The following is a 55,964-nucleotide window of genomic DNA, read 5'->3' on the forward strand; positions in this document are numbered from 1 at the left end:
GACTTCTACCGCACCATGGCGTTCGTGAACGCCGTCGCGTGGATCGCCAACGGCGAGGATCATCATCCGGACCTGGAGGTGAGCTACGCGAAGTGCGTGGTGCGCTTTTCGACGCACTCCGTGAAGGGACTGTCGAACAACGATTTCATCTGCGCCGCGAAGGTCGACGCGCTGCTGAAATGATTGACCGCGTTGGTCCCACGCGGATGCCGAGAACGCCGATTCGCGGCTACCAGCGCTGGCGCACCCTGTGCTTCATGCACTGGGAGGTGCCCGAGACGGAGCTCGCGAAGGTCGTGCCGCGCGGGCTCACCGTCGACACCTTCGACGGCAGTGCGTACGTGGGGCTCGTCACCTTCGGGATGGAGGGCGTCCGTCCGCGTTGGTCCCCCGACGCACTGGCGTTCGATTTCTTGGAGACGAACGTGCGCACCTACGTGCACGTGGACGGCGAAGATCCGGGTGTCTACTTCTTGTCCCTCGACGCAGCGTCGCGCATTGCCGTGGCCGTGGCCCGCTCCGTGTGGGGCCTGCCCTATTACTTCGCGCGCATGACCCAGCAGCGCGACGCAAAGCGGGTCCGTTACGGAGTCCAGCGCGCCGGACCGACAAAACCAAAGCTGGAACTGAGCTATGAAGTCGGCGAGGCGCTGGGAGATTCCAAGCCGGGCAGCTTCGAGCACTTCTTGGTGGAGCGCTACTTGCTGCACCTGGAGAAGGGCGGGCGCATCTGGACGGGACAGGTGCACCACACGCCGTACCCGGTGCAGCGCGCCGAGGTGATCGAGATCGAAGACGAGATCGTGCCTGCCTCGGGGTTGCCGGTTTCAGGAGCGCCGCCCATCGTCCACTACGCCGAGGGCGTGGACGTGAACATCTACGACCTGGGACCGCGCGCTCAGGGCTCGCGATAGAAACGCGGCACGCGGCGGGACACGCTGGTGAGCACCTCCCAAGGGATGGTGCCCAGATCCGCGGCGACCTCTTCGGCGCTGATGGTGTCGTCGCCCAAGGGACCCTTCTGCGGACCGATGACGACGACCTCGTCGCCCATCTTGATGCCGTCGATGTCCGTCACGTCCACCATCGTCATGTCCATGCTGACGACGCCGGCGATGGGGGCGCGACGGCCGCGAACGAGGACGCTGCCGCGGTTCGAGAGCGCGCGATTGAGGCCGTCCGCGTAGCCCATGGGCAGCGTGGCGATGATGCTCGGGCGCTCCGCGCGCCAGGTGGCGCCGTAGCCTACGGTGGCGCCCACGGGGATGTTGCGCAGGGCGACGACCTCGCTGCGAATGCGCATCACGGGGCGAAGCTCCGGAACCATTCCGGGCTGCGGGGCCACGCCGAAGATGGCGATGCCGGGGCGCACGGCGTTCAAGCGAGCCCGCGGGCTCTTGATGAGAGCGGCGCTGTTGGCGGCGTGACGCAGCGGAATGTGGACGCCCCGGGCCTGGAGGATGCCGCAAGCGCCTTCGAACACGTCGAGCTGCTCGTCGATGCTGCTGGTGTCGCCCGAGTCGGCACAGGCGAAGTGGGTCATCACGCCGTCGAGTCGCACCTCGCGGTGGCGGGCAAAGGCTTCCGCCATGGCCGGCATCTCGCTGGGCATTGCCCCCAGACGGGACATGCCGGTGTCGATCTTGAGGTGCACGCCGATGGGACCGGAAGAGGCGTAACGCACCTCTTCTGCGAGGTCCTGGATCTGCCCGACGTCGTGCACCACGGGGGTGAGGTCGTGGCGCAGGAGCTCGCCCCAGGCGCGGCCGTAGTGGCCGCCCATCACGATGATGGGTGCGCGGATCCCGGCTTGCCGCAGCTCGATGCCCTCTTCCAAGAGCGCCACACACATGCGGTTCGCGCCGGCGCGCTCCAGGGTGCGAGCGACGGCCTTGGCGCCGTGGCCGTAGCCATCCGCCTTGAGCACGCTGAACACCTCGGCGCCGCCCGCCATGCGCTGGAGGACGCGCAGGTTGTGGCGCAGATTCGCGAGATTGATCTCCGCGCGGGTGGGCCGAACCGTGTCCGACGGGACCGCCCGTTGGGGGCGGAGCACCCGGGGCAGCGGAGTGGCCAAAGCGCTCGAAGAGGCGTCCAACAGGGCCGGGTGCGAAAATGTCATCGGTGCGTCATCGTGGTTAGCGCTGGTCCCGAGCGGGCGTCAACTTATGCGCTCACTTGAAGCAACGCTGCATACACGACTGGTAGTCCCGCTTACAGTGTGCGCACTTGGCGTCGGGCTTCCCCGCATCTTGCGGGCACGTGCTCTCGCAACTGTCCCATTTCGTTCGGCAATCAGTGCTGCACTCGGCCTTTGGAGGTGGCGGTCCGGCCTCGGGTTCGGGCTCGGGAGTGGCGCTCACGGCCGGCTTCGACGTGGGCGGTGGAGGCTTGTGGACGCTGGTCGGGACCGGAGCTTCGTCAGGTGCGGGCGGCTCCGGCGGGGCCGAGGCGTCGGGCTCGGTGTGGAGCAGTGGACGCGAGGTGTCCCCAGACTCGAGCTTGCGGATGCGCCGCCGCGCGTACTCCAGCCGGTCCCGCGTCTGCCCGTAGGTGTAGCGCTCCGTCCATTCCCGCCAGCACGCCAGGCGGTGGGTGGGTGCGATTTCCGGATCCAGATCGAGCCGATAGCAATGCTCGAAACGGATGTTCCCCTCGTAGATCGTCGACACGCTCGGGCCGCAGGCGTGGACCGCCACGACGGCGAGCGGCGCCAGGAACAGAAGCGTATGCGGGAGACGAAGCACGGGCTGCCGCCCAAAGGTGCCGGGTTTACCCAACCGTAGCAAGCTCATGTTGGTCCGCCGCGGAACCACCCGGAAAACCGTCCAGGCTCGGAGGGGTGGCACCATGTCCGAATGGCGGACATCCGAGGCCGTTCACTCGCCAAACCCGCCCCCGATGTCCGCTTTTCGGACGTGCGTCAGATTGTGTCGCAGTATCCCGAGCATTAGCGGTACGGGCTCGAGTCGGGGACTTCGAGGACGCGGACGACGTCGCCATCTACGGTGATGTCGTCGGGGTCCTTCGTGTACCACTCGGTGTAGCCGCAGTTGGCGCAGATGTAACACTCGAAGACGCCTTCGTTGGTCCAGCGCCCCAGCGTGGTGAGCGGCGCTTTGGCGCTGACCGAGAGGACGGCGTCGCGCTTGATGCTGGGCGACTTGTCCTGAATGGACGAGACATGGAGGATTCGCCGGTTGTTGCACTTGGGACAGGTGACGGTCGTCTTCATCGTCGTGTGAGCTCCGGGGGGCGTTACGGATTCGGGACCGGGCGGCGTCCAGATCCGATTCCGCGGCGAGCCAACACCCCTGGGATCCGGGGGGGTGAGGTGCGTGGAAAATAGGACGTGTACATCCTATCTCCGTTCGCTCACGGCAGAGAAAGCTCGAGCAGCAACCTGCGCCAGTCGCGCGGCGCGCTCCAAGTGTCGAGGTAGCAGAGCTTCTGCGCGCTACCGAGACGCCGCCACCACGGGAAGAACGTGAAGCGAAGGTAGGCTTCGCCGTAGCCCATGCGCCACGCCAGAGAGGTCGAGCTTGGAACGTCAGGGAACTTCACCCAAGGGGGAACCGGTGGCCCGCACGATGCGATTTCTTCCTGCGCCTGTCTCTCCAGGCGTGAATGCACCAGCCGCGTGAGCCGCGCCCCGGTCTTTCGTCGGCGTCCCTCGTCTTGTCGAGCGCGCCGTTGTGCTCGGCGATAGCGACGTAGTGCCCTTGTGAGCCACGACACGTGCGGCAAGATGGGCCCTGGGCATGGCCTGGTCAACACCGACACCCTCGGGGTCCCCCGCGTTCCAGGCGCTCCCGGATGCGCACTCGGACTTCGTATTCAGCGTCAGTGGCAGTCCGTGGCTCGCGGTGCTCCTCGTCGTCGTGGTGGCGGGCATCGTGGTTGTCGTGGTGCTCGTCCGCGGGCGTCGCGCTCGGTAGAACGGGTGGTTCCGCGGCGGACCAACAAACGATCGGGCGGAGGGTAACCATGGATTGGCAACGGTTCGAAGCTGCGTGGTTCGATGCTGTCATCGATGCGATATCTGCAACCGCGAACGCAAATACGAGAGAGCGCTTCTACGCGGGGGCGTTCTGGCTACTGTACGGCGACGGGTCCAAGATTGCCGCGCCTGCGTTCGGCATGAGCTCGGAAGCCGTCGATCCGGGCGTTCGTTGGCACCCGCCCGACTGGCGTTGGGACATCATCCACACCGCTCACGAGCGCGTCGCGCTGCTCTACGAGCCGTTGCTTTCCCTCACAGTCAGTGATGAGCGGTTCGAGCAACTCTGGGAACAACACATCGACATGCTGGCTCGAGTTTGCCGGCGAGCCACGGCGGCGGTTCGTACGACGGCAGTGGGCGCACCTGCGTCCGCGTTCACGCCAGGGTTCTTCGTTGGGATCATCGACTTCGCCCAGGGGGACGCCGCGTTGGACTACCTGCGCCGCAGCGTGGACTCGGATACGCTGGCTGTATGCGGAGTCCTCACGTTCGATCAGGATTCGTGAGCAAAGCGCGGCGAAATGTCCGTCGAGATCACGGTCGATAGTCGTCGCGAGACGAACGCGGACGTGGACGATCTCTCGCGGCCGCTGTCCCACGCGGCGTTGGTCGCGAGCTACGTGATGGGACGCTGGCCGGTCAGCGCATGAGTGTCCGCGCCACCTGAAACAGGGCGAAGAAGATCAACGCAGGCAGGACCAGCATCAGGAGCGCCATGGCCTCGTTCACCTGGTACAGCGGGAACAACTTCCAAACCGCGGAGAACGCCTTGGGCGTGGTGCGATACAGCGGCCGACTGCCGGAGCGGCGAACGCGCTCCGCCACGGCACGAAGGTGCGCCAGGTAGTCCGCTCGCAGGTCGCCGGTCGCGTCCAGGTACTCGGTTCTGCGGTTCGCCTTGCCCAGCGGCGAAGTGGAAACGGCGTGGCCGTCGTCGAACATCGTCATCAGATACACGCGCCGGCCGGAGTACACCTCGAGCTTCACGAAGCCTTCCGGACCGATGAAATTCGGCGTGGGCATCGGTGGCGTGGGGCCGTGCACCACCCACGGCGCGGGGTTGAAGCCGAGCGCTTGGGCCTGCTGGCGGATCGGTTCCGGAATGGCCTCGAAGCGGGGCGGCTTGAGCGGCCAGCGCCAGTAGGTACCTTGAGGGACATCGATGGGATATCGCGATCCGAGCCCGCCAAAGTGGCAGCTGCCCGACGCGAGCAATCTCTACGGCAGTATCGAGACCAGCGCATCGCGCGAGGCGATTGCCCAAGCGTTTGCGAACGCCGGCTGGGAAGTGCACAAATGTGGCTTCGAGGAGCACAGGCTCGAAGCACCGTTCGCCGAGCTCGTTCTGGACTCGGAGCGGCCCTTCTTGATCCATGGCTTGGTGGCGGAGGTGACCATCAACGTGCGACTCGTCGCCGACGTCTTGCGAGGGACGGGCGCGCACTTCTCCCTCGAGTGCTACTCCGAGTCCGGCGAGCTGCTCGCGACCGTCACGTCGTGAGCTTCGCTCAAATCCGCATCGACGGGATCACGCGGGCGACGTCCGTGCGGCGCGTGGCCGTGCGATAGGCGGCGCCGGTGGCGGGGAGCACGCGCACCAGGGTGCGCTCGTCGCTCCACCACGGGAGCAGCTCCAGGGCGGGCAGCGCGCTGGCGATGGTGCTCGTGGCGTCCGTTTCCCACTGCGCGTCCGCGCCCGCGAAGACACGCCGCAGCCAGCGCCGGCGGAGCACGTAACGCGTCGTCGCCAACAGCATCGCGCCGAGCGCGCATGTCGCGATGCCGGCGGCCAGATACAGCCACTCCACGCTCTCCGCAAAGTGCGCTGACACACCCACCACGCCGCACAGCCACGCGCAGGTGTTCACGATCTGCACGTCTTGTGCGGAATGCGTCTGGTCGCTCCGCGCGGCGCGCAGCTCCCGCGCCGGCAACGAGCACAGCATGCCGAACAGCACTCCCCCTGCCGCTCCCAGCAGCAAGTCCAAGAGCGAGCCCCGGAGGTGCTGCAATCGACAGCTCACCAAGGCACACACGCCCAGCGCCGCAGCGATCCCCGACGCGCCGCCGCCGACGATCCACACCGTGGATCCTTCTTTGACGCTTCGGGGCTCACGGGTGGCGAAGAAGCCGAGCGTGAGCATGGCGAGCGTCGCCGAAATCGCGACGTCCGTCGTCTCCACGTAGCGATATTGAAAGCTGATTCCGTGCAGTGCCCGCTCGATGGGAATGGCCAAGACCAACGCCGCCGCGCCCACCGCAAGGCGACACACGCTGGCGGCCGCTAGCCGGGGAGCAAACGGAACCCGAGACATGTACAGCTTCGACTCCCCTCGAGTCGTTGCCTTTGTTGGTCCGGCGCGATTCCCGTCGCGTTTCACTCTTCCGCGAACTACTGAAGCGTCAGCCGGCACGTGCGCCATCGGAAATAGAGGCACGACGCTTGCTTGGTCGAGCGGAGATGTTTCGGCTGCGTGATTGTCCCTGCCAAGCCGATGCCGGTGTGCACACGCCTTCGGCGAGCGTCAGTCGCAGTTCGTCTTGCTCAGCTGTACCCGCACCTCTTTGAGCTGCTTGGCGAGCTGGGCGTAGGTCTTTGCGTGCTGCGTGTTGAGCTTGGCGAGCTCGTTCAGCCGCGCCTGTGCGCTCTTGTCCTTCGTCTTCTTGATCAGGCTGCGCTGCTTCTTGGCGGCCTCCAAGGCGTCCGAGTTGGCTTGGTCAGCTTTCTGCTGGGCGACGGCGATCAGCGCGTTGATGCCGTTGGACGCCGACTCGGCGTCATCCGCGCTTCCGAGACAAAAAAGAAACGCGGCGGCGGACACTACAAGGACGTTACGAGCTCGCTTCATGCTTCCCTCCGGATTCTCCAGAGTGCCTCAGCTCCCGCCCGCTGACAACCGCTATGGACACGAGCTCTTCTTCGCACCGTTGTAGCTCGAGATGTACGCGTTGCAGGTCTGAGTGTCGTAGTTGCCGCAGAAGCATGTGCTCCCGGAAGTGGACGTGTACGTGAAACAACAGGGCGAGCTCGGGCAGGAAGCGTCCGGGTAGCTCAGCGCGTTGTCCGTGATGATACAGGTGCACGCGGGAGCCACCGTCGTGACGCAGCGCCAGGTCTTGGCATCGCATTGGCCGTTGGTGCAGGTGCCGCTGCAGCTCTGGAACAGCTCTTCCTTCTTGCCGCAGCTGTCGTACCAATACGAAGCGCCGGCGGAGCACTTCTTCGAAGCGTGGGAGGTGCACTGGACACAGGCGTTACCGCTGCAGCCGTTGGGACAGGTCTCCTTCAGTGACCCGACCTTGTTGCAGCTGTCGACCCAGTACAGGTTTCCGCCCTGACACGTAGTGCTCGTGTTCGCGGTGCACTGGACGCAGGCGTTGCCGCTGCAGCCGCTCGGGCAAGTCTCCTTGAGAGGACCGATGTTGTTGCAGCTATCGACCCAGTACAGGCCATTGCCCTGACAGGTGGTGCCCGTGTTCGGTGTGCAGCCCCCCGCTCCCGCCGCGCCGCCAGCGCCGCCCGAGGAACCCGCCGCACCGCCCGAGCCGCCCGAGGAACCCGCCGCGCCGCCCGAGCCAGATGCGCCGCCAAGACCCCCCGACGATCCTGAGGCACCCGCCGCGCCCGCCGCGCCGGCGCTACCGCCCGATCCCGCGAGCCCCACGCCACCGGATCCCGCGGCGCCCACGCCGCCGGTGCCCGCGCCGGCGTCCGTCGCGCCGCCGCCACCACCACCGCCACTGCTGCACGCGATCAGAGCCGTGGCTCCCAAGCCCAACAAGAAAGCTGCCCTCATGGCGCCGAGCTTAGCCGCTTCGCTTCGGCGCGCCAGCTGAGCGCGTTCGTGTCAGGATAGCCGCGCTTCGGACATGATCGCCGCCCTCGACGTCCAGTACGCGAGTGACCGCGCCTTCGTCGCGTGCATCACCTTCGAGCACTGGACTGACGCCGATCCCAACAGCGAGCACACCACCGCCGTGCACGGCATTGGCGACTACCAGCCCGGCGAATTCTACCGCCGGGAGCTGCCGCCGCTCTTGGCCGGCCTCGAGCTGCTACCCGCCCTGCCGAGCATCGTCGTGATCGACGCTTACGTGTGGCTCGACGAAAATGGGCGCAAGGGCCTCGGCGCTCACCTGTACGAGGCCCTGGAAGGAAAAGCCGCCGTCGTCGGCGTCGCCAAGAACTTCTTCCAGGGCGCGACCGGCGCCGCGCGCGTGCTCCGAGCCGACAGCAAACGGCCGCTGTTCGTCACCGCCGAGGGCATGCCCCTCGCCGAAGCCAGCGCCGCCGTGCGTTCGATGCACGGCGAGTTTCGCGTGCCGACCCTGCTCCGGCGGGTCGATCAGCTGTGTCGCCAAACGTAGCTACTGGGGCAGGACCGACGGCTTCACGTGCTCCCGCAGATAGGCGTCGAGCTTCTCCCGGCGCCGCTTGCCGTAGTCGATCCAGCGTACGTCCAGGTGTCGGAGCCCCTTCAGGTGCGCGAGAAAGAAGAACCGTTCTGCATCGAGCTTCGGATTGATCTCGCGCAGCACGATCGAGCGAACGCGCGGCAAGCTCTCCAGGGCTTCGGGATTGCTCCACGCCTTCATGCCTTGAAAGTGTACGTCCCTGAGCTGGGTCAGGCGCGCCAAGCTCGGGAGCTCTTTGACGAGTGGCTGGTCGAAGCGCAAGGACTGGAGCCGCGTCATGCGCTCGAGGAAGGCAGCGTCCCGCAGGTTGCGGTTCGAGCTCACGCTCAGCTCCGTGAGCTTGGGGACATTGCACAGGGGCGCGAGATCGCACTCCACGGTGGCGCCCGTGATCACGAGCTTCTGCAGCCGGGGCAGGTGCTCGACGAAACCCAGGGAGCGGAGGGTCGCCGACTGCAGCAGTAACGTGCGGAGGCGACCACACGCCCCAATCGGTGAAAGATCGGGCACCGCTCCGACCACGGAGAGCCGTTGCAGCTTGGAGAGGGACTCGAGGAACGCGAGGCTCTTCAGGCTTCCGCGGATCGTGAGCCAGGTGAGCGCTTTCAGCTGGGCGAGCTCGCTCAGCGTCTTGTTCGAAAAGCCGCTCAGCTCCAACCTGCGAAGCTGTCGCAGCCCCGTCAGTGCCGCCAGGTCCTCACTGGAAAGACGCTTCCCGCTCCGTGTGCTCCACACGTGAAGCACGAGATCCGGACGCTGGCTGAGAACCTTGTCCCACAGCTCCGTGAGCTTCTTGTGGGGATCCGCGCCAAAGGCGAAACCCAGCGATGCTCCTTCTCGCAGCTCCGTTCGCGCGCGCCGCATCTTGGACGCGGTCCATGGCACGCCATGTTGCGAGTGCACCCACACCATGACCGACTCGTATGCCAGCACCGGAGACGCTTCTACGGAATTCACCCGACTGGGCGGTCACTTTGCGAGTCGCGCTTCGAGCTCCGCCACGCGCGCCAACGCCCGCTCCTTGTCCGTACGCTCGCGTTCCTTTTCGGCGCGCTGCTCCTCGGCTTCGCTGAGCCAGCGCCGGGCGCCTTCGCGGTCGTCGCTGAGGACGAGCTTTCCGTCCTCCGCACGGAGCCAGCAGGCCAGCGCTTCGGAGTACACGGGGCCATCGCCCGCTGCCACCCGCTCGAAAGCGCCTGTCACGTCCGGCCGCCATAGCTGGATCGCGAGGGGGCCACCCATGGAGGCAGGGCCGGCCATCAGCGGATCGAAAATCACCAGCTCTCGAGCTCCAATGGCGGCGTAGCGTTCGTGCACGTCCCGGTAGTCCTTGTGCGGATGCTTCGGGCTCACGATCTCGAAGCAAACCCGAGGGGGAACATGGCCCGGCTTCCACAAGCACAAGCTGTTCAGCCGGTCGCCCTCCGGTGCCGCGGGATCGAGCACGCACACGTCGGGATCGATGCCCACGCTGGGCGCTTGCTCCAGAAAGCGGATCGCCAAATTGCGTGCGACCTGCATCGCATGGTCTTGCCGCGCCGCCCACGCGCTCAGCACGGCATGGATGTGATTCGCGGTTTGGTCGTGAAAGACGGACTCTGGCACGGTGCCCTCAGGGAGCACCCATTGCGACAGGTCCGGGCGGACTCGGTATCGCAGTATGACGAAGCTCGGAGCGTCACTCACGACCTCCAGCCTACTGCTTCTTGCTGATTCGTGACACGAGACCGCATTGCGACTCAGTTGAAACGGTAGCCGGTCTGCGCCGGCCTCGCCGGTTTTCCCGGTGGGGCTGCGCCCCACACCCCGCGCGGGGAACCCCAACCCCGCGCGGCCACTGCTCCATGCTCTTGAGAAGTTCCGTACTCGCGTCGGGTGCATGCGTCAGGCCACAGCACGCCGCGTGCCACGCAGAAACACCTTCAAACCCTGGTTTGCACCCTGGCGAAACCGCGCTTCGCCGGCGGCGGTCGCCGGTTTTCGTTTTCATGTCGGTCCGCCGCGGCACCTCGCGAAGCGGCGTTTCCGCGGCGGACCGACAAAAGAAAACCGGGGGCCGGCGGGTCCATGCCGACTCGCTCTGGTGGTATGGAGCGGCATGTTCACCGGCTTGGTGGAGACGACGGGCAAGCTTCGAGGGCGCGATCGCCGCGGGCCGGGCTATCGCCTCACGATCGAAACGGACCTCGCGCCGCTCGAGATGGGTGAGTCCATCGCGGTGAACGGCGCGTGCCTCACCGTCGTGGACATCCGGGACGGCGCCTTCGGCGCGGACGTCTCGGAAGAGACGGTGGAAAAGACGACGCTGGGCCGCGTGGGCGTCGGCGGCGCGTTGAACCTGGAGCGCTCGCTGCGGCTCGGGGATCGCCTGGGCGGACATCTCGTCAGTGGTCACGTGGACGGCGTGGCGCGCGTGACGGAGGTCACGCCGGTGGGCGAAGCGTGGCGCGTCGCGATTGCGCCACCGGCGGAGCTGATGCGCTATCTGGCGCCCAAAGGCTCGGTCACGCTGGACGGCGTGTCGCTCACCATCAACGCCACCGGCGCGAGCGACATCGAGCTGATGCTCATCCCGCACACGCGGGAAGTGACGAATTTCTCGGCGCTTCGCCCAGGGAGCGAGCTGAATCTCGAGGTGGATCTGTTGGCGCGCTACGTCGTGCACTATCTAGAGCGGGGCGGCTCCGCCGCTGGCGGAGAAGACTCCCTGGTCGATGCGCTGTCACGCGCCGGCTTCCTCTCCAAAGACTGAACCCATGCCCCAATCCATTCCCCCGCGCCCGCTGGACATCGATCCCGAGCCGCTGGCGCGCGTGCAGCAAGCCATCGACGACATTCGCGCCGGCAAGATGGTCATCTTGGTGGACGACGAAGATCGCGAGAACGAAGGCGATCTGACCATGGCTGCGGAGATGGTCACGCCGGAGGCCATCAACTTCATGGCCAAGTTTGGTCGCGGCCTGATCTGCCTCACCCTCACGGAGGGACAGGTGGAGCGGCTGGAGCTGCCGATGATGCAGCCTCCCGGCAAGAACGGACCGCCGCTGGGCACGGCGTTCACGGTGAGCGTGGAAGCGGCGGAGGGCGTGACCACCGGCATCAGCGCGGCGGATCGCGCGCACACCGTGAAGGTCGCCATCTCACCAGAGGCGAAGCCGTCGGATCTGGTGACGCCAGGGCACGTGTTCCCGCTGCGGGCGCGCCGCGGGGGCGTCTTGGTGCGCGCGGGGCAAACGGAAGGCTCGCTGGATCTCGCGCGCCTCGCGGGGCTCACGCCGGCCGGCGTGATCTGCGAGATCATGAACGACGACGGCAGCATGGCGCGCATGCCGGATCTCGAAGCCTTTGCCCGGGAGCATGGCCTTCGCATTTTGACGATCGCGGATCTGATCCGCTACCGGCTGCAGAAGGAGCAGCTCGTGGAAAAGCTCCACGAGGCGGACATCGTGATGGACCGCACGGGCACCACCTGGCGCGCGATGGTGTACGGCGCCACGGTGGAAGATCGTCAGCTGCTCGTGCTGGTGCGCGGCAAGATCGACGCTGCCAAGCCGGTGCTGTGTCGCATGCACAGCGGCTCCACGCTGGCGGACACCTTCAGCTCCACCGTGAGCGAGGGCGGGCGGCACCTGGCGGAGGCCATCGACGCCATCGAGGCGGAGGGCTCCGGCGTGGTGGTGTACCTGCCGCCGCGGTGTGATCTCCGTCACGAGCTCATGGCCCTCACGGAGCGGCTGAAGAGCTCGCCCGTCGCTGCGCCCAAGCCGGATTCCCGCGCCCATGGCGGCACCCTTCGGGAGTACGGCCTCGGCGCCCAGGTGTTGCGGGAGCTCGGCTTGCACCGCATCCGCCTGCTCACCAACAACCCCCGGAAGATCGCCGGCATCCACGGCTACGGCCTGGAAGTGGTGGAGAGCGTCCCACTCGTCTCGATGAAGAAGGTTTAGTGGTTTCAGGTATTTGGCTTGTTTGACATTATGACATCACGATCGTAGATTCGTGATGTCATGGCGAAACAAATCACAGTTCGGGGTGTCTCCCCACAGCTTTCGTCGAAGCTCGAGGAGTTGAGTCGAGCTCGGGGCGAGAGCGTCAACGCTACCGTTCTCTTCTTGTTGGAACAGGCGACGGGGGTCGATGCGCGACGGCGCCGTCTCGAGCGTTACGCCACTTGGACAGAAGCCGATGCAGAGGAGTTCTCGCTCGGCTTGAAAGCGCAGCGGCAGGTCGACGAGGACCTCTGGGGTTGAAATGGATGTGGTGCTGGACACGTCCGCCTACTCGCACCTTCGACGTGGACACCCCAAAGTGCAGGACATCGTGGCCAAGGCGGCTACCGTGCTCCTGCCGACGATCGTATTGGGAGAGCTTGAGGCTGCGTTCCAGTTGGGAAGTCGGACGAAGGAGAACGTCGCCACGCTGGAGGAGTTCCTCGAGGAACCCTTCGTGTCGACGCTGCCGGTGAGCGAAAGAGTCGCACGGCAATACGGTGCGCTGTTCTCGGAGCTGCGCCGCGCCGGGACGCCGATCCCGGTGAACGACGTCTGGATTGCTGCGACCACCATCGAGGCAGGTGCACGTCTGCTCACCTTCGACTCGGATTTCGAGCGCGTGAAGCGTCTCGATCGCACGATTCTCTTGGCGTAGGCCGTGCTAACGTCGGTGCCCCCCATGGCAGAGCCCAAGAGTCTCGAAGGTCAGCTCGTCGCGCCGCCCAAGGCCCGCTTCGGGTTGGTGGCGTCGCGCTTCAACTCCTTCATCGTGGAGCAGCTGGTTTCCGGCTGCGTGGATGGCCTCACCCGACACGGGGTGAGCGCGGATCGCATCACGCTGGTGCACGTGCCGGGCTCTTGGGAAATCCCGCTCATGTGCTCGCGCCTCGCGAAGAGCGGCAAGCTGGACGCGGTCATCGCGCTGGGCGCCGTCATTCGCGGCGGTACGCCGCACTTCGACTACGTCGCTTCCGAGGCCGCCAAGGGCGTGGCCATGGCGTCCGCTCAGTCCGGCGTGCCGGTCATCTTCGGCGTGCTCACCACGGACACCATCGAGCAAGCCATCGAGCGCGCGGGCACCAAGGCCGGCAACAAGGGTTTCGACGCGGCCATGGCCGCCATCGAGATGGTGAGCCTGGGCAAGGCTCTCTCCGACGCGGGGCTGTGAGCCATGGGTGCTCGGTCCACCGCGCGTGAGGCCGCGCTGCAGATGCTGTTCTCGATCGAGATCAGCGGAGCCGATGCCGCGCAGGTGATCCACGACTACTGGCGCGAGATGCCGGGAGACGCCGAAGGTCGCCCCTACGCCGACGGCCTGGTGAAGGGCGTGGCCGCCGCGCTGGAAGAGATCGACGGGCGTATTCGCACGGCGAGCACCAACTGGCGGCTGGAGCGCATGACGCGCGTGGATCGCAATCTGCTGCGGCTCTCCACCTACGAGCTGCTCAGGGAGAAAGACGTACCCCGCGCGGTGATCATCGACGAGGCCGTGGAGCTCGCCAAACGCTTCGGAACCGAGGAATCCGGATCTTTCGTGAACGGCGTGCTCGATCGCATCGCCAACGACTGCGGCCGCACGGACGAAGCCTGATGGACCTTCGGTTCATCGCTCCGCACCTGCGCAAGCTCGATCTAGCCGGAACCGAGGTGCTCGTGGCCTGCACTGCGGAGCAGGAGCGACCACCCCATGGCGTGGCGGGCTTGGTCGACTGGCGCTTGGCCGGCCGCATCTCGCGCTTGATGGAGGAGGGCATCGTCACCGGCGAGCTGGGCGAAGTGGTGCTGGTGCCCGGCAAGCCCAAGCTGCCCTTCGACAAGGTGCTGCTCTTTGGTGTGGGGCCCGAGCGCGAGCTGGACGAGCGCGTGTTTCGTCACGTGGTGGAGAAGATGCTCGCCACGTTGGAGGGCCTCTGCGCGCGCTCCGCCGTGGTGCAGCTCCCCGGGCGCGCCGCAGATCTTATCGAGCCGGAGCGCGCCGCGGACGTGCTCTTGGAATGCGCCGGAGGTCGTCCGGAGCACGACGTCTGGACGCTGGTGGAACCGCCGGAAGCGCAGCGCAGCGTCACCCAGCACATGGTGCAAGAGCGCCGACGCGTCCGCGAGCTCTAGCTCGATCCTTTTGTTGGTGCGGCGCGATACCCGTCGCGCCCCGACACCGCCGTCGATCCCAGCCCGTCGCTCGGTGGTACCATCGCAGCGTGGACGACACTGACGCAGCCGCCGAAGAGGTCATGATCGCGCACTTGCGACGCATGACCCCGGCCGAGCGCCTGCATCGCGCATCAGAGCTGCGCAGCGCGGCTCTGACGCTCGCGCGTAGCCGGATCCGCCGCTGGTACGGTGACATCGACGAGCGCGAAATGCAGCTCCGTCTCGCCGCGCTGTGGCTCGACGCGGACACGATGCGCCGTGTCTATGGGTGGGATCCCGACGTGAAGGGCCGTTGAATGGATCTGGAGCTGTCCGTCGCGCTTCGCGTTGCGCACGCGTTCGAGGCGCTGGGACTGCGCTATCTGATTGGCGGATCTCTGGCGAGCTCGCTTCACGGGATACCTCGGTCCTCCCACGATGCCGACCTCCTGGCCGAGATGCCGGGCCGTCTCGCCGACCAGCTCGCTGAGCAGCTATCGTCCGAATTCTACGTCGACGCGGACATGATTCGCGACGCGGTGGCGCGGGGAGGTTCCTTCAACGTGATTCACGACGAATCCGGCTTCAAGGTCGACGTCTTCGTCTTGACCCGCGATCGGTTGGCGCAAACGGAAATGGACCGCCGCGAGCTCCATGTGATCGCCGAAGGAACCACCGCGTACTTTGCCACCCCCGAAGACACAGTGCTGCAGAAGCTGGATTGGTATCGCAAGGGCAACGAGATCTCCGAGCGTCAGTGGAACGACGTGCTCGGTGTCTTGAAGGTACAGCGGGGCAGACTGGACGACGCCTATCTGGATCGTTGGGCACCCGTGTTGGGCGTCGCAGACTTGCTCGTCCGCGCACGCATGCAGTCGAAGTAGTAGCGCGGCCTTCATGCCCTCCTCCGCCGACACGCCGCGCATCGCGGATCTGACGCCCGGTCCGGTGCGCGTTCGCGGCCGCGCGAAGAGCACCGGCGTCGCGCCTCTCAGTGCGCCGCGGAGCGGTCTCGCGTGCCTGTGCTATTCGCTGGCGGACAACGCGGGGGGCGAGCACGATGCGCAGGACTTCTGGGTCGAGGACGACTCCGGCCGCGTGCTGGTCGTGATGCAGGACTTCACGTTGGATCTCGGTCGCTCCGCCACGGCAGCGGCGGAGGTGGTGGACGCCGACATCCACGCCGTGCAAGAGCGCCTGGCAAAGCTCGCGGAACGTGCCCGCAAGAAGGGCAACGAGATGGCGGACGCCCTCCGCTCCGAGCGCAAGACGCTGCGCAAGCTGTACACCCTGCTCTGCGCCATTCGCGCGCACCGTTCGGGGCGCTGTCACGTGAGCAAGACCCTCGACGGACAGCAGCGCTACATCCTGGAGCAGAGCCGCTACTTCATGAGCACCGGCGCCGCGGACGGCATCGCGACGCTCAAGTTGGTCGGCGCGGAGTCGCTGCTCTTGGACGGCCAGGAAGTCCAAGTCGAGGCGGAGGCGTGCCTGGAGCAGGATCCCGACGCGCGGGACGGCGGCTACCGCGTGCGCCCCACGCGCACCGTGCTGCGCGCGCCCATGGACGGCCGCGTGGTCGTGCGCACCGAGACGGAGCCGGCCCCGGCGAAGAAGAGTGACAAGCCGAGGGCGAGGGCGCGGAAAGGCGCGCGGACGGAGAGCTGGAACAGTGCCTGGCTGGTGCTGCTCCTGGTCGCCGCCGTCTTTGCCGTCGTGGTGCTGGCGAAGGCGTGTGCCGGGGCGTGACGCGCGCGCCGCGAGGTTCCGCGGCGGACCGACAATCTGAAGATCCGTCAGTCGGGGATGCGCACGCCACCCATGACGAGCTGGCCGTTGGGCATGCGGTCGTACTCGATGACCATGCCGTCGTAGACGTGCTGCTCGACGGTGCCCGGCGTTGCGCCCGCGTCGCCGGGGATCACCTTCTTGGGCGGACCCAGCTGCTGCTGGATGGCCGTGGGCAGCATGCCGAAGGCGAGATCCGGTGGGATGGCGCCGTTGAACACGCCGTAGATCAGCGTGCCGCCATCCGGCGCGGTGCCCGCGGAGCGACCCACGCGGTGCACGTGGATGGCACGCACGCGGCCCTCGTCGTCGAGCAAGAACTCTGCGGCGCGGTGGATGTAACGGCAGAGCTTGGGAGTGCGGACCTCGCAGGGCGCCTGCATGTGACGTTCGACGGTTTCCACCTTGGCATGCAGGCGGATGGGACCGAGCCCCTGACCCGCGAGGATCGCGAGACGCGGTCCGGATGGGGGCGGCAGCTTCATGGGCGGGGGCAGCGCGGCGGCGGGGGGACCAGAGGCGCTGGGGACGGCGCTGGGCGCGGCGTCCGTGGACTTCTTGTCACAGCCCGAGACCGCCACGAGGGTTGCGATGGCGGCGAGGCAATACCAGGGATTTCGCATCGTATCGGTCACTCGCAAGACCGTGGTAGTAAGGCCAACCTGAGCCTTCTTGGCAAGGCCAGAACCCCATGACGCCCATCGACCAACGCAGATTCTTGTTCGTCACCGGCAAGGGTGGCGTGGGCAAGACCACGGTGACGGCAGCTCTGGCGCGGACCTTCGCCAGCCAGGGTCGGCGGGTGTTGGTTACCGTATGCGACGCGAAAGAGCGCATTTCCGGCCTGTTCGACGTGGAGCCGCTGACGCCGGAGGTGTGCAAGGTTGCCGACAACGTATGGGCCGTGAAGCTGACGCCGGAGGTCGCGCTCCGGGAGTACGGCGGCATGATCCTGCGGAGTGAAACGTTCTACACCGCGGTGTTCGACAACAAGTACGTGCGCAGCTTCTTTGCCGGTGTGCCCGGCCTGTTCGAGTGGGCGATGCTGGGCAAGGCCTGGTACCACAGCACCGAGAAGCAAGAAGACGGCAGCGAGCGCTTCGACGTGGTGCTGTTCGACGCGCCCGCCACCGGTCACGGCTTGGACATGTTGCGCGTGCCCAAGGTGATCGTGGACGTGGTGCCGCCTGGGGTGCTGCGGCGGGACGCCGAGCTGGCCTGGAAGATGTTTCAGGATCCGAAGCAGAGCGGTGTGGTGGTGGTGACGATTCCCGAAGACATGCCCACCAACGAGACCATCGAGCTGATCGACGCCGTGCAGGGGGAGCTGGGGCTCCCGGTGGCGCGACTGGTGGTGAACGGGGTGCTCGAGCCGCTGTTCTCCGACGCGGAGCACAAGCAGCTCTTGGCCGAGCGCGACCTGAACCGTTCCGACCCGGGGGACGAAGCCATTGCCAGCGGGATCCGCCGCTCCATCCGCGAGCGGGTACAGGAACAGAGCTTGGAGCGGCTTCGGGCCCTGAACCTTCCCCGGGTGGAGCTACCGCTCTTGGCCGAGGACGCTGGGCGTCCAGAAGCCATTGCCCAGCTCGCGGAGCTGCTCTAACCGGTGGTATTCTCTGGGTGAATCATTACGGCGTCGACCCTTCCCCGGGCCTAGGCGCTATGGTGACTCCAAAGGGTCATGGCAAAAGCGGCACCCAAGGCCGGGCGGGTTCTCTCCGGTCGATACCGACTCGAGGAGCGTCTCGGGGAAGGTGGCATGGGCAGCATCTGGCGGGCGGAGCATTTGGTGCTCGGCGCGCCGGTGGCCGTGAAGCTCATCGACCGTGACGTGACCCGGGACGAAGAGGCGCTGGCGCGCTTCAATCGCGAGGCCCAGTCCGCGGCGACGCTGCGCAGTCCTCACGTCGTCCAGATCATCGACTACGGCATCGACGACGACACGCCGTTCATGGTGATGGAGCTGCTCGAGGGCGAGACCCTCGCGGAGCGGCTCCGGCGCATCAAACGCCTGAGCCCGGCGGAGACGTCGCGCATCATCACCCACGTGGCCCGCGCCATCTCTCGCGCCCACGAGGGGGGCGTGGTGCACCGCGACCTCAAGCCCGAGAACGTGTTCCTGGTGGCCAACGAGGACGCGGAGATCGCGAAGGTGCTCGATTTTGGCGTGGCCAAGGTCGAGAGCGCCACCCTAGGGCCGGGCGGAACCCGGACCCGCACTGGATCGCTCCTGGGCACTCCGTTCTACATGAGCCCGGAGCAGGCCCAGGGGAACAAAGAAGTCGACTACCGCACGGACCTGTGGGCGCTGGGCGTGATCGCCTTCGAGTGCCTCACGGGAAAGCGACCTTTCGAGAGCGACGGCCTCGGGGACTTGGTGCTGAGCATCTGCGTGCGCCCAATGCCCACGCCGTCGGAGGTGGGACCAGTGCCCGCCGGCTTCGACGAGTGGTTCGCCCGTGCTTGCTCCCGGGAGCCGACCAATCGCTACCAATCCGCGCGGGAAATGGCCGAGGCCCTGCGGGACATGGTGTCGGACGAGACGCGGGAGATGCAGATCACCGTGTCCGAAGAAGACGACGAGTGGGGCGCCGTGCCGGTGCTGCCCTCGGTGCTCGGCGACGCGGGGGAAGCCGACACCGAGCGAGACATCAAGATCCACGAGGCGGATACCGTCGCCGTGGAGCCGGAGCGCAAGCCGGCGATGACGGTGCAGCAGTTCGGAACGTCGACCACTTCCGAGGTACCCGAGCCGTCGCGTCGCACGCCGCTGATCATCGGAGTGGCTGCGCTCGCGCTGCTCACGGGGATCACCGGGGGCGTGGTCTTCTTCAGTGAGAAGGAATCGCCGGCGACTCGCGAGCTGCCCGCGCCGTTGCCGAGCCCGACGCCCACCAAGGCGAGCCCCGCGTCCACGCTGCGCGCTCCCAAGGCGGCGCCGAGTGCCAGTGCGGTGGTGGAAGAGGAGAGCGACGCGGGGGCGAAAGAGGCGGGCAAGGCGACGGACTCCGCTGCGGTGGCAGAGGCGAAACGCGACGCCGGCGGGCAACCGGCGCGCTCCGACGGCGGGCTGAGCGAAGCGGCGAAGAAAGCCGCAGCCGTGATGCTGGATCGCGATGGCTCTGCGCCGATCAAGGTCGTGGGCGGCGATCGCTGACGGCGCCCAGCACGCCGAGAGCGCGGCGCAGACCTTCCCGCGCCGCCGCGTCGGGAGTGCCGTCGAGCTGGTAGCCGCCCCGCACGCCGTTCGCGTCGTCCTCGAGCCAAAGTCGTGCCGGGGTGTCCGGGTGGGATAGCTCGAGCACGACGCGTCGTCCTCCGCGCTCGGTGCGGACGCGATTCCAGGTGAAGGGACGGAGGGGCGCCACGGCCCGCAACCGGGCGAGGCGGCGAGCGATGGCCGTGGTGGTGGCGCCGGCGATGGCGTCTGGACCCGGGGCGTGCACCGGTGTGTGGCCCAGCTCGAGCAAGCGCTCCCAGATCTCGTTCAAGCTCTCGATCGTTCCACGGCCATCGACCACGTGGAGGCTGATGCGATCCGTCGCCGCCGCGCCCCCGCCGGGAGCGGTGAGGGCCACGGTCAGGCCGTCTGCAAGCGTGAGCTGGCTCTCGCCATCGTGGATCGCTCGAGCGTCCGTCCCCAGCGCTCGGGCCAAGGCGTAGAGCTCCACCCCGAGTACGTCGAGCTCCGGCAGCCGCGCCAGGGGGACCGGAACCAGCTCCGAGAGACCGTGGAAACGCTCGTAGGTTTCGAACACACCGCTGCATTGGGGCTCGAAGGCGCACGCGCTGCAGCTCTCGGGTTTGAGCTTGTCGCGGCGCTTCACGGAGTACTTGTCCCACGGCGCGCTGAGCGTCGATTCACCGTCCACGGCCACCGTGAAGGTCTCTTCGCCGTCGTGATGGATCACCCGGGCGAGATCCGGTGCGACGCAATAGGGTAGGTTGCCCACGTTCACGTCGAACCCCTCGGGAAAGCCCGCCACCATCTCCCGGAGCGGCTCGACCAGCTCCGAGTAGTGCGGCATGGCTTCGCGGAGCTCGTCGTCCGTGCGCTCGCCGGCGTCCAGCGGTCGCATCATGTCCAGGTGGACCTGGTGGACGCCATAGGGGAGCACCAAGCCCGGCAGCGCGGGCAGGGACGCGACGTTGGAACGAACCACGCACAGGTTCACGCTGATGCGCTGGCGTCGCTTCGCCAGGTGACCCAGGGATTCCACGATGCGATCGAAGGAGCCAGGCCGGCGGGTGGTGGCTTCGTGAGCGGCCTTCGTTCCGCCTTGGATGGAGATGCGCCAGGAAACGTTGGGGGCCGCCGCCAACACTTCGTCCACGAAGCTCTCCCGAGCGGTCTTCACGCCGTTGGTGAACACCACGATCTCGCGGAAGCCCAGCCGCTGAGCGTGGCGAAGGATGTCGAAGAAGCCCCGGGCCAGGGTGGGCTCACCACCCAGCAGGGTCACCTTCTCGTGACCCTGGGCCGCTGCCTTGTCGAGCTCCGCCAGCACCGGCTCGGGCGCCATGGGACGAGCGCGCCCCATGGCCGTCTGTTGTCCGCTCACGCAGAAGACGCAGCGGTTGTTACACAGATGACCGAGCTGGATCTCGAGCTGGCGCTTTGGCTCCGCCACCCCGAAAGCATAGGGTCAGCGTGCGGACTTGGCGATCAGGTCTGCCGCCAGGGTCGCGAAGTTGTCCGCGTTGACCATCCGACTCGACAGCACGATGCCGTCGCCATCGCTCACGAATACACGCAGGCTGTGTTCGTGCAGGGAAGCGAGAATGATGAACGGCGTCGTCACGCCGGCCTGGCGCACTCGAGCGAGCACCTGAAGGCCACTCTGCCCGGGCAGCCTGGAATTCGACACGACCAGGTCGAAGGGGCCTTGCTCGAGGACGGCGCGTTCCAGGCCTTCGCCGTCGTCGGCTTCGACGACGTGAGGCGAAAGGGTGCGCAAGAGGGGCGAGATTCGCCCAGTCGTTTCGGACTGAGGATCGGCGATGAGGATCCGGGGCTCTTTCATGAAGGCTCGGGTCTTGCGAAGCGGGACGGCGGTGCGGGTGGCGTCGAAGTCGACGTGTCGGAGTGACGATTGAGCCCGCATGCCGTGAAACCTCTCCAGACGGCTGCACCAGCAGGACCCGTGCCGACGCGGATGGCGTTCAAGTGGTGGAAATCGCGTCAAGGAGTGGGTCGTCGAGGCCGGGGCCTTTCACCTTTGCGGTTCAACTCTGAAAAGAGCCGGCGTTCTGCACGGCGTGCACCAGGTCCTCGAGGTCGAAGGGCTTGTCCAAAAGTGCCACGGCGCCCAGCTCTTGCGCACGGCGTCGTGTCTCGTCCGTCGGGAAGGCCGTGATCAGCACCACGGGGGCGTGGGCGTCCGCCGTTCTGAGATGTCTGAGAACGTCGAGGCCGGAAAAGCCCGGCATCCGGATGTCGCTGACGATCACGTCAGGCTCCGCTCGCGAGCCACACAAGGCGTCGATCATGAACTCGAAGAGCTCGGCTCCGTCAGCCACGGCGATGACGTGGTAGCCGTCTCGATTCAAGACATCGACCATCAGGCGGCGAAGCTCGTCGTCGTCCTCCGCGACCAGTACGAGGCTGTCCGACATGGCGTTTGTCAAAGCAGGGAGCGTGCCATCGCATGGAACCGCGGAAAGGCGCCCGTGCTACCGGGTCGAAAAGGCCCACTGACTCAGGATTCACCCCACGCGTCGAGGCGGCGATAGAGCGTCTTGCGACCGACCCCCAGGATCTTGGCGGCCAGGGACTTGTTGCCTTCCACGGCCGACAACACCCGCAAGATGTAGCGCCGCTCCACTTCCTCGAGGGGCACCAGGTCGGAGGGATCGTCGGAGGCGACCAGCACGTTTCGGCTTTCGTGCTCGAGGATGCGCTGGGGTAGATCCTCGACCTGGATTTCCTCGTCTCGGGTGAGCGCTACGGCCCGCTCGATGCAGTTCTGCAGCTCCCGGACGTTGCCGGGGAAGGGATACGCCATCAGGCGTTTCGCCGCAGCCGGGGAAAGGCCGTGCACGTTCTTGCTTGCCACACTCGCGAAATGGGCGAGGAAATGCTGGGCCAAGAGCAACACGTCGCCACCTCGCGCTCTCAGCGGTGGCAACGGCACGTTGATGACGTTGATGCGATAGAAGAGATCCTCGCGAAACGTCTTCTCTTCGATGGCGGTTTCGAGATCGCGATTGGTCGCGGCCACGATGCGAGCGTCGAAGGGGCGTTCCTCGCTGCCACCCACGGGGCGCACCACCCGCTCTTGCAATGCGCGCAGCAGCTTGGGCTGTAGCCCGAGGGGCAGCTCACCGATCTCGTCCAAGAACAGGGTTCCGCCGTTGGCGCGCGGCATCAGGCCTTCGCGCGCCTGGCGCGCGTCGGTAAAGGCGCCCCTCTCGTGGCCGAACAACTCGCTTTCGAGCAGCGCCTCCGGCATCGCCGCGCAGTTGATGGCGATGAAGGGCCCGTCTCGCCGCCGGCTGCGGCGGTGCAACTCCCGCGCGACCACCTCCTTGCCCGTTCCGCTCTCTCCGGTGATGAGCACCGTGGTGTCGCTGTCGCTGATGCGCTCGAGCAGGTCGTAGACTTCCAGCATCCTCGGGCTCGAGCCCAACAGCGCGCCGAATCGCTTGCTACGGTCGACCTGGGTGCGCAGGCGCCGAACCTCTTGCCGCAGCGCAAAGTGGTCCAAAGCTCGATGTAGCGACATCGCCACGGCCTCCAGCTCGAAAGGCTTGGTGATGAAGTCGTAGGCGCCGGCTCGCAGGGCGGCGACTGCGGTTTCCATCGATCCGAAGGCAGTGACCACGATGACGGGCACGTCCGGGTAGGTGGCGACCACCTGCTCGCAGAGCTCCGTTCCGCTGGCGCCGGTCAGGTTGAGATCGGTGACCACGACGCCGAAGCGCTGCGTGCCCAGGAGCTCCCAAGCCTCGCTGGCGCTCCCGGCCGTGGTGACGGCGAAGCCCTCCGCCGACAGGCCGTCACGCAGCAGATCGCAGGCGGCCGGCTCGTCGTCGACCACCAACGCGGCGCGGGACCCGGGCTCCGGCGGGGGAAGAATGGAAGCGGTCATGATTCCTCGCTGAGGGGTAGGTGGATGGCGAAGGTGGTGCCTTCTCCAGTGGTGCTTTCAACGGTGATGCGACCCCCGTGCTCCAAGACGATGTCTCGCGTCACGCTGAGGCCGAGCCCTGTGCCTTCTCCCACCGGCTTGGTGGTGAAGAACGGCTCGAAGATCTGCTCGCGCACCTCCGGCGGCATGCCGGAACCTCGATCGGATACCCGGAGGGCGATCTCGGCGTCCTCGCGTTCCAGGCTCACCTCGACGCACCCTTGCGGCGGGCTGGCGTGAATGGCGTTGACCACCAGATTCGTGAGCGCTTGCTGCAACTGGCCTTCGTCCACCGAGGCCTGCGCCGAGGCCTCCGCTCCGAGCTTCAGGCTCACACCGCGCTTCTTCGCCAATGGAGACAGCAGGGATACCGTCCGCGCGGCGATGGCGCCCACGTCCGCTGGCTTCTTGTGAGGCTCTTTGCGTCGAGCGAAGTCGAGCAGCTCCCGAATGATCTTTGCCATGCGGTCGGCCTGCTCCGCCACGATGCGCGCGTACTCCACGGACTGCTCCGGGTTGGCGTTGCCGCGCGCGATCATCTTCGCCCGTCCGCTGACGACGTTCAGCGGAGTGCCGAGCTCGTGAGCGATGCCCGCCGCCAGCCGCCCTACGGTGGTGAGGCGGTCGGCGTGACGCAGCTGCTCCAGGGTCGCGATGCGGGCGGACGTTTCATGCTCCAGCTCCTGTCGTGCGTTGGCCAGGCGATCACACATGGCGTCCATCTCTCGGCCCAGCTCGCCGATCTCGTCGCGCTGCTTCAGGTCCAGGTGATCCTTCAGGTTGCCCGCGCCAATGCTCCGCGCTCGCGCCACCAACAGGCCCATGGGGCGCCCGACCAGCCAGAAGCTCGACAGCAGCACCACCAGCGTGCACACGGCAATCACCGCCAGCAGGCTCAGCACCAGGCTCTCCAGGGTGGTGTGCAGGTAGGCGCGATTCGGCGCCAGGGACTCGGCCAGCTCCAGTGCTCCAGCCCGGCTCGAGCTGGTGTGCACCGGCACCGCGGTCACCAACCAGGGTTCCGCCGTGTCGTCCGCGGCCCACTTGCCGCCGTGCTCTGCGACCCTCTCTTCGCGTTGCACCAGCTCGCCGCGTTCGAGCCGCGCGAAGCTCGCGTCGTCCAGCAGCGCCGACGCGGTTCCTTCGTCGAGCCAAACCCAGCGAATGCGAATGTGCGCCTTGCTGCGATCCGCAGCGTGGACCAAGGCCAGTGCTTCCCGCTCTCCGCTGGTGCGCCACACGGTTTCCACCGACGTGGAGAGCGTCATCGCCACCGCGCGATGATCCCGCCGTACGTCCGCGTCGAACAACGCTGCTTCGCGCCGAACGCGGATCCATCCGAACACGGCAAGCACCACCGTTACGCCGATGAGCAGGGCGACGATGAGCTTGCGCGCGACTTTCATGTGAGCGTGGACCAGTCTGGCGGGTCGATGCTGCCGCCGGGTTCCACGTCCATCTGGGCGCGCTGCAGCTTGCCGGATAGATCCACGTTCACCGCTTGCCAGCGGCTGTAGGCGTCCAGCGCCCAGACGCCGCCTTCTCGGCTGCCGTTGCCGCTCCAGCCGTTGCCTCCAAACGGCATGTGGGTTTCGGCGCCGGTGGTGGAGTTGTTGATGCTCGTGACGCCGGCGCGGCTCTCCTCCTTGAAGCGGAGCATCGCCTTCGCGTCCCGCGTGTAGACCGCACTCGACAGCGCGTACGGGGTGCCATTGGCGGCAGCGATGGCTTCGTCCAGGCCATCCACCTCCACCAGGTTCACCGTGGGGCCGAAGCACTCCTGCTGGAACACCTGCATGTGAGGCTTCACTCGGTCGAAGATGCGCGGGGTCGCGTACAGCCCGTTCTTGGCGTCTCCTGCAAAATTCGGGGGCTCGTCCCCTGCGATCACGCGCCGGCCATCCAACAGCAGCTCCGCGCCGTCCTCCACGCCGATGGCGCGTTGCGCGATCCAGCTCTGCAAGAAGCGTTCGTTGATGAAGGGGCCGTAGGCGACGGTCTCGTCGAAGGGGTCTCCAATGCGAAGCGTGCGCGCGCGGCGCGCCAGCTGGTCCCTCACCGCCGGCATCACCCGCTTGTCGACGATGATGTTTCCGGCGCTGGTGCAACGCTGCCCGGCGGTGCCAAAGGCCGCCCACAACGCGCCGTCCACGGCCAGCTCCAAGTCCGCGTCTGCCAAGATCACGAGAGGGTTCTTCCCACCCAACTCCAAGGAGGGAACCTGCAGATTTCTTCCGCAGATCTCACCGATTGTTCGACCTACCTCGGTGGAGCCGGTGAACGCGACCTTGTCCACGCGGCCGGCCTCCACCTGCTCGATCAGATGCTGCCCGGTACCGGCTGCCCCGCCGCCGTACACCACCTGCAGCACCCCCGCCGGCAGTCCCGCCGCTTGCCACAGCTCCGCGAGCAGGGCCGCGGTGCCGGGAGCGTCCTCGCTCGGCTTCCACACCACGGTGTTCCCGCACAAAAGCGCCGGGATGATGTTGCGACACGGCACCGAGACCGGGAAGTTGCCGGCAGTGATCACCGCCACCACCCCGAGCGGACGCCGGTGGGTGGACAGCTCCTTGTCGCCGAGCTCGCTGTGCAGCGTGCGGCCGTACAGCCGCCGCCCCTCGCCTTGAAAGAGCTCCGCGGTATCGATGGCTTTCTGCACGCTGCCCCGCGCTTCGCGCAGAGGCTTGCCGGTCTCTCGTGCCGCGAAGCGCGCCAGCGCTTCTTTGCGATTCGAGAGCAATTGGGCAAAGCGGCCCACCACCACCCCCCGCGCCGGCGCCGGCCTGTGCGACCAGCTTCTGAATGACTCACGGGCACCCTGGCAAGCGGCTACCACGTCGTCCTCCCCACAGCGCGGTGCCACGGTGACCAGGTCCTCACGGTTCGCGGGGTTCCTGCGCTCGAAGGTGGGCGTGCCGCTGCCGGCCACGAGGGTTCGCGGAAACGCACCGTCTTGCTCCAGGGTCTTCATCACGGCCGTCATCGTCCGAAAGCCGTCCGCGAGCAACTGCACGGATGTGCCTCGCGAAAGACGGGGATTCGAGCTATCAGGTGCGCCATGCGAGCACTGGTGCTGGGTGCGGGAAGAATGGGCCGAGCGGCAGCGTGGGACCTCGGGCGTCAGCCCGGCATCACCGCCGTCCGGCTGGTCGACAAGGACGAAGCTCGGTTGGCCACCGCTGCCGAGGATCTGAACCGGCTGCTGGATCAGGCGCAGAGCTCCACGGGGCGGGCCAAGGTGGAAACGCATGCGTTCGATCTGGATGCGGGCGGTCTGGTGAAGCTGTTGGAGGGTTGGGACGTCGTGCTGTCTTCGGCCGACTACCGCTTCAACGAAGCGCTGACGCGCGCGGCGATCGAGGCGCGAGTCCACCTCTGTGATCTGGGCGGCAACCTATTCGTGGTCGAGAAGCAGCTGGCGATGGACGCGGACGCCAAGCGCGCGGGCGTGATCATCGTGCCCGACTGCGGTCTCGCGCCGGGCATGGCGTGCCTGCTCGCTGCCTGGGGCGTGGAGCGCATGGACAGCGCCGAGAGCGTGAAGATCCGCGTGGGCGGCCTCCCTGCCCACCCCAAGCCGCCGCTCAACTACAAGCTCGTGTTCTCCGTGCGCGGTCTGACCAACGAATACCTCGAGCCCGCGGAGGTGTTGCGCGACGGCAAGATCGTACGCGTGCCCTCTCTCACGGAGCCGGAGGCCATCGAGTTTCCGTATCCCTTCGGTACGTTGGAGGCGTTCAACACTTCCGGAGGCGCGTCCACGCTGCCGCGTACGCTCAAGGATCGCGTCCACAACCTCGACTACAAGACCATCCGCTACCCGGGGCACCTCGCCGCCTTCGCCGGCATGCACGCCATCGGATTGCTCTCGGAAAAGCCCGTGGACGGCGTCGTCCCTCGGGCGTTCACCGAGCGACTCATCGAGGGCTCGCTCTCCGACGACGACACCGACGTGGTGCTCGTGCGCGTGAGCATCGAGGGCAAGTCCCAGGGCAAGCGCGCGCGCCTCACCCTCGAGATCATCGATCGCCACGAGCCCAAGACGGGTCACTCCGCCATGGCCCGGACCACCGCCTACCCCGCCGCCGCCATCGCCTACATGATGGCGGCAGGGGCCGTGGAGCGCCGCGGCGTGCTGCCCGGAGAATTGGCGGTGCCCCTCGAGGCGTTCGTACAAGCGGTGAAGACCCGCGGCATCGACGTTCGGGAGAAGTGGGATTGAGATTGGGTTGGTTCGCCGCGGTAGCCCTCGGGGCGGCCTGCGCGACGGTGAAACCCGCGCCGGAGTCTCCGAAAGCGCCACCGCACGTCGCGGCACCGACGCCGCCGCCACGGGTCGAAACCGCGCCGGACGCGGGAGCGCCGGCACCCGAAGTGGCCGCGGCGGACCAACAACAAAAGAAACCGTCGTGTCCCGAGGAGATGACGCTGGTTCGGCGAGCGCAGGGCTTCTTTTGCATCGACCGCTGGGAAGACTCCATCGAGCTCTTGAAGGCTGACGGCAGCGCGACGCTCCGCCCCGGCAACCTGAAGGTGGACGGCATCGAGGATCAGGTGCGGGCCGTGAGCGTCTCGGGGCGTAAACCGCAGGGTTACATCAGCGGCAAACAAGCGGCGAAGGCCTGTGAACGAGCCGGAAAACGCCTGTGTCAGATCGACGAGTGGGTGACGGCCTGCCGCGGGCCCAAGCACACGATTTACCCCTACGGCGACGTGCGCAAGGCCAAGGTGTGCAACGACCGCTACAAGAAGCTCGACTACCACCCGGTGGTTCGTTTGTTCAAAGCCGAGGCGCCTCCGGGCACGGACCCGAAGATGATGTGGCACCCGAGCTGGATGAACGACCCTCGGCTGCACGAAATGTCCCACAGCGTGGTCAAGACGGGCGCGTTCGAAGCCTGCACCAACGAGTACGGCGTGTACGACATGGTCGGCAATCTGCACGAGTGGGTGGCGGATCCCGATGGAACGTTCTTTGGCGGGTACCTGATGGACACCTACCAGAACGGGCAGGGGTGCGAGTACCGCACCATCTTCCACCCGTACGACTACCACGACTACTCCACCGGCTTTCGCTGCTGCCGCGACCCAAACTGGGACGGTTGACGAGGCGGCGGCCGTGGTTCAAAGATGCGAGGATGGAGAATGCTGACTCCGACAGACCCACGATGCCGGACGGGGTGGCGGAGCAGCATGGTCAGATCGCGCTCTTGATTCGTCGGCTGGGCGCGGCACACCACGCCCACGAGCCGTGGCCGGCGTTGGCGCGGCGCCTGGACGAGCTCCGCGCCATCATCCGCGTGCACTTCGCCACGGAAGAGCACCTGATGCGCCTCTCGGAGTATCCGAAGCTCGAGCAGCACATGGCGGAGCACGAGTCCTTCCGTCAGCGGCTGGAGCTCTTGCGCGGGCAGTGCGAAGACGGCAAGAGCGAGCTGATGGAAGTGCTGACGGACCTGCTCGAGACCTGGTTCCGCCACCACGAGGCGACCTCGGACCAGGAAGCTGCGGCGTTCATCGGCCTGGCCGCCGAGTAGGTCTTCAGAGGATCGAGCCCTTCTTGGCCATGTTCAACTGGAACTCGGCCAACATAGTGCTGCCGCGCAACGCCTTGCGTACGCGACCTATCTTGGCGCTCCACATCTTGCCCGTCGCGCGAGACCAATTCGTATCCCGCGTAGCTGACCAGTACCGTGAAGAACAGCGCTTGGTACGCTGCTCTTTGACGGCCCACCTTCACGCCCTTGAAGAGTAGCTCTTCGAGAGTATCTGCCAGGATCAGCTCTGGCGGTGCCATGGCTATTTCGCGCGGGCGGTGGCGCCAGCGGCCTGAAGTGCGGAGATCATGGCGCTGGCTTCGGGCTCTTCGATGCCGGTGGCGATGGTGACGGGAGCGGAGCCCACCAGCTGCTTGGCTTCGGCGATGCTCATCTCGATCTGGTCACGCAGAGCGACGATGACGGCGAGCTTCTTGGTGCCGACGCTTTCGAGCACCACGTCCACGACGGGAACGGTCACCTTCTCCATCGTCAGCTCCGCCTGGGCGGCCGCTTCCGAAGCGGCGCGCTCCAGATCCCGGGCCTTGGCGGAGTCGCTACCGATCTGGATTTGGGCCGGCGAATCCGCAATCAACGCGCGAGCGCGCTCGAGGTCCAGGCCGCCCTTCTCCGCGAGCAGCTGAGCCACGCGCTCTCGATTGGACGGCGCGACCCGAAGCACCAGCGTGTAGTGTTTCTCTTGGCGCCCCGTCGTCGGCTGCTCGCGCACGAGCGTGGCGCCGCAGAAGCGGCACGTGATGGCTGCGCCATCGGACGCGGGAACGGGGGCGGTACAGCTCGGGCAGCGCAGCTCGGTCAGCGACATTGCCGCAGGGTAACCGAATCCCCCGTGAAGTCGGGCCGGCGCCTTCACCCGAGCGAAGACGCCGGCCCTCCGATCACGCTGCCTTCGAGCGACGTCGGCGGCTCACCGCCAACGCGCTGCACCCCACCGCGCAGTACAGGCCCATCCTTCGCTTCACTGAGGCACAACCATCAATCTGCCAACCTGGCAAAGCGCTGGACTCCAGCCGGCGCGCTTGTGACAAAGTGTCTGCAGCGGCTCCAGAAAACTGGCAGATGTGGGCGGATCCCGCGTGGCATGGAGATCGCAACGCGCGGGGGGAGATGGACGTCGACCGGCTCATCCGGTGGGGCGCGCCGATCGTGATGGTGGCGATCGCGACGGGGCTTTGGTTCGCGCGGAGTGAGCCCACGGAGGCGCCCGCCACGAGCGCCAGTGTGCAGCTGACGGATCCGCTCCCGGTCCGCACCGGAGCGGCGCGGGAGCAGCTGGCGGACGACATTGCGCACCGTGGTGAAGCCGCCCTCGGAGCGCGAGGTCCCGCGCCGGACCAACAAAAGAAGCCGAAACCCGCGCGAGCTGCCCGAGACCTGCCGATTGCGACGCCCAAGGCCGCGGCCAAACCCCGCGCACGGAAGCCGAGCCAATGCGGCGGCGTGGAGGTGCACGCCATCACCGCCAGCGTGGATCCAAAGTGGGCCTTCGCGTCCCTTTCGCCCGAGCCCGGCGAGCCGGCGCACCTCAGGCAACCCGGCGATAGCATCGGCAGTTGGCGCGTGGACAAGATCGAGTGGGACCGCGTGTGGCTGCGCTCCGGTGCGGGGCGCTGCGCGGTGACGCTGAGCGATGGCGCGCGGGAGGGCGCGGAGCTCGGCAAGAAGCTCGGAAACAAGGGGCTCGTGTTCGAGGCGGCGCCCGAGGTGGAGCCGTGGCGCGTGCCCGGTGAGATTGCCAACGCCATCGAGAGCGACGGCGACGGGCGCTATTCCATCGAGCGGGCGATGGTGAAGCCGCTCTTCGATCGCGGCGGTGCGCTGATGAGCGGCATCGAGCTCACGCCGGAGATACGCGCCGAGCAGGTGGTGGGCGTGAGCATCGGCGGCATTCGGGAAGACTCGCTCTTGGAGCGGCTGGGCGTGGAGTCCGGGGACGTGCTCATGAGCCTGGACGACAAGCCCTGCACCACGCTGCAAGCGGTGGTGGACGCCTTGCTGGGCGCGCGTGAGGCGGATCGGCTCGTTGCCCGCCTCGAGCGTCAGGGTCAGCCCTTCGAGCTCGAAGTGCGCGTGCGCTGACTACTCTTCGAGATCCGTGGGGATGGGGTAGCCGAAGCCCTCGATCTCGTCGACCTCGGACTGCTTGAGGTTCATGGCGGTGAACGTACCCTGGGTGGGATCGGCCCCGTTGCCGTTGAGCTTCACCACGTCCACGCTCAGGCTGCCGTTGGCCACCCATCGCTCGGAATCGTTCGGATCCTGGACGAAATTGCCGGTGACCTTGGTGCCCTCGGCGCGCACGTCGATGGCGCCGGTTCCAATCACGATGTCGATGAGGAACGGCGCCGTGCCGAGCGCGATGCTGCCGTCGGGCTCGTCTCTCGCGAAGCCGTCGGCGATGAAGTAGTAGCCGTCCGGCGGATCCTTCTCCGGCAAGAAGTCCTTGAACTCCGACAGGTCCCCTTGCTTGACGCTGGGCTTCACGCAGGCGGCCGGGCCCGGGTACAGCGAGCACACCGGCGTGTCCCCGGAGCAGCTCGGGCAGCCCGGACGGCCGTTGAGCGCCGTGCGACGGTTGGCCTTGGTGAAGATGGCGCGCCAGGCGCCGCTCTCGGGATCCACCTTCATGTAGGCGTAGACCCGGATCTGCACCGCCAGGTAGTCCACGTTCATCAAGAAGTAGTAGTAGCCCGTGGGCAACGAGTTCGGCCCGCCGCCATTCAGTCGATACGTGAACGGCAAGCGCTGTCGCGGCACCGTGGCGTGGCCGTCCAGATCTTCGAGCCCCGGCTCCACCAAGAGCAGATACGGAACCGAGTACGCCAGCGGTTCCGTGGGCGTGATGGTCATGTCCCGACCGGCCAGGTCGAAAGTGGCGCCGTAGGTTCGGCTCTCGTCATTCGGCCGAGCGCCATCGTACGCAACGACGATGGAGTCCTTGAACTCCTGAGTCTTCGGCGGCTTCTGCTCGTCCAGCAGGTTTTCTTCCTTGTCGATCACCGCCGGCACGATCTCCATCTTGAGCGTGTCGGTCTTGAACGCCTCCGACAACTGCACCACCAGCGGTTCGTCCGGCGTGGTGGTCATCACTCCGTTGTCCGCGGACAACAGATCGGCGCTCGGCGGCGGATCGAAAGTTTGGCAGCCCAGCAGGGCGAGGGCGGCCAGTGCGAGACTCTTCTTCATCTTTCTTGGCCTCAGAACACGAACGTGGTGCGCCCCTGGATCAAGACGCTGCGAACGGCTTGGTTGTTCTCGTCGTAGAAGGCGTCTCCCGGGAAGAGTACCGCGCCCTCCAAGTCGAACAAGAAATGCTCGGCGTATTTCCACTGCATGCGGCCGTCGAGCTCCACGCCGTAGAAGTTGCCGGGTTTGCCCCCGTTGAAGTTCACGAGGTCGTCTTCGATCTCCGTGCCGTCACGCAGCTTGAGGCTCTCCGTGGGATCCACCAGGCCGGTGGGCGCCCAAGCGGTGAGCACGCCGCCGCGAAACAACAGCGGCTCGATGGGCCGGAAGTCGAACTGCGGAAAAATGGCGATGGCGTTGGTGAAGGAGCCCTCGCTGTCCACGCGTTCCGCAGGGTAGGTCTTGGCACCGATGCGTTTGAGCAGCTCGACCCCCGCCGCAGAGGAGCGCGCGCTCTCGAACGCCAAGATGCGCTCGAACATCAGCAGGCCCACGTTGTTGTCTTCCGCGAAGTAGAGCTGCGTCAGATCCGTGCCGGGGTTCGGGTTGCGATCGCCGGAAGCGAAATCGAACTCCAGGTACGCCGTCCACGTGGGCTCGTCCCAGCGTGCCACCGCCCGCGCGCCGAACTGCTGCACCTTCTGTCGCACGATGGGGTCGTTGTTGATGAGCGAAAGCGCATCGCTCACCTCGCGGGTGCGTCCCAAGATGGTGACACCCTCTGCGCCGACGGACAGCTTCTGGATGCGAGCGATGGCCCGCGCGGTGAAGATGTTGATGGAAGTGCTGAAGTCCTGCTCCCAACGGTGGGCGTAGATGCCCATGAGCTCGAGGTTGCTCTGGTGCTTGGGGTCGGGCCGCTTGTAGCGAACCATGGTGCCCGCGCTCTGCAGGTCGTCGCCGAACAGACGAATCTGCTCCGAGGCCGTGCGGTCGTAAAAGGCGGCCACCACCATGCCGCGGTCCGCCGAGCGATCTCGCTCCGCCTCCGGCTTCAGGGCTTCCAACGGTTTGGTGGCGAACAGAATGCGATCCGCCGTGTCGCCGGCGTTGGAGTAGCCGAATCGGTTCGGTCTACCGTCGCCATCTGCCACCAATAGGGACGTGCCTTCCGCCGACGGCTGCCGCCCGATGCGAAAGAAGCCGATGGGCGTGGCCAGCTCGCCGTAGGCGCGGCGCACCTTCACCGGATCGCTGGGCACCAGCACGTAGCCGTAGCTGTCCGGGTTCAGCTCGTCGCCGCCGACGTAGCCGATAGCTGGTTTCGCGTTGTTTGGGTTTGTCGCGGCGGCGCGAGTACCGCTGTTCGTACTGGGCGGCGTACCGAACGTCCCGTTGTCGCCCCACAAGGTTCCGTCGAGGGCATCCAAGCTCACGACGATGCGGACTTTCTCGTCGTAGTCGACGGCACCGTCGAGGCGCAGCCGATGCTCGATCCAGCTCGCGCGCCGATGCTTGACCCCATTCAGATCGATGGGGTTCACGTACAGCCAGTTCGCCCGATACTCCGCACCCGTCGAAAAGCCGTAGCCGTCGAGCTCGTGACGCTGCGGTTTTCCGAGACCGTCGTCATCGGACCAAGGCTCGGGCTCTGCTGCTGCCGTCGTTGCCCAAGACAGCGCGAGCGCACACACCAAAAGCCGCCTCATGTGACTCTCGAAACTAGCGGAACCGCTCTACTTCGAGAAGAAGATTCGGCCCATTGGCCAGCGTTCCATGCTACGCCCACCCCCATCGCTGGCGGCAAGCGCTACGATGCCGCGCTTTCGATCATGACTTCGTCCGCATTGGTTACCGGCGGTGCCGGCTTCATCGGATCGAGCGTCGCCGACCGCTTGTTGCGCCTCGGCTATCACGTCACGACGTTCGACAACTTCGACCCGTACTACGACCCCGCGCAGAAACGACGCAACGTGTCGTGGGCGTCCAGTCAGCCGGGCTATCGGCTGATCGAGGGTGACGTCCGCGATCGCGCGGCCTTGGCTGCGGCCTTCGACGCGGCGCGGCCCGACGTCGTGGTGCACTTGGCGGCGCGGGCGGGCGTGCGCGCCAGCGTGGAAGACCCGCGAAGCTACGTGGAGGTCAACGAGCTCGGTGGCTTGAACGTGCTGGAGCTCTGTCACGAGCGCGGCAACGTACCCATCGCGTACGCCTCCACGTCCAGCGTGTACGGCGCCACCCAGGTGATCCCGTTTCGCGAGGACGATCCGGCGGCGGGCCCCCTGTCGCCCTACGCGGCGAGCAAGCGCGGCGCGGAGATGATGGTCCACGCCTTTCACCATCTGTATCAGCTGCCGGTGGCGGTGCTGCGCTTCTTCACGGTGTACGGCCCGCGGGGTCGTCCGGACATGGCGTTCGCGATCTTCACGCGCAAGCTGCTCGCGGGGGAGCCCGTGCGGCTGCACGGTGAAGAGACGGCGCGGGACTTCACCTTCGTGGAAGACATCGCGGACGGTGTCCTCGGCGCGGTGAATTGGGTGCGGGAAAAGCCGCGTCTGGACACCTTCAATCTCGGTCGCACGGAGCCGGTGCGGGTGCGGCGACTGATCGAGCTCTTGGCAGACGCCCTCGGGGTGTCGCCCACGGTGGAGCTCGGACAGCTGGGGGCGAGCGAGACGCTGGTCACCTCCGCGGACGTGTCCAAGGCCCACGCCGCCTTCGGCTACGCGCCCAAGGTGGACCTCACGCAGGGTGTTCGTCGCTGGGTGGAGTGGATCGCCAGCGACGAAGCGCCCCCGGAGCTTCGGAGCCGCGGGTGACGGAGCCTTCTCCGGCCGCGTCACAGCCTCTCTGGCGCCGCCTCTTGCCATTCGTGACCGCGGCGGCACTGCTGGCGCTGGTGCTGGTGCGTCTGGATTGGCACAAGTTCTTCGTCGCCCTACGCAGCATTCACTACGTCTATTTCATGCTGTTCACCGTCGCGTTCAACGCGGCGTTGCTCTTGGCGGACACCTTCGCGACCACGCACGTGTATCGCACGCGGGTATGCAACATCGGCTACAAGGAGCTGCTCGTCATCCGCGGCGCTTCATACTTGCCGAGCCTGTTGAACCACCACGTGGGGCAGGGCTGGCTCACGTACTTCCTGTCCAAGATGTACAAGGCGCCGCTGTGGCGAGTGACGGGCGCGACGCTCATCGTGTACGCCACCACCTTCGGCTGCGTGTACTTGCTCGGGCTCTCGGCGCTCCCCTTCAACCATGGTCGCGTGCACTGGCTCGCGCCCACCATTGGCGCCATCGGCGTGGCGGGCCTCGGCTATGGAATCGTATTGGCGGTGAAGCCCCGCATCTTGCGGGAGGCGCAGACCACGGCGCCGCTGATGGAGGCCGGCGTGCGTGGGCACCTGGTGGCCCTCGCGTATCGGCTGCCCCACGTGCTGGTGCTGTTCGTCGGAACCTGGGTGCCGTTCCTGTTCTTCGGCATCGATGTGCCCTTCACCGACGCCCTGGCCTACATCCCCGTGCTCATGCTCGTGATCGCACTGCCCATCACTCCCCAAGGGATCGGAACCCGAGACGTAGTGGCGCTGGAGCTAATGTCGCGATTTGCAGTGGGCAGCTCCGAAGAGCGGGCCGCAACATTGGCCGCGGCTACACTTTCCTGGGCTGCTGCCCTCACCGTGGTGCAGGCTACGTTTTCTCCAATCTTGATGCGCCAGGCTCGGAAGCTGTTCGTGCAAACTGGCGCTGGGGACGAGGTCATCCGATGAAAAAGTGGATCGCGCTCGCCGTGGTGCTCGCCGTCGCAGGCTGCAAGAAGGAAGAGCCGGCCAAGGCCGCCGGCGGCAAGCTCGCCGGTCAGCTCGTGGGCAAGTGGAACGACGCCGACGACGGCAGCCTGGCGTGGGAGTTCTCCGCCGGTGGCAAGTGCAAGGCCTTCGGCGAGATGGACTGCTCTTGGGAGAGCGTGAGCGAGAGCGGCTCGCTGCTGAAGCTTCGCTACAAGGCCGTGGACAGCTGGGACGACGTAGAGGTCAGCTTCGATGGCACCGACAAGGCGACTTGGAAGGACCTGACCGAAGCCAAGGACGATCCGGACTTCTCCGTCACCAAGCTGGTACGCGCGAAGTGATGCTCAGCGGGTCACCTTGAGCGGCCCGCTCGAGAGGATCTCCGCGAAGAAATCGTTGCCCTTGTCGTCCACCACGATGAACGCGGGGAAGTCCACGACCTCGATCTTCCACACCGCTTCCATGCCCAGCTCGGGGTACTCCAGGACCTCCACCTTCTTGATGCAGTCCTTGGCCAGGCGCGCGGCGGGGCCACCGATGGATCCCAAGTAGAAGCCGCCGTGCTTCTTGCACGCGTCCGTGACCTGCTGGGAGCGGTTGCCCTTGGCCAACATCACCATGCTGCCGCCACGGGACTGGAACAGATCCACGTAGGAGTCCATGCGGCCCGCGGTCGTGGGGCCGAAGGAGCCCGACGCGTAGCCCTCCGGCGTCTTGGCCGGACCGGCGTAGTACACGCAGAAGTCCTTCATGTATTGCGGCATGTCTTCCCCGCCGTCGAGCCGCTCCTTGATCTTCGCGTGAGCGATGTCCCGAGCCACCACCATCGGGCCGGAGAGCGATAGCCGAGTCTTGATCGGATACTTGGCGAGCTCTGCGCGGATTTCGCTCATCGGCCGCGTCAGGTCCACGCGCACCACCTGATCGCCGAGCTCCTTCGCGGTGGTCTCCGGCAGATACTTCGCGGGATCGTGCTCGAGCTGTTCCAGGAACACGCCGTCTTTGGTGATCTTGGCCACGGCCTGGCGATCCGCCGAGCACGACACCGCGATGGCCACGGGGCACGAAGCGCCGTGACGCGGTAGTCGAATCACCCGCACGTCGTGGCAGAAGTACTTGCCGCCGAACTGCGCGCCGATGCCGGAGGTGCGCGTGAGCTCCAGCACCTGCTCTTCCAGCTTTCGATCACGGAAGCCGCGGCCGAGGGCGTTGCCCTCCGGCGGCAGCGTGTCGAGGTAGCGCGCCGAGGCGAGCTTGGCCGTCTTCAAGGCGTACTCCGCGCTGGTGCCGCCCACCACGATAGCCAGGTGGTACGGCGGGCACGCCGCAGTGCCCAGCGTCTTGATCTTCTGTCCGATGAACGAGAGCAGACTGTCCGGGTTCAAGAGCGCTTTCGTCTCTTGGTACAGATAGCTCTTGTTGGCGGAGCCGCCGCCCTTGGCCATGAACAGGAACTTGTAGGCGTCGCCGTCCGTCGCGAAGATCTCGATCTGCGCCGGCAGATTGTTGCCGGTGTTCTTCTCCTGATACATGTCCAGCGGTGCCACCTGGCTGTAGCGGAGGTTTGCCGTGGTGTAGGTGTCGAACACGCCGCGGGCGATGGCCGCCTCGTCTCCTCCGCCGGTGAACACCAGCTGTCCCTTCTTGCCCATCACGATCGCGGTGCCCGTGTCCTGACACATGGGCAGCACGCCGCTGGCGGCGATGTTCGCGTTCTTCAACATCTCGAGGGCCACGAAGCGGTCGTTGTCGCTGGCTTCCGGATCGTCGAGGATTTTCCGTACCTGCGCCAGATGTCCGGGGCGGAGGTAGTGGGCAATCTCCCGCATCGCCTCCCGGGTGAGGAGCGTGAGCGCTTCCGGCTCCACCGAGAGGAAGGTCTTCCCCCCCGCCTCGAAGGTGGAAACGTGGTCCTTCGTCAGCAGCCGGAACGGGGTGTCGTCGTGGCCCAGCGGCAGCAGCTCTTGATACTGAAAGTCGCTCATCGTCACACCTCTCGATCGCGTCGGAGCATACACCCCTGGCCCGTCCTGTCAGGCCTCCCGCCGAGGACAAATGACGCACGCTAGCCACGAGTGTGGACGATGGTGCCCGCTTCTTTTGTTGGTCCGGCGCGATCCCCGTCGCGCTCGCTCTGGTCCGCCGCCCCGGAGCGGCGTACCGTTTCCATTGGAAGCGATGGCGGCGTCGATGATGAGCGGCGACGAAGGGGAGCTCGTACTCGTCCCCGCGACGGACATCGACACCTTCGTCTCCGCGCCCGTGGACCGCTACGTCGCGCGGCGCACGTTCTGCTTCTGGCAGCTGGGGACGGACACCAAAGGTCTCATCACCTGGGGCACTCCTACCGAAGCCGATGCACGAGAGATGGTGCACGCCTTCGAGGCGGGGGAGCGAATCGAAGAGCCCCACGTCTCGTTGATCGACATGCGAGACCTCGGCGCCGTGGACGTCGTCGCCTTCGAGGTCATCATGCGGTACATGACGACGCGTCAGGACGTGTTCGCGCAAACGGTGCAGCGGCAGGCGCTGGTGCACGGCACCGGCGCCGTCGGTGCGGCAGTCGCGGGGTTCTATCGCGTCGTTCAACCGCGCTACGCCGTGGAGTCCTTTTCGGACGTCGGGGACGCCGCGCGTTGGTTGCATCCAGAGCGGGCGGACGAGCTCTTGGCGTTGGTCCGCGCGTTGCGTGCCCGGCTGATCCACACGCCGGAAGTCGTGTTGATGCTGCGTGCGTGCTTCGAGAGTGCTGCGTCACTGCCGAGTGCGGCGCGGGCAGCGCGTACGCTGGGCATGAGCCTCAGAACACTGCAGCGCTCCTTGGCGGATGCCGGTACCTCGTTCCGGTCCGAGCTGCAGCGCTTCCGTCTCGAACGCGCGGAGCGGATGCTGTCGGGATCAGCCGCGTCCGTGAAGGCCGTGGCGGCGACGGTCGAGATGACTCCGGAACGGCTGTCCGCGTTGTTTCGCCAAGTGCACGGCGTCACGGCCGAGGTGTGGCGCGCGCGGTTCGCCCGCGTAGTGCAGGATGACTGACGTTTGGCGCGTTTCAGCTGTAACTTGGCGCAAGCTTCGTCCTCGCGCCCACGTAGCCTTCTGCATGCGCAACGACTACCGGCGCGCTGGTCAACGGAGGCGAACATGACGAAGGGTACCAAGAAGAAGACGGCCAAGAAGAAGCTCACGCTCGGCAAGGAAACGGTCCGCAAGCTGAGCGACAAGGAGCTTGGGGGAGTGGCCGGCGGCGTCAAGCGGCCCGACCCCGACCCCGGAACGGTCAGGTGCGGGAACACCATGGACTACCGTTGCGCTGGCAGCGATCCGAGCGCGTGCTGCAAGTGAACGGCGTGACACCATCGTCGTACTGAGCATCCGACTTCCCGCATGCCCCAAGCGGCGAACTGCGAACAAGCTGGGTCGGCCTTTCTCGTCCTGCGAACACCCCTCTTGCCCTTCGAGACCTTCGCTCAGCTTGGAGAAGGTCTAGAGGCCTGCGACGGGCCGGCCGCCGCCTCGGCTCAGGTGGTGAGGCGGATGCAGGCTCTGGTCCAGCAGCCGGCGATTCGCGAGGCGTTGTTCATCGCATCTCCGTCTCTCGACCGTGCGCTTCCCGGTTGGATCGCGGATCCAACGACACCCGCGAGCAGGGACGTCTCGCTGACGCTGATTCGCTACCTTGCGCGCATGGCGACGCGCCCGACGCCGTTCGGCCTGTTTGCGGGCTGCTCGGTCGTTCGAACGGTGGCTGAAGGCACACGCTTGGTCCTCGCCCCGCTCGCAGAGTACCGAAAGCACACGCGGCTCGACGCCGGGTATCTCTCGCTCTTGGCCGAAGGATTCGAGCGAGATCCTTCGTTCTGCGACGCGCTTCGCTTTCGGCCCAGCTCGGGCTTGTACCCGGCGGTAGGCAAGCTCCGCTATGCCGAAGGGGTAACTGAGCCGGGCTCCCGTGTGCGCAGTTACCAGCTCGTGGCGGTCGAGCGCACGGAGTACCTCGACGCTGCGCTCGCTCGCGCACGCGCTGGCGCGAGCGTTGCCGAGCTCGTCAACGCGATCGTCGCCGACGATCCCGACATCGATCGCGACGAAGCCAGCGCGTACGTGGAGAGCCTCGTCTCGAACCAAATCTTGTGCTCGAACGTGACGCCGAACGTCACGGGTCGAGAACCACTGTCGGAGCTGGTTGCCGTTCTGCGAAGCATGGGGCCTGTCGCTCAGGGAGCCGCCCAAACGCTGGAGGAAGCCCGCACTTCCCTGTGTGCCCTCGACGACGCTTCGCTCGGAGTCGCGCCGGAGCGCTACCACGCTGTCGCCGATGGGCTCGCCGTACTGCCGGCGGAGATCGACAGGGCTCGCCTGTTCCATGTCGATCTGTACAAGCCCGCGCCGAAAGCGGCCCTGGGAGAGGCAGCGCTTCGGTCGATCCAAGAGGCCATCGAGCTCAGCACGCGCTTGGCGATACCTTCCCCGGATGCCGCGATGCGCCGATTCCACGCGGCCTTCGTCGAGCGCTACGGTGAGCCCACCGACGGGCCCCTGCCCACCCGGCGCATGGTGCCGCTCTGCGATGCCCTCGACGACGAGGTGGGCTTGGGGTTCAACACCAGGAGCGAGGGAGGCTCGGGGCGGTCACCCCTGCTCGAACGCCTGGCGTTCCCCGTCGACGGACCGTCGCCCACGCGGGAGCTCGGGAAGCGCGAGCAGCGTCTCGTGCGCGGTCTGGTCGAGACCCTTCGCGCGGGGCGCTTCGAGTGGACTCTATCCGACTCCGATCTCGACGCGCTTGCGCCCACGCCGCCGGCAACCCTGCCGCATGCTTTCGCATTCTGGGGCACGTTCGCGGCACGGAGCCCGGAGGCGCTCGAGCGTGGCGATCTGCGGTTGCTCGTCGATTTCCTCGCGGGTCCGTCCGGTGCGATCGCCCTCGGTCGTTTCTGCTACGGCGATTCGGAGATCCGTCGCGGCGTCGAGGAGCACCTGCTCGCGGAAGAGGCGCTCCAGCCCGACGCCGTGTTCGCCGAGATCGTGCACCTGCCGGAGGGGCGGCTCGGGAACATCCTCGCGCGACCCACGCTGCGCGCTTACGAGATCCCCTACCTTGGCCGATCGGGTGCGACCGAGGAGCGGCAAATTCCCATCACGGACCTCTACCTGACCCTCGACGGAGACCGCTTCGTCCTGTTCTCGAAGCGTCTCGGGCGCGAGGTCGTCCCTCGCCTCACGAGCGCGCACAGCTTCACGAGGTCAACGCTCGCCATCTATCGTTTTCTTTGCGGTCTCCAACGGGAGCGGGATCGCTACGCCTTCACGTGGGACTGGGGGCCGGTCGCGAGCGCGACGTTCTTGCCCCGCGTCTCGCGAGGCAACATCGTCTTGTCGCTTGCACGCTGGACTCTCGGGGAAGAGGAGCTCTCACCGCTCACCCGAGCAAATCCGACCGAGCGATTCGGCATCGTGGAGGAGCTGCGCCGACGCCACCGTCTTCCGCGTTGGATCGTGCTGGCCGACGGAGACAGAACCCTGCCCGTCGATCTCGACAACCCGGTGTGCGTCGCGTCGCTTGCCGCCCTCCTGGCGCGGCGCGAAGCGGCATCGCTCACCGAAATGTTCCCGGCTCCGGACGAGCTGGTAGCCGAAGGCCCCGAGGGCCGCTTCGCTCATCAGATTGTCGTACCGTTCGTGCGCCCGGCGGGGTCTGCGGCGACCGCGGCGGCGGTCGCGAGCACGCTGACGACGGAGCCCGCGCTGCGCCGCTCCTTCGCTCCAGGCTCGGAGTGGCTCTACGTCAAATTCTACACCGGCGCTGCGAGCGCTGACGCCATTCTCACGGACTTGATTGCGCCCGTGGTGGCTCGCGCTCGACGGGCGAAGACGATCACGGGATGGTTCTTCCTTCGCAACGCGGACCCGCGCTGGCACGTGGCGGTCGCGCTGCGCGGGGACCCTGTGCGTCTCGCCAGGATGTTGCCGCGGTTGAACCGGGACGCGGCGCCTTTTCTCCAGGACGGGCGTCTGTGGCGGATTGCGGTCGACACATACGAACGGGAGGCCGAGCGCTACGGTGGTGAGAGCGGTGTCGAGCTAGCCGAGTCGCTCTATGAAGCAGATAGCGATGCGGCGCTCGCGATTCTCGCTCGCCTCGAATCAGGGAGCGGCGCGGACGAGCGCTGGCGGCTGGCGCTTCGTGGGTGTCACGAGGCCTTGCTGGACTTCGGCCTCGACCTCGCGGCTCGCACCGACGTCATCACGCGCGCCCGCGAGACCCTCGGTGTCGCGCTGCGTGTCAACGTCGTGCTGGAGCGACAATTGGGCGCTCGCTTTCGCGCGGAGCGGGCTTCGCTCGTCGAGCTGCTGGCTGTGAAGGCCACGAGCAAACATCCGCTGTCCGCGGGCGTCGGGGTCATGGAGAAGCGCTCGACCCGTGTGCGCTCCGTGGTGGAAGAACTTCGCGCCCGAGAGCAGGATGGACGTGTCAGCGTCCCTGCGCATCATCTCGTCGAAGGCCTTCTCCGCATGCACTGCAATCGACTGCTGCGTTGCGACCACCGTGCTCAGGAGCTGGTCATCTACGAATTCCTGCAACGCCTTTACGTGTCCGAGGCGGCGCGCGGTCGCGCTGCGGTCGCGTCGGAGCGAGAGTGATGGCACGTCGCCCATTGTTGCGCGGCCGTGCGGCCGACGAGGCGAGGGAGGCGTTGCGTCAGATCTCGCGCGCGTTGATTGCTCTGCCTCCGCGTCGTGTCCGCGGTCCATCGCTGAGCGACGGCGATGCGGGGCTCGCGATCGCGCACGCGGCGCTCGATCCCATCTTTCCGCGCTCCGGGCACCGCGTTCGCGTGGACAGGGTCCTCGATCGCGCGATCGATGGGCTCGCCCGCACGGACATGTCGCCTGCTCTTTTCGGCGGATTTACCGGCGTCGCGTGGGCGGTCGAGCATCTGCGGGGGAACTCGGGCGACGACGCTAACGAAGCCATCGACGACGCGCTGCTCCTGTATGTCGACCGAACGCCGTGGCTCGACTCCTACGACCTGATTCGAGGGCTCACGGGGATCGGCGTCTACGCACTCGAGCGATTGCCTCGGGCGGGCGGCCGGAGGATTCTCGAGCTGGTCGTCGAACGCCTCGCCGAGACGGCGCGGCGCCGACGCCCTGGGCTTTCGTGGTGGTCGGATCCAGCGTGGGTTCCGCCCCAGTTCCGGCGCGAGCCACACCTCGCATGGAACCTCGGGGTCGGCCATGGCGTTCCCGCCGTGATCGCGTTGCTCGGAGGCGCCTGCCGGGCGGGGATTGCCGTGCGCACCGCGCGACGATTGCTGGATGGCGCAGTTCGCTGGCTCCTGGCGCAGGAACTACCGGGGCGGGTCGACGCTGGCTTTGCGTACGCCGTTGGCCCGCGATTGCCTCGGGAGCCCGCCCGATCGGCGTGGTGCTATGGCGATCCTGGCGTGGCAGCAACGCTCCTCGTGGCGGCGTGCGCGATGGGAGAGCGGTCATGGAAGGATCACGCGGTTCGCATCGGACTCCGCGCCGCCCTTCGCCCGCCGGACGAATGCAGGGTCGTCGACGCTGGGCTGTGTCACGGTGCTGCGGGTCTCGGTCACCTCTACCATCGGATGTATCTCATGACCGGTGAGGCGAGCTTCGCGCGCGCGGCTCGGTCGTGGTTCGTTCGCGCGCTTGGTTTTCGTCAGAACCGTGTGGGGATCGCGGGGTTCGCCTCCTGGGAGCCCGACAGGCGTGGGCGCATGGGCTGGCATACGGACGTCGGACTGCTCACGGGCGTTGCCGGCGTCGCCCTCGCGTTGGCGTCCGCGCTCTCCGACGAAGACCCCGCGTGGGACCGCGTGCTGCTCCTGTCAGTTCGGTCACCGCCGACACACCCTGCCGCGTGAGCTCAGTGCCACACTTTCCCTCTCGCGCATGGTTCACGATCGAGCGGCCGTGCGGATACTTGGGAGAGCACTGAGGTATGCTCGCTGCCGTGCCCCGGCGGGTCCCGTTCATTGCCCAGATGGAGGCCGTCGAATGCGCGGCAGCTTCGCTGGCGATGATACTCGCATACTATGGCCACCACGCACCGCTATCGGAGGTGCGTCGTGCGTGCGGGATCTCGCGAGACGGGTCAACCGCGCAGAACATCGTCGTCGCCGCGCGCGAATACGGCCTCGAGCCTACGGCCATGCGCGTCGAGCCCACGGACCTCGCCGACTTGGAGGATCCGCTCATCTTGCATTGGGACATGAATCACTTCGTGGTTCTGGAGCGCTGGACCCCGAGAGGCGCTCACATCGTGGATCCGGGTGTGGGTCGGCGCTTCGTCCCTAGCGAGGACTTCAACCAGAGCTTCACCGGGATTTGCATCGAGTTCGAACCGGGGGCGGAGTTCACAGAGCGGCCCAAGACGCGCGTGTCGCTCGCCCGCTACACGGCGCTCTTGCGGGGCGCCGTGGGGGCCCTCGGCATGGTGCTCGTCGCGTCCCTCGCCATCGACGTGCTCGCGACGGTGGTCCCGCTGACCACGCAGCTAGCGATCGATCAGATCGTGGCTCGCCGCCGGGTGGACTGGTTGTGGATCGTGGGGGCAGCCGCATTTGGCCTGGTGACGTTCTCCGCGTTGTGGTCGCTGATGCGGGGCTGGCTGCTCGTACGCATCCGTGCGGGGCTCGACGTCACGATCACCGAGCGCTTCATGGCGCACTTGTTCGCACTGCCAGTCCCGTTCTTCGCCCAGCGCAGCACGGGCGATCTGATGTCACGAGTTCAAGCCAACCGAGTCATGCGCGAGCTGCTCGCCGGGCAGTCCGTCGCGATCTTGGCCGACGCGACGATGCTCCTCGTGTACCTGGCATTGATGTTCGCGTTCGACGTGGGGCTCAGCTGGATCGTGCTCGGGGCCGCGGCGATCTACGTCTTCGTGTTCCTGGTTGGGCGTCCGATCGTACAAGCGGGGGCTGACACGGCCCAACGCAAGCAGATTCTCGCGGTGACCGCGCTGGTGCAAACGCTTCGTGGGATCACGACAATCAAGAGCGCCGGCGCGGAGGCCTCCAGTCATCGCCGTTGGCTCAATGCCTGGATTGCGTCGCTCAACTCGGGCGCGCGAGTCGCGATGAAGCGACAGTCGGTTGCGACCATCCTTGCGGGCATCCAGGCAGCCGTCCCCGTCGTCATCCTGCTCGTGGGCGGTCAGCGTGTGCTCGACGGCAGCCTGACTCCCGGGCGGCTGGTCGGTTTCGAGATGCTGCAGGCGGGCTTGCTTGGACCGCTGCAGAGCGTGGTTCAAGCCCTGCTCAGCCTGCAGATCGTGCCGGTCCTGCTCGAGCGCATGGACGACGTGCTCAACTCCGAGATCGAGCCCGAGCGTGAGACTCGTTCCCCGCGCCTAGAAGGCGAGATCGAGCTCGAGGGCGTTCACTTCCGATACGCGCCCACGACTCCGCCCGTGCTCTCCGACGTTTCGATGCGGATCGAAAAGGGAACGAAGGTCGCGCTCGTGGGCCCCTCCGGCTCCGGAAAGTCGACGCTCGCGCGCTTGCTGCTTGGTCTCTACCCGCCGACCGAGGGCGAGATCCGGCTCGACGGCCACGACCTGTCCACCTTGGACCCCGCATCGGTCAGGCGGCAGTACGGCGTCGTGCTGCAGGAGACGGCCCTGTTCGAGGGCACCGTGGCGGACAACCTGCGGCTGTTTTGGCCCAACGCGCCCATGGACCATGTCGTCCAGGCCGCGCGCGTCGCGCAGATCCATGACGACATTCTGGCGCTTCCACGGGGCTACGACACCCGCGTCTCCTCGAACGGCGGCGCCCTCTCGGGTGGACAGCGCCAACGTCTCGCGCTGGCCAGGGCCATCGTGCATCGGCCGCCGGTGATGATCCTCGACGAGGCGACGAGCGCCCTGGACGCGGTCACGGAGGCAGCCATCGAGCGCTACCTTTCCACCCGCGCGTGCACGCGTGTCGTCATCGCACACCGGTTGAGCACGATCCGGGACGCCGACATGATCTTCGTGCTCGACGGCGGCCGCATCGTGGAGCAGGGCCGGCACGACGACTTGGCTGCGGCAGGCGGACCGTACGCTCGCTTGCTCGCGGGAACGCACGAAGAACGCGCCGCGCCGGTCCCTCCGCCCGAGCGGCAGCCGGTGACGGCGAAGGATCTGGAGATTGCCGAGGCTTTGCGCGACTGGACGAGCGAGGAGCGTTCGGACTTGGCCGCACAGCTCGTGCGCTCCGACATAGCCGCAGGCGCGCGTATCGTCGAACAGGATGCTCGCTCCACGGGGTTGTTCTTCCTGCTGGAGGGTACGGTCGGAATCGAGCTGGCCGAGCCGGGGCTCGCGACATGGACGGTTACCGAGCTCGGGCCGGGGGCGGTCTTCGGTGAAATTGGGTTGCTCGACGGTTCCCCGAGCTCGGCCAGCGTGGTCGCGCGCTCGGATGTCCGCCTCCTGCACCTGCCGTACGGTCGCTTCCAAGAGCTCTTGCACCGCGGAGACTCGCTCGCAGTGCACGCGATCCTCTCGCTGGGGGCCATCGTCGCCGCGCGGACGCGCGAGGCCATCCGCCGCTGCGCCGAGCTCGCATCCAAGAAGGCGCAGAGCGAGCCGGCAGAGACCCATACACGCGCAAGACGGCTACTGCCGCTCGCCGAGACGTTGATCGGCGCGTCGCTCGATCGGGCCGAGCTCAACGCCGTGGAGGCGCTCGGCGCGCGGGCCGTGTTCTCCCGCGGTGGGGTGCTCTTCGAGCTGGGCGCACCCGCGGACACTTTGTTCGTCTTGCTTTCGGGGCACGTCACGCTTCGGCGCGCGGACGGGGGAACGCTCGGCGTCGCGGATCCCGGTGCCATTCTCGGCGAGTCGAGCGCTTTCGACGTCGGGACGCATGCAATGACTGCGGTCGCACAGAACGAGGTCGTCGCACTGATGATAGGACGCGACTCGCTCGTCGACCTGCTCCTGTCCGGGCGGCGCGTTGCCCGCAAGCTGCTTTCACCAATCACTGCAACTCTGGTGCGCCGGTTCCGCCTCGCCAACTATCACCTGCGAGAGGCCGTCGCGCTCGAAGACGGGGAGCTCGAGCGTGCCCACGCCGCCCGCGAGCAGGCGATCGACACAGCGCGCGAAGAGCGCGAGGCGCTCCTCGTCGGGTCCTCCGGCAAGGTGCCCACGGTCGTCGTCAAGGACGACCGCGACGTACCGGCCGCTTGTATCGCGGCGCTGCTTCGCGCGATGGGTCGTCCGGTATCGGTCTCCAACGTCGTCGAGGCGTTCGCGTCGGTGGGTGCGGTCTCCGTCGAAGCCATTCCCGAAGTCGCGCGCGCGTTTGGTTTGAGCTGCCGTCGCCTCGAGGTGCCCCTCACGGAGCTGCGCGAGCTGACCGAACCAGTGGTTGCCGTCACGACGAAAGAACGCGTCGTGGTGCTAGAGCGTCGCGGCCTCGTGCACTGGTACGTCATGGATCCGATGCGCGGACCGGTGCGCCTCGGTGAGCGAGAGATGCAAGAAGCCTTCTCGGGCATCGCCTTCGAGCTCCGAGACGCTACCTCGAGCGCCGAGATCGCGACGCTCCCGGAGCGCGTGGGCGACTTCGCGCGGCGCCGGATCGGAGACATCGCGCGGCTTCTCGGCATCACCCTGCTGTTGCAGTCGCTCGTCTTTCTGGGAGCGCTTGCGATGGCCCTCGCCGTGCAGCGGGTCTTTCCTTCGAGCGACCGCTCTCTGCTGGGCATCCTGGTCGCAGCCAGCGGCGCGGTCGCCATGGGGTTCGTCGTCACTCAGCAAATGCAGGGGCGCGCCATCGAGCACCTTCGCGCGCACTTCGACCGAGAGTTGCTCGACCAGCTGATGACCCATGTCCTGAAGCTCCCAATCGCGTTCTTCGACCGCAACCCACCCGGCGAGGTGCTCACGCGTTTGCAGGCCTTCGAGAACGTGCGGTCGCTGTTCTCGACGCAGGGAGTGTCCGCTCTGCTCAGCACGCTGTCCCTCGCTGTCGGCGCTTTGATGATGCTCGCCATCGCGCCACAGCTGATGGTTGCGCCGCTGGGAGTGCTGATCGTCTTCGGAATCGTGGCGCGCACCTTGTTCCCCGCCGTGCGCCGCGCGGCGGCGGCGGAGATCGCAGCGCGCGGACGCCAGCAAGACCGTCTCATGGAGCTCTTGCAGGGTATCGTCACGCTTCGGATGGCAGGAGATCGGCGCGCTCCACAGCGGCGCTGGTTCCCGTCTTTCGTCGAGGAGCTCGGAGCCGCGTTGCGTCAGGAGCGCGTCATGGCGCTGGTCGTGCCAGTGCTCGAATGGGTTCGAGGTGGAGCGCTGGTGTGGTGCGTCTGGCGAGGCTCGCAAGCCGTCCTCGCGGGTACGATGTCGCTAGCCGCGCTCGTTGCCTTTCTGGGTGTGCTCGCCTCGTTCCTCGCCGCCACGCACGCACTGTCGCTCCAGATGCTGCGGAGTGCGCCGAGCCTGGTCGACTACGGCCTGGCCCAATCGACTTTCCGCGAGCCGCGCGAGCAAACGTCCGCGACGCTCCTTTCGCCCGGGCAGCTGCGAGGCCGCATTGGCGTGGAGCGGGTTTCGTTCCGGTACGCGCCGGAGGGGCCTCTGGTGCTCGAGGACGTGTCGCTCGAGATCGAGAGCGGGACCAAGGTGGCCCTCGTGGGCAGCTCCGGATCCGGCAAATCCACCCTTGGACGCCTGCTGCTCGGCCTCTACCTGCCAACCTCGGGACGGATCCTCTTCGACGGCAGGGACGTGACCGGGCTGGATCTCGAGGCGTTGCGCCGCCGCATGGGCGTGGTGCTCCAGGAGCCGTTCCTGTTGGGCGGGAGCATCCGCGAGAACATCAGCCTTGGTGTCGAGGGGGTGCCGCTGGAACGCGTGGTCGCGGCGGCGCAGCAGGCCGCCATTCACGACGACATCGAGAAGATGGCCATGCAGTACGACACGCTCGTTGCAGAAGGTGGGACTACGTTCTCTGGGGGCCAGCGCCAACGCCTCGCCATTGCGCGAGCGCTCGTCTCGAAGCCGGCGGTGCTGTTGCTGGACGAGGCGACGAGCGCGCTCGACAACTTCAGTCAGGCGCTCATCGAGCACCACCTGGCCGAGTCAACCGCCACGCGTGTCGTGATCGCCCACCGCTTGAGCACCGTCGTCGACGCTGATCGTATCGTCGTGCTCCACAAGGGGCGCATCGTCGAGCAAGGTAAGCATGACGAGCTGATAGCGCAGCGCGGAGCCTACTATGAACTGGTTCGGGCGCAGCTCTGAAAGAGGATGGAGGAGAAGCAGGTGGACACGGGACTGTTTCGCAAAGAAGCCATCGCCAGGTTCCAGCGCACCGACGCACCCGGTGGCGTCGTCGACATCGCACCGCCCCGCACGATCGCGCTGTTTGGCGTCTTGGCCGTCATGTTGCTGGCACTCTTCGGACTTGGGTGGTTCGGGCGTGCTCCCGACGTGGCGGAGGGGCGAGGCGTGGTGAGACCCGATCGGCCGTCGATCGCGATGCTGGCGCCGTTTGCGGGCACCGTGCTCGAGGTACGCAGGCGAGCGCGAGAGGAAGGACGCGCAGGCGACGTTCTGATCGAGTTGGACGTCCGCACGGACCGCTCCGCGCACGAACGCTGCGCGGCGATGGTACGCGACGACAAGAGTGACCTCGCCTCACTGGAGAAGCGAATCGCGAGCTGGGACGATGAGCCGACACGAAAACGCGACGCTTCCACCGCGCTGGTGCTGCTCGCTCAGGCCCGCGCGCAGCGGGAGAAGGTCGCGACCGCGACGCAACGGTGCGACGCGATCGCTGCCGTGATCGACAAGAGCAGGGTCGTCTTCCCCGTCGACGCACGCGTGGTCGACGTGGCGATCGCCAGGGGCTCACAGGTGCGCAAGGGCGACGTTCTGGCGACGCTCGAAGCGACCGGCGCGCGACTCGTCGGCTACATGGAGCTGCCCGAGCCGTACCGCACCGCGATTGCCCCCGGGCAGACCGTGCGCATCAAGTTCGACGCGTTCCCGTTCGACGAGTGGGGCGCCGGAGTCGGTCGCGTCACGCGTGTTCTCGACGGGCTGCCGTCCGGCGTGAAATTGGACGGGCCGGGCTCCGGCGGCGTTGCCGTAGAGATGTCCCTCGATGGAATGCCCTCGGCTTCGGGCCCGCCGCGCGCCGGCATGACGTTCAGCGGTGGAGTGACGATGCGCGAGATCCGCATCCTGTCGCTCCTGTTTGGTGGCGGCGCCACCTGAACGCGCGTTTTCTAGGATGCGCTGTCGTTGGCGGTTGACGTCGCCTACGGAGCCGCGCTGTCCTACATGCGCGGTGAGAGCGTCGCTCAAACAGCCCCATGCCCCGAGCTCGCGCGCGCTCGCCGACCTCGTCCTCACGAGTCTGCGCAATCGTCGCGTGGGGATGGAACGCGCCCAGCAGCTCGGCCTTTCGTCCGGGCAGCTCGCCGAGCTCGTCGAGCGCTTCGTGAACGCAGGGGTGGGCGCTCTGGTGGAGTCGCCTCCTTTTCCCGGATGGCTGCAGCTCGGCGTGTCGTTCAAGCCGCGGGCGTCGCCCGCGCGCTTCGGCGAAGCGCTCCGGCGCGCGGTCCTGCGCTGGCAAGGACGAGGCGCATTAGGTCGCTTCTTCTTCATGCACAAGCCGCCGGGGATGCGGCTGAGGTTCGAGACCTCGCCGCTGACGCTGCAGACGATGGAGTCTTGGCTCCTGCGGCAGCCGGCCGTGGCGAAGGTCGAGCGCTCCATCTACCTGGCAGAGGAGTTCCAATTCGGCGGTGCCATGGGTGCGAATGTCGCGCATGACTTCCACGCCGCTGACAGCCTGCTGGCGCTGAAGGCGATTGACCGTGAACACAGGGGAGTCATCTCCGCGTCCGCCGAGGTCCTGTCGCTCCTCATCGTCAGCGATCTGGTGCGGCGAATGACCGACGATGCCTGGGAGGCCTGGGACCTCTGGAAGAGGATGGAGATCACGGGGCGGCGACCGAAGGTGGGGCGCGCGCTCGCGAAGGAGATGGCAGAGCTAGTGCGTCCCTTCGTGACGGAGTCCGAAACGGTGCTCCGCCACATTGCGCCTGCCGAGCGCGCGCTGCTCCGGACGGCATACGAAAACAACCAGCGCACGGCGGTGGCCATGCGTCGACTCGCGGCCCACAACCAGCTCTTGTTTCATGTTCGGGAGATCATCCCCTTCTGGATCATCTTCCACTGGAACCGCTGGGGCATCGCGAGACAAGGGGCGCTCACGGTCGGCATCGAGGCCACCCTCAATCCGAAGCAGTAGCAGGCACGCGGATGCTAGGTCCGGCGCGTGCGGTTCGCCCGCGTGGTGCAGGACGACTGAGGTTTGGCGCGGTTCGTCTGTCGCTTGGCGCAAGCTCCAGCGTGGCGTTTGCGTAGCTTGTGACATGCGTTGGTTCGGAGTGGGGCGGTCGAGATATGGAGTCCTGCTGCTCGCTCTGGCTGCCACGCCGCTGTCGTGCAGCGGGTCGAGCTCCAGCGGGGGCAGTGGTGGAAACGGCGGTAGCGGGGGCGGCGTTCATCAACCGGATCCGCAGCCCACGCCGGTGGGCACTTCGACGGGAGCAGCGGAGACGACGAACGTAGGTACGGACGGCGGAACGCTGCTGTCCTCCGACGGGCGCTTCGAGGTCACGCTGCCCGCCGGCGCGCTGGCTGCGCCCACGGACCTGACGTTGGAGCCGCTCGAGAACCAGGCGCTCGGTGGCGTTGGAGCCGCATATCGCATCGGCCCCGAAGGTGTGCAGCTCCTGAAGCCCGTCGAGATCACCTTCTACTACGACGACCAGGATCTGGCCGGCACTACCCCGACCTTGTTCAGCATCGCCTATCAAGATGCCGAAGGGCGCTGGCACCGGATGACGTCGTCCACGCTGGACGAGAGCGCGGGGACCATCACGGTGAGCTCGCCGCACTTCAGCGATTGGTCCTTGGTTCCCGGGCTCCAGATCCGCCCGCCATCCGCCACCGTGCAGGTGAACGGCAGCGTCGAGCTCGAGATCCAGAACTGCGTGGACGCCAATCCCAACAGTGACCTATCCGACATCCTCTACGACTGCGACACTGGCTTGGCGCCGCTGATGGCGGCGTTCCCCACTTGGTCTGCCACTGCGGGCAGCGTTTCTGGGAAAGGCCTGGCCGTCAGCTACAAGGCGCCCGCGCAGGTACCCTCGCAGAACCCGGTCGCCGTTTCTGCAACCTTGGATTACGGCAAGCAGACGGAGATCTTGGTGTCGAACATCACCGTGAAGGATCAGGCACCGGGCTACACCTTCACCGTCCACCACTCGTCGACCACCTCACAGGTGTTCGACGCCACGGTCACCGGCACTTTGGATTTCGAGTCCCAGGACGCGGGCGGCAAGTACTACACCCTCGCCGGCACGCTGACGTTCCAGACCGAGATCGTGATGGGAACCATGTATTGCACGCCTACGATCGCCTCCAGCTCCGTCAGCTCCAACGGCGCAAGCGTGCTGCACGTGAGCCCGGATGGCAGCTACACCTTCGACTACATTCTCGCCTACGACGGTCCCGCCAGCTGCGTGGACAAGTCCACGGATCCGCCGACGGTGATCAACATCGACCAATTCCAGGCGGGCCTCACGTTTTATCCGGGCTGCAACCCGACGTCCCCCGGCATGCCCACCACGTTCCAGACCTCGGATCCCACGCACATCCAAGGCTCGGGTCAGGACGGGTGCGTGGGCGCGACCTCCAACTGGGACATCAAGCAGCAATAGATTGTTGGCGCGGCGCGAATCCCGTCAGGGACGTTTCCGCGGCGCGCCAACAAACAAATGAACAGCGGGGTTCGGCGGCGCGGTAAGCTGCGCCATGCGCTCGCTCTTGGTGTTCGGGGTGTTGCTGTTGGCCACGGGGTGCTCGTCCGGCTCCGGTTCGTTGGGGGGAACCGGCGGCGCTGCGGGCGGCGGCAGCGGCGGAGTGGGCGGCAGCGGCGGCGCGGGCGCGACAGGGGGCAGCGGTGGTGCTGGCGCGACCGGCGGGGCGGCTGGCACTGGCGCGACCGGTGGCATGGCGGGGGCGGCGGGCAGTGGCGGCGCGGCCGGCGCGGGAGGCAATCCGCGGGTGGAGCTCGACACCAACATGGGCAAGATGGTGTTCGAGCTCGATCCGGTGCGCATGCCGATCACCACCGCGAACTTCCTCGCCTACGTGGACGCCGGCTTCTACGACGGCACCATCTTCCACCGAGTGATTCCGGACTTCGTGATCCAAGGCGGCGGCTTCACGTCGGGCCTGGTTTCCAAGCAGACGAATCCGCCCATCGTGCTGGAGACGAGCCCGGAGGTACTACACGACTACGGCGCTCTCAGCATGGCGCGCACCAGCGTTCCGGACAGCGCTACCAGCCAGTTCTTCGTGGTGAACGCTCAGGCGGGCGCCCACTCATTGGACGGCGACTACGCCGCCTTCGGCAAGATGCTCGAAGGCAGTGCCACGCTGGATGCCATCAGCGCGGTGCAGACGTCGAGCCAGCAGGGATACGATGACGTGCCGGTGACGGACGTCGTGATCAACTCCGCGAAGCGGCTGTGAGCCTCAGCCGGGAGGCTTGGGCGGAGGGCGCCGCCCGCCACCACGGCGGCCGTTGCGGCGGCGCTCCAGCTCCTGAGACATCTCGTCGAACTTCTTCTGCTGTGTGGGATCGAGTACCGCGCGGATCTCGCCGTCCACCTTCTCTTTGAGGCTGCGGTGGTCCGGCGCACAGCGCTCGATCAGGTCTCGGCGTTCTTGCTCGTGGGCTTGGAAGATCTTCTCGATCTTGTCGCGTTGCTCCGGCGTCAGCTCCAGACGGCGAGCCATGGCTTCCATCCGAAACGCCATGCGGGCGCGACCGGGCGGTCCTTCCAGGCGCTGAGCGAAGCCGCGCAGCATGTAGCCGCGCATACCGAAGCCGCCGGCCACGGCTCCCAGACCGAAGGCGGCGACCAGTGCCAACACGGCTCCGACCTTGCGATTCACTGTTCCAGCTCCACGACATCGAAGTTCGACAAGGCGGTGGTGTCCAGCGTCGTCTGGGCGCTGGATGACACGTAGATACTGACGGCGGCGGCGGCCGCGAACAGGCTGAGGGCGATGCCGCGCGCGACCCACGGCTCGCGCCGCACGGGCAGCTGCTCCACCGCGAGCATCACTCGATCCGCGAAGTCCGCGGGCGGAGACAGCCCTTCAGTGGCTTGGGCCAGGCGATTGAGGCGAGCTTCGTCAGTCATGGTCGTCTCGACGCTTTCGCAGCGTAGCGCGTGCGCGCACCAACCGCTGCTCTACTGCTCCTTCGGAGCATTCCAGAATCTTCGCCACCTCGGGGGTGGTGAGGCCTTCCACGCTCTTCAGCACCACCGCGGCACGCTGGTCCGGAGGCAGCTCGGAGAGCCAATCGGACAGCTCCTTCAGCGCCAGATGGGCTTCCGGATCGTTGTCGGGGGTCGTCGTGGTCTCGAGCTTGTCGTCCGTACCCGCGGGGCGCACCGCCCGCCGCCGAAGATGATCGATGGCAGTGTTGGTCACCACGCGATAGAGCCAGGTGCCGAGGCCCGCGCGGCGATCGAATTGACCGTCCGTGAGCGCGCGAAAGGCCTTGATGTAGGCCTCCTGAACCACGTCCTCGGCTTCGCTCGTGCTCCCCGTGATGCGCGCTGCCAGCCGAAACAAGGAGCGCTGGGTGTGCTCCACGATCACGCGAAACTGCGCTCGGTCGCCGGCTTCCACCCGGCGTGCCGCCAAGCTGAGATCCGCTTCTGCCACGGTTCGTCGACATTACTCTCGGAGGGATGGCGAGTGGAGCCAGTGACGGCTCCACTCGCCGGTTTCATCACCGCTTTTTCATGAATCGGGGACCCTGCTCGATCTGGGTCGCCAGCTTCTCGCGCTGCTCCGGCGTCAGGATGGCCGTCAGCGTGGCCAGGTGCTCCACGCGCTGCTTGGCGTGCTCGCGCACCTGCTTCTCGACGTCGTTTCCGTCCATCAGCTTGGCAGCGTCGAAGTCGTCGGAGGCGAAGGCTTCGAGCATCTTCTGGTGCCGCGCCCGCATCTCTTCACCCTTCTTCTGGAAGTCCGGCCGTTCGGCCTTCTGGAAGGAATCCTTCAGCTGGGTGCGCTGCTGCTCGGTCAGGTCCAGACCGCGCATCATGCCCATGCCACCGGGGCCGCCACGCATCATGCCCATGCCGGGTCCTCCACGCATGCCGCGCATGCCGCGCTGAGGTCCGCGGGCCATCGGGCCCTGCGGCACGTCGTCGCTCAGGCCCAGATCGTCGCCGAGGGGCGCGTTGGGATCGTCGTCCGCGACATCCGGTGGCGGTGCGGCGCGCCGGCCCGGTCGCTGTTGCAGCTCGGCGACCAACGCTTTGCGCTGCTCGGCGGTCAGGGTCTCGTGCAGCTTGTTCAGCGCCGTCTGGAAGGAGCTCTTGTGCTCCGTCGCCTTCTTGGCGAGCTCGGCGTACTGTGTCTCGAAGCTCGCGGCATTGATGCTGCCGGAGCGAACGGCGGCGGCGAGGGACTTGTCGAGCTCCTTGCGAGCGCCGTCGTCGGCGGGGCGTTCCACCTTCTTCAGGTCCGCGAGCAGGCCGTCGATGGTGGTCTTCTGATCTGCGCTCAGCTCGAGCTTGTCGAGGGCGGCGCGGAAGAACATTTCTGGTCCGCCACGGTGGCGACCGAAGCCCCTGCGGTCGGCCCGCGGCTTCTTGACGGCATCACCCTTGGCGTTGGGCTGAGCGTTCAGGGACTCTGACTTCTGAGCCGGTTCGCTGGGCACCTGATCGGTGGGGCCGCTCTGGGCGCAGCCGGTGGCCAGCGCGAGGGCCGCGAGCATGCCGAAGGTCCCGGTGGTCTTGCGCAGAATCGATTTCATGGGGTCTTCCTCTTGGGGTGGGGTTCACTGGGACCGACGCAAATCAGCGCCAGACCCCTACGGTCGGCCCCGGGATAATTGGGTGACAAAGCTCAAGCGTTGGAATTCATTGAACTAACGC

59 protein-coding genes (1 of these 59 cut by a window edge) are annotated in these 55,964 nt (G+C 66.7%); 34 read left to right on the forward strand and 25 right to left on the reverse strand.

Annotated elements, in window-relative coordinates:
• A protein-coding gene (locus H6717_35080) for a 4a-hydroxytetrahydrobiopterin dehydratase (protein ID MCB9582312.1) crosses the window boundary here: on the forward strand, positions 1-183 show its 3' portion. The gene continues 141 nt to the left of window position 1, outside the view; 183 of the gene's 324 nt are visible here — the last part of the coding sequence; its start codon lies off the left edge, out of view; the stop codon is at positions 181-183.
• A 23-nt stretch (positions 184-206) separates the two neighbouring features.
• The gene (locus H6717_35085) at positions 207-914 is read left to right on the forward strand and encodes a DUF2071 domain-containing protein (protein ID MCB9582313.1); all 708 of its coding nucleotides are present in this window, start codon (positions 207-209) and stop codon (positions 912-914) included.
• Here the strand turns inward: H6717_35085 and alr are convergent.
• The 4 genes from alr to H6717_35105 form a co-directional block, all read right to left on the reverse strand.
• Positions 899-2,122, reverse strand: a complete 1,224-nt coding sequence (gene alr, locus H6717_35090) for an alanine racemase (protein MCB9582314.1) — start codon at positions 2,120-2,122, stop codon at positions 899-901. The genes H6717_35085 and alr overlap by 16 nt on opposite strands.
• A gap of 52 nt (positions 2,123-2,174) precedes the next feature.
• Entirely contained in the window at positions 2,175-2,747 is a 573-nt protein-coding gene (locus H6717_35095; protein MCB9582315.1) for a hypothetical protein, read from the reverse strand.
• A gap of 203 nt (positions 2,748-2,950) precedes the next feature.
• Positions 2,951-3,235: a hypothetical protein gene (locus tag H6717_35100; protein MCB9582316.1), complete on the reverse strand. Its 285-nt coding sequence runs from the start codon at positions 3,233-3,235 to the stop codon at positions 2,951-2,953.
• A gap of 140 nt (positions 3,236-3,375) precedes the next feature.
• The gene (locus H6717_35105; protein MCB9582317.1) at positions 3,376-3,564 is read right to left on the reverse strand and encodes a hypothetical protein; all 189 of its coding nucleotides are present in this window, start codon (positions 3,562-3,564) and stop codon (positions 3,376-3,378) included.
• Between the two features lie 197 nt (positions 3,565-3,761).
• Between H6717_35105 and H6717_35110 the strand changes: the two genes are divergently transcribed.
• Both H6717_35110 and H6717_35115 read left to right on the forward strand, forming a co-directional pair.
• Positions 3,762-3,938, forward strand: coding sequence for a hypothetical protein (locus H6717_35110; GenBank protein MCB9582318.1), 177 nt, complete (start codon positions 3,762-3,764; stop codon positions 3,936-3,938).
• A gap of 49 nt (positions 3,939-3,987) precedes the next feature.
• Positions 3,988-4,509, forward strand: a complete 522-nt coding sequence (locus H6717_35115; protein MCB9582319.1) for a hypothetical protein — start codon at positions 3,988-3,990, stop codon at positions 4,507-4,509.
• Positions 4,510-4,642: 133 nt separating this feature from the next.
• Here the strand turns inward: H6717_35115 and H6717_35120 are convergent, their stop codons facing one another.
• The gene (locus tag H6717_35120; protein ID MCB9582320.1) at positions 4,643-5,026 is read right to left on the reverse strand and encodes a hypothetical protein; all 384 of its coding nucleotides are present in this window, start codon (positions 5,024-5,026) and stop codon (positions 4,643-4,645) included.
• Positions 5,027-5,165: 139 nt separating this feature from the next.
• On the opposite strand from H6717_35120, the gene H6717_35125 reads away from it, so the two are divergent.
• Positions 5,166-5,504 carry a hypothetical protein gene (locus tag H6717_35125; protein ID MCB9582321.1) on the forward strand — a complete coding sequence of 113 codons (339 nt, stop codon included), beginning with the start codon at positions 5,166-5,168 and terminating at the stop codon, positions 5,502-5,504.
• A gap of 7 nt (positions 5,505-5,511) precedes the next feature.
• Here H6717_35125 and H6717_35130 read toward each other — a convergent pair whose 3' ends face one another.
• The 3 genes from H6717_35130 to H6717_35140 form a co-directional block, all read right to left on the reverse strand.
• The gene (locus H6717_35130; GenBank protein ID MCB9582322.1) at positions 5,512-6,276 is read right to left on the reverse strand and encodes a hypothetical protein; all 765 of its coding nucleotides are present in this window, start codon (positions 6,274-6,276) and stop codon (positions 5,512-5,514) included.
• A gap of 252 nt (positions 6,277-6,528) precedes the next feature.
• On the reverse strand, positions 6,529-6,852 hold the full coding sequence (locus H6717_35135) for a hypothetical protein (protein ID MCB9582323.1): 324 nt from the start codon (positions 6,850-6,852) through the stop codon (positions 6,529-6,531).
• Positions 6,853-6,903: 51 nt separating this feature from the next.
• Positions 6,904-7,800 (reverse strand): hypothetical protein, encoded by an 897-nt coding sequence (locus tag H6717_35140; GenBank protein ID MCB9582324.1) that lies wholly within the window; start codon positions 7,798-7,800, stop codon positions 6,904-6,906.
• 73 nt (positions 7,801-7,873) lie between these two features.
• Here H6717_35140 and H6717_35145 point away from each other — a divergent pair, with 73 nt between their 5' ends.
• Entirely contained in the window at positions 7,874-8,371 is a 498-nt protein-coding gene (locus H6717_35145) for an endonuclease V (protein ID MCB9582325.1), read from the forward strand.
• Here the strand turns inward: H6717_35145 and H6717_35150 are convergent, their stop codons facing one another.
• Both H6717_35150 and H6717_35155 read right to left on the reverse strand, forming a co-directional pair.
• Entirely contained in the window at positions 8,372-9,352 is a 981-nt protein-coding gene (locus tag H6717_35150) for a hypothetical protein (protein MCB9582326.1), read from the reverse strand. It lies immediately after the preceding gene.
• Between the two features lie 36 nt (positions 9,353-9,388).
• A complete protein-coding gene (locus H6717_35155) occupies positions 9,389-10,105 on the reverse strand; it encodes a Uma2 family endonuclease (protein ID MCB9582327.1) in 717 nt (238 codons plus the stop codon).
• A 412-nt stretch (positions 10,106-10,517) separates the two neighbouring features.
• On the opposite strand from H6717_35155, the gene H6717_35160 reads away from it, so the two are divergent.
• The 10 genes from H6717_35160 (at position 10,518) to H6717_35205 (ending at position 16,290) form a co-directional block, all read left to right on the forward strand.
• Positions 10,518-11,171 (forward strand): riboflavin synthase, encoded by a 654-nt coding sequence (locus H6717_35160; GenBank protein ID MCB9582328.1) that lies wholly within the window; start codon positions 10,518-10,520, stop codon positions 11,169-11,171.
• Positions 11,172-11,175: 4 nt separating this feature from the next.
• Positions 11,176-12,366, forward strand: coding sequence for a 3,4-dihydroxy-2-butanone-4-phosphate synthase (gene ribB, locus H6717_35165; protein MCB9582329.1), 1,191 nt, complete (start codon positions 11,176-11,178; stop codon positions 12,364-12,366).
• 60 nt (positions 12,367-12,426) lie between these two features.
• Complete coding sequence (locus tag H6717_35170; GenBank protein MCB9582330.1) at positions 12,427-12,669, forward strand: hypothetical protein; 243 nt, start codon at positions 12,427-12,429, stop codon at positions 12,667-12,669.
• Between the two features lie 10 nt (positions 12,670-12,679).
• Positions 12,680-13,066 carry a type II toxin-antitoxin system VapC family toxin gene (locus H6717_35175; protein MCB9582331.1) on the forward strand — a complete coding sequence of 129 codons (387 nt, stop codon included), beginning with the start codon at positions 12,680-12,682 and terminating at the stop codon, positions 13,064-13,066.
• Between the two features lie 24 nt (positions 13,067-13,090).
• A complete protein-coding gene (locus tag H6717_35180) occupies positions 13,091-13,579 on the forward strand; it encodes a 6,7-dimethyl-8-ribityllumazine synthase (GenBank protein ID MCB9582332.1) in 489 nt (162 codons plus the stop codon).
• A gap of 3 nt (positions 13,580-13,582) precedes the next feature.
• Positions 13,583-14,002 carry a transcription antitermination factor NusB gene (nusB, locus tag H6717_35185; GenBank protein MCB9582333.1) on the forward strand — a complete coding sequence of 140 codons (420 nt, stop codon included), beginning with the start codon at positions 13,583-13,585 and terminating at the stop codon, positions 14,000-14,002.
• Positions 14,002-14,520: a leucyl aminopeptidase gene (locus tag H6717_35190; protein MCB9582334.1), complete on the forward strand. Its 519-nt coding sequence runs from the start codon at positions 14,002-14,004 to the stop codon at positions 14,518-14,520. The genes nusB and H6717_35190 overlap by 1 nt, the downstream gene beginning before the upstream one ends.
• Positions 14,521-14,609: 89 nt before the next feature.
• Complete coding sequence (locus tag H6717_35195; protein ID MCB9582335.1) at positions 14,610-14,858, forward strand: hypothetical protein; 249 nt, start codon at positions 14,610-14,612, stop codon at positions 14,856-14,858.
• Positions 14,859-15,425 (forward strand): hypothetical protein, encoded by a 567-nt coding sequence (locus H6717_35200; protein MCB9582336.1) that lies wholly within the window; start codon positions 14,859-14,861, stop codon positions 15,423-15,425. It abuts the gene before it with no gap.
• Between the two features lie 13 nt (positions 15,426-15,438).
• The gene (locus H6717_35205) at positions 15,439-16,290 is read left to right on the forward strand and encodes a hypothetical protein (protein ID MCB9582337.1); all 852 of its coding nucleotides are present in this window, start codon (positions 15,439-15,441) and stop codon (positions 16,288-16,290) included.
• 47 nt (positions 16,291-16,337) lie between these two features.
• Here H6717_35205 and H6717_35210 read toward each other — a convergent pair whose 3' ends face one another.
• Positions 16,338-16,952: a hypothetical protein gene (locus H6717_35210; protein ID MCB9582338.1), complete on the reverse strand. Its 615-nt coding sequence runs from the start codon at positions 16,950-16,952 to the stop codon at positions 16,338-16,340.
• 68 nt (positions 16,953-17,020) lie between these two features.
• Here H6717_35210 and H6717_35215 point away from each other — a divergent pair, with 68 nt between their 5' ends.
• On the forward strand, positions 17,021-17,935 hold the full coding sequence (locus H6717_35215; protein ID MCB9582339.1) for an ArsA family ATPase: 915 nt from the start codon (positions 17,021-17,023) through the stop codon (positions 17,933-17,935).
• A 78-nt stretch (positions 17,936-18,013) separates the two neighbouring features.
• Positions 18,014-19,489 carry a serine/threonine protein kinase gene (locus H6717_35220; GenBank protein ID MCB9582340.1) on the forward strand — a complete coding sequence of 492 codons (1,476 nt, stop codon included), beginning with the start codon at positions 18,014-18,016 and terminating at the stop codon, positions 19,487-19,489.
• Here H6717_35220 and H6717_35225 read toward each other — a convergent pair.
• The 6 genes from H6717_35225 to H6717_35250 all read right to left on the reverse strand — a co-directional run bounded on the left by H6717_35225 (position 19,464) and on the right by H6717_35250 (position 26,436).
• Positions 19,464-20,963 carry a radical SAM protein gene (locus H6717_35225; GenBank protein ID MCB9582341.1) on the reverse strand — a complete coding sequence of 500 codons (1,500 nt, stop codon included), beginning with the start codon at positions 20,961-20,963 and terminating at the stop codon, positions 19,464-19,466. The genes H6717_35220 and H6717_35225 overlap by 26 nt on opposite strands.
• A gap of 15 nt (positions 20,964-20,978) precedes the next feature.
• A complete protein-coding gene (locus H6717_35230) occupies positions 20,979-21,437 on the reverse strand; it encodes a response regulator (GenBank protein ID MCB9582342.1) in 459 nt (152 codons plus the stop codon).
• Between the two features lie 121 nt (positions 21,438-21,558).
• The gene (locus H6717_35235) at positions 21,559-21,948 is read right to left on the reverse strand and encodes a response regulator (protein ID MCB9582343.1); all 390 of its coding nucleotides are present in this window, start codon (positions 21,946-21,948) and stop codon (positions 21,559-21,561) included.
• A gap of 83 nt (positions 21,949-22,031) precedes the next feature.
• Positions 22,032-23,423 carry a sigma-54-dependent Fis family transcriptional regulator gene (locus H6717_35240; GenBank protein MCB9582344.1) on the reverse strand — a complete coding sequence of 464 codons (1,392 nt, stop codon included), beginning with the start codon at positions 23,421-23,423 and terminating at the stop codon, positions 22,032-22,034.
• On the reverse strand, positions 23,420-24,868 hold the full coding sequence (locus H6717_35245; protein MCB9582345.1) for a HAMP domain-containing histidine kinase: 1,449 nt from the start codon (positions 24,866-24,868) through the stop codon (positions 23,420-23,422). Before H6717_35245 ends, H6717_35240 begins: the two co-directional genes overlap by 4 nt.
• Positions 24,865-26,436, reverse strand: a complete 1,572-nt coding sequence (locus H6717_35250; protein ID MCB9582346.1) for an aldehyde dehydrogenase family protein — start codon at positions 26,434-26,436, stop codon at positions 24,865-24,867. Before H6717_35250 ends, H6717_35245 begins: the two co-directional genes overlap by 4 nt.
• Positions 26,437-26,520: 84 nt before the next feature.
• On the opposite strand from H6717_35250, the gene H6717_35255 reads away from it, so the two are divergent.
• From H6717_35255 to H6717_35265, 3 genes are all read left to right on the forward strand, one after another.
• Positions 26,521-27,684 (forward strand): saccharopine dehydrogenase NADP-binding domain-containing protein, encoded by a 1,164-nt coding sequence (locus H6717_35255; protein ID MCB9582347.1) that lies wholly within the window; start codon positions 26,521-26,523, stop codon positions 27,682-27,684.
• Positions 27,675-28,568, forward strand: a complete 894-nt coding sequence (locus tag H6717_35260) for an SUMF1/EgtB/PvdO family nonheme iron enzyme (protein MCB9582348.1) — start codon at positions 27,675-27,677, stop codon at positions 28,566-28,568. The genes H6717_35255 and H6717_35260 overlap by 10 nt, the downstream gene beginning before the upstream one ends.
• A 62-nt stretch (positions 28,569-28,630) precedes the next feature.
• A complete protein-coding gene (locus tag H6717_35265; protein MCB9582349.1) occupies positions 28,631-28,999 on the forward strand; it encodes a hemerythrin family protein in 369 nt (122 codons plus the stop codon).
• 262 nt (positions 29,000-29,261) lie between these two features.
• On the opposite strand, the gene H6717_35270 is transcribed toward H6717_35265, so the two are convergent.
• On the reverse strand, positions 29,262-29,825 hold the full coding sequence (locus tag H6717_35270; protein ID MCB9582350.1) for a ribosomal protein L7/L12: 564 nt from the start codon (positions 29,823-29,825) through the stop codon (positions 29,262-29,264).
• Positions 29,826-30,079: 254 nt separating this feature from the next.
• On the opposite strand from H6717_35270, the gene H6717_35275 reads away from it, so the two are divergent.
• Positions 30,080-31,099: a hypothetical protein gene (locus H6717_35275; GenBank protein MCB9582351.1), complete on the forward strand. Its 1,020-nt coding sequence runs from the start codon at positions 30,080-30,082 to the stop codon at positions 31,097-31,099.
• Here H6717_35275 and H6717_35280 read toward each other — a convergent pair whose 3' ends face one another.
• Positions 31,100-32,206, reverse strand: coding sequence for a hypothetical protein (locus tag H6717_35280; GenBank protein MCB9582352.1), 1,107 nt, complete (start codon positions 32,204-32,206; stop codon positions 31,100-31,102).
• A gap of 11 nt (positions 32,207-32,217) precedes the next feature.
• Positions 32,218-33,855 carry a hypothetical protein gene (locus tag H6717_35285; protein ID MCB9582353.1) on the reverse strand — a complete coding sequence of 546 codons (1,638 nt, stop codon included), beginning with the start codon at positions 33,853-33,855 and terminating at the stop codon, positions 32,218-32,220.
• Between the two features lie 123 nt (positions 33,856-33,978).
• On the opposite strand from H6717_35285, the gene H6717_35290 reads away from it, so the two are divergent.
• Genes H6717_35290 through H6717_35300 form a run of 3 tightly spaced genes read left to right on the forward strand, consistent with a single transcriptional unit; the run spans position 33,979 to position 36,280 of the window.
• Positions 33,979-34,965, forward strand: a complete 987-nt coding sequence (locus H6717_35290; GenBank protein ID MCB9582354.1) for an NAD-dependent epimerase/dehydratase family protein — start codon at positions 33,979-33,981, stop codon at positions 34,963-34,965.
• A 53-nt stretch (positions 34,966-35,018) separates the two neighbouring features.
• A complete protein-coding gene (locus H6717_35295; GenBank protein ID MCB9582355.1) occupies positions 35,019-35,918 on the forward strand; it encodes a flippase-like domain-containing protein in 900 nt (299 codons plus the stop codon).
• Positions 35,915-36,280: a hypothetical protein gene (locus tag H6717_35300; GenBank protein ID MCB9582356.1), complete on the forward strand. Its 366-nt coding sequence runs from the start codon at positions 35,915-35,917 to the stop codon at positions 36,278-36,280. The genes H6717_35295 and H6717_35300 overlap by 4 nt, the downstream gene beginning before the upstream one ends.
• 3 nt (positions 36,281-36,283) lie before the next feature.
• Here H6717_35300 and H6717_35305 read toward each other — a convergent pair whose 3' ends face one another.
• Entirely contained in the window at positions 36,284-37,924 is a 1,641-nt protein-coding gene (locus H6717_35305) for a fumarate hydratase (protein ID MCB9582357.1), read from the reverse strand.
• Between the two features lie 193 nt (positions 37,925-38,117).
• Between H6717_35305 and H6717_35310 the strand changes: the two genes are divergently transcribed.
• The 9 genes from H6717_35310 to H6717_35350 all read left to right on the forward strand — a co-directional run bounded on the left by H6717_35310 (position 38,118) and on the right by H6717_35350 (position 53,529).
• Positions 38,118-38,975: a helix-turn-helix domain-containing protein gene (locus tag H6717_35310; GenBank protein ID MCB9582358.1), complete on the forward strand. Its 858-nt coding sequence runs from the start codon at positions 38,118-38,120 to the stop codon at positions 38,973-38,975.
• Between the two features lie 105 nt (positions 38,976-39,080).
• Complete coding sequence (locus tag H6717_35315; protein MCB9582359.1) at positions 39,081-39,281, forward strand: hypothetical protein; 201 nt, start codon at positions 39,081-39,083, stop codon at positions 39,279-39,281.
• Positions 39,282-39,473: 192 nt separating this feature from the next.
• Entirely contained in the window at positions 39,474-42,581 is a 3,108-nt protein-coding gene (locus tag H6717_35320) for a lantibiotic dehydratase (GenBank protein MCB9582360.1), read from the forward strand.
• Positions 42,581-43,834, forward strand: coding sequence for a lanthionine synthetase C family protein (locus H6717_35325; protein MCB9582361.1), 1,254 nt, complete (start codon positions 42,581-42,583; stop codon positions 43,832-43,834). The genes H6717_35320 and H6717_35325 overlap by 1 nt, the downstream gene beginning before the upstream one ends.
• Positions 43,835-43,923: 89 nt before the next feature.
• Complete coding sequence (locus H6717_35330; GenBank protein MCB9582362.1) at positions 43,924-49,212, forward strand: ATP-binding cassette domain-containing protein; 5,289 nt, start codon at positions 43,924-43,926, stop codon at positions 49,210-49,212.
• Positions 49,213-49,533: 321 nt separating this feature from the next.
• Positions 49,534-50,190: an HlyD family efflux transporter periplasmic adaptor subunit gene (locus H6717_35335; protein ID MCB9582363.1), complete on the forward strand. Its 657-nt coding sequence runs from the start codon at positions 49,534-49,536 to the stop codon at positions 50,188-50,190.
• 289 nt (positions 50,191-50,479) lie between these two features.
• Entirely contained in the window at positions 50,480-51,232 is a 753-nt protein-coding gene (locus H6717_35340; protein MCB9582364.1) for a hypothetical protein, read from the forward strand.
• A 124-nt stretch (positions 51,233-51,356) separates the two neighbouring features.
• Positions 51,357-52,712, forward strand: a complete 1,356-nt coding sequence (locus H6717_35345) for a hypothetical protein (protein ID MCB9582365.1) — start codon at positions 51,357-51,359, stop codon at positions 52,710-52,712.
• A gap of 364 nt (positions 52,713-53,076) precedes the next feature.
• Entirely contained in the window at positions 53,077-53,529 is a 453-nt protein-coding gene (locus tag H6717_35350) for a peptidylprolyl isomerase (GenBank protein MCB9582366.1), read from the forward strand.
• Between the two features lie 3 nt (positions 53,530-53,532).
• Here H6717_35350 and H6717_35355 read toward each other — a convergent pair whose 3' ends face one another.
• The 4 genes from H6717_35355 to H6717_35370 form a co-directional block, all read right to left on the reverse strand.
• On the reverse strand, positions 53,533-53,955 hold the full coding sequence (locus H6717_35355) for a Spy/CpxP family protein refolding chaperone (GenBank protein MCB9582367.1): 423 nt from the start codon (positions 53,953-53,955) through the stop codon (positions 53,533-53,535).
• A complete protein-coding gene (locus H6717_35360; protein MCB9582368.1) occupies positions 53,952-54,206 on the reverse strand; it encodes a hypothetical protein in 255 nt (84 codons plus the stop codon). Before H6717_35360 ends, H6717_35355 begins: the two co-directional genes overlap by 4 nt.
• A complete protein-coding gene (locus H6717_35365; protein ID MCB9582369.1) occupies positions 54,199-54,702 on the reverse strand; it encodes a sigma-70 family RNA polymerase sigma factor in 504 nt (167 codons plus the stop codon). Before H6717_35365 ends, H6717_35360 begins: the two co-directional genes overlap by 8 nt.
• Positions 54,703-54,805: 103 nt before the next feature.
• Positions 54,806-55,843 (reverse strand): Spy/CpxP family protein refolding chaperone, encoded by a 1,038-nt coding sequence (locus H6717_35370; protein MCB9582370.1) that lies wholly within the window; start codon positions 55,841-55,843, stop codon positions 54,806-54,808.
• Positions 55,844-55,964 lie beyond the last annotated feature (121 nt).

The organism is Polyangiaceae bacterium (assembly GCA_020633235.1).
Taxonomy (GTDB): domain Bacteria; phylum Myxococcota_A; class Polyangia; order Polyangiales; family Polyangiaceae; genus JACKEA01.

Bases quoted from the DNA above. Each gene is read 5' to 3' on its own strand.
- ribB (MCB9582329.1), top strand. From the start codon at position 11,176: ATGCCCCAATCCATTCCCCCGCGCCCGCTGGACATCGATCCCGAGCCG.
- nusB (MCB9582333.1), top strand. From the start codon at position 13,583: ATGGGTGCTCGGTCCACCGCGCGTGAGGCCGCGCTGCAGATGCTGTTC.
- H6717_35235 (MCB9582343.1), bottom strand. From the start codon at position 21,948: ATGTCGGACAGCCTCGTACTGGTCGCGGAGGACGACGACGAGCTTCGC.
- H6717_35120 (MCB9582320.1), bottom strand. From the start codon at position 5,026: ATGCCCACGCCGAATTTCATCGGTCCGGAAGGCTTCGTGAAGCTCGAG.
- alr (MCB9582314.1), bottom strand. From the start codon at position 2,122: ATGACATTTTCGCACCCGGCCCTGTTGGACGCCTCTTCGAGCGCTTTG.
- H6717_35100 (MCB9582316.1), bottom strand. From the start codon at position 3,235: ATGAAGACGACCGTCACCTGTCCCAAGTGCAACAACCGGCGAATCCTC.
- H6717_35230 (MCB9582342.1), bottom strand. From the start codon at position 21,437: ATGCGGGCTCAATCGTCACTCCGACACGTCGACTTCGACGCCACCCGC.
- H6717_35115 (MCB9582319.1), top strand. From the start codon at position 3,988: ATGGATTGGCAACGGTTCGAAGCTGCGTGGTTCGATGCTGTCATCGAT.
- H6717_35125 (MCB9582321.1), top strand. From the start codon at position 5,166: ATGGGATATCGCGATCCGAGCCCGCCAAAGTGGCAGCTGCCCGACGCG.
- H6717_35240 (MCB9582344.1), bottom strand. From the start codon at position 23,423: ATGACCGCTTCCATTCTTCCCCCGCCGGAGCCCGGGTCCCGCGCCGCG.
- H6717_35310 (MCB9582358.1), top strand. From the start codon at position 38,118: ATGGCGGCGTCGATGATGAGCGGCGACGAAGGGGAGCTCGTACTCGTC.
- H6717_35275 (MCB9582351.1), top strand. From the start codon at position 30,080: ATGTGGGCGGATCCCGCGTGGCATGGAGATCGCAACGCGCGGGGGGAG.
- H6717_35135 (MCB9582323.1), bottom strand. From the start codon at position 6,852: ATGAAGCGAGCTCGTAACGTCCTTGTAGTGTCCGCCGCCGCGTTTCTT.
- H6717_35315 (MCB9582359.1), top strand. From the start codon at position 39,081: ATGACGAAGGGTACCAAGAAGAAGACGGCCAAGAAGAAGCTCACGCTC.
- H6717_35220 (MCB9582340.1), top strand. From the start codon at position 18,014: ATGGCAAAAGCGGCACCCAAGGCCGGGCGGGTTCTCTCCGGTCGATAC.
- H6717_35265 (MCB9582349.1), top strand. From the start codon at position 28,631: ATGCCGGACGGGGTGGCGGAGCAGCATGGTCAGATCGCGCTCTTGATT.
- H6717_35210 (MCB9582338.1), bottom strand. From the start codon at position 16,952: ATGCGAAATCCCTGGTATTGCCTCGCCGCCATCGCAACCCTCGTGGCG.
- H6717_35270 (MCB9582350.1), bottom strand. From the start codon at position 29,825: ATGTCGCTGACCGAGCTGCGCTGCCCGAGCTGTACCGCCCCCGTTCCC.
- H6717_35350 (MCB9582366.1), top strand. From the start codon at position 53,077: ATGGGCAAGATGGTGTTCGAGCTCGATCCGGTGCGCATGCCGATCACC.
- H6717_35140 (MCB9582324.1), bottom strand. From the start codon at position 7,800: ATGAGGGCAGCTTTCTTGTTGGGCTTGGGAGCCACGGCTCTGATCGCG.
- H6717_35170 (MCB9582330.1), top strand. From the start codon at position 12,427: ATGGCGAAACAAATCACAGTTCGGGGTGTCTCCCCACAGCTTTCGTCG.
- H6717_35345 (MCB9582365.1), top strand. From the start codon at position 51,357: ATGCGTTGGTTCGGAGTGGGGCGGTCGAGATATGGAGTCCTGCTGCTC.
- H6717_35300 (MCB9582356.1), top strand. From the start codon at position 35,915: ATGAAAAAGTGGATCGCGCTCGCCGTGGTGCTCGCCGTCGCAGGCTGC.
- H6717_35320 (MCB9582360.1), top strand. From the start codon at position 39,474: ATGCAGGCTCTGGTCCAGCAGCCGGCGATTCGCGAGGCGTTGTTCATC.
- H6717_35085 (MCB9582313.1), top strand. From the start codon at position 207: ATGCCGAGAACGCCGATTCGCGGCTACCAGCGCTGGCGCACCCTGTGC.
- H6717_35280 (MCB9582352.1), bottom strand. From the start codon at position 32,206: ATGAAGAAGAGTCTCGCACTGGCCGCCCTCGCCCTGCTGGGCTGCCAA.
- H6717_35180 (MCB9582332.1), top strand. From the start codon at position 13,091: ATGGCAGAGCCCAAGAGTCTCGAAGGTCAGCTCGTCGCGCCGCCCAAG.
- H6717_35305 (MCB9582357.1), bottom strand. From the start codon at position 37,924: ATGAGCGACTTTCAGTATCAAGAGCTGCTGCCGCTGGGCCACGACGAC.
- H6717_35360 (MCB9582368.1), bottom strand. From the start codon at position 54,206: ATGACTGACGAAGCTCGCCTCAATCGCCTGGCCCAAGCCACTGAAGGG.
- H6717_35255 (MCB9582347.1), top strand. From the start codon at position 26,521: ATGCGAGCACTGGTGCTGGGTGCGGGAAGAATGGGCCGAGCGGCAGCG.
- H6717_35325 (MCB9582361.1), top strand. From the start codon at position 42,581: ATGGCACGTCGCCCATTGTTGCGCGGCCGTGCGGCCGACGAGGCGAGG.
- H6717_35285 (MCB9582353.1), bottom strand. From the start codon at position 33,855: ATGAGGCGGCTTTTGGTGTGTGCGCTCGCGCTGTCTTGGGCAACGACG.
- H6717_35290 (MCB9582354.1), top strand. From the start codon at position 33,979: ATGACTTCGTCCGCATTGGTTACCGGCGGTGCCGGCTTCATCGGATCG.
- H6717_35200 (MCB9582336.1), top strand. From the start codon at position 14,859: ATGGATCTGGAGCTGTCCGTCGCGCTTCGCGTTGCGCACGCGTTCGAG.
- H6717_35190 (MCB9582334.1), top strand. From the start codon at position 14,002: ATGGACCTTCGGTTCATCGCTCCGCACCTGCGCAAGCTCGATCTAGCC.
- H6717_35205 (MCB9582337.1), top strand. From the start codon at position 15,439: ATGCCCTCCTCCGCCGACACGCCGCGCATCGCGGATCTGACGCCCGGT.
- H6717_35160 (MCB9582328.1), top strand. From the start codon at position 10,518: ATGTTCACCGGCTTGGTGGAGACGACGGGCAAGCTTCGAGGGCGCGAT.
- H6717_35370 (MCB9582370.1), bottom strand. From the start codon at position 55,843: ATGAAATCGATTCTGCGCAAGACCACCGGGACCTTCGGCATGCTCGCG.
- H6717_35245 (MCB9582345.1), bottom strand. From the start codon at position 24,868: ATGAAAGTCGCGCGCAAGCTCATCGTCGCCCTGCTCATCGGCGTAACG.
- H6717_35215 (MCB9582339.1), top strand. From the start codon at position 17,021: ATGACGCCCATCGACCAACGCAGATTCTTGTTCGTCACCGGCAAGGGT.
- H6717_35145 (MCB9582325.1), top strand. From the start codon at position 7,874: ATGATCGCCGCCCTCGACGTCCAGTACGCGAGTGACCGCGCCTTCGTC.
- H6717_35110 (MCB9582318.1), top strand. From the start codon at position 3,762: ATGGCCTGGTCAACACCGACACCCTCGGGGTCCCCCGCGTTCCAGGCG.